The organism is Streptomyces sp. NPDC058051 (genome assembly GCF_042885475.1).
Lineage (GTDB): Bacteria > Actinomycetota > Actinomycetes > Streptomycetales > Streptomycetaceae > Streptomyces.
Genome location: NZ_JBHVRW010000005.1, coordinates 173,015 through 230,685, shown reverse-complemented (window position 1 = coordinate 230,685; position 57,671 = coordinate 173,015). Strand labels below are relative to the sequence as shown.

At 71.8% G+C, this 57,671-nt stretch carries 41 protein-coding genes, 1 tRNA gene and 1 pseudogene (2 of these 43 running past the window's edge); 22 read left to right on the top strand and 21 right to left on the bottom strand.

The window, feature by feature from the left end; translation table 11 throughout:
• A protein-coding gene (locus ACFVUT_RS11020; RefSeq protein WP_389645333.1) for a DUF1203 domain-containing protein crosses the window boundary here: on the bottom strand, positions 1-362 show its 5' portion. It extends 142 nt beyond the left edge of the window; the window shows 362 of its 504 coding nt (coding positions 1-362); its start codon is at positions 360-362; its stop codon lies off the left edge, out of view.
• 113 nt (positions 363-475) lie between these two features.
• On the opposite strand from ACFVUT_RS11020, the gene pepN reads away from it, so the two are divergent.
• Positions 476-3,052, top strand: coding sequence for an aminopeptidase N (pepN, locus tag ACFVUT_RS11015; RefSeq protein ID WP_389645330.1), 2,577 nt, complete (start codon positions 476-478; stop codon positions 3,050-3,052).
• A gap of 232 nt (positions 3,053-3,284) precedes the next feature.
• Here pepN and ACFVUT_RS11010 read toward each other — a convergent pair whose 3' ends face one another.
• The 3 genes from ACFVUT_RS11010 to ACFVUT_RS11000 are packed head-to-tail and all read right to left on the bottom strand — an operon-like array spanning position 3,285 to position 6,211.
• A complete protein-coding gene (locus ACFVUT_RS11010; protein WP_389645327.1) occupies positions 3,285-3,515 on the bottom strand; it encodes a hypothetical protein in 231 nt (76 codons plus the stop codon).
• 20 nt (positions 3,516-3,535) lie between these two features.
• Positions 3,536-5,902, bottom strand: a complete 2,367-nt coding sequence (malQ, locus tag ACFVUT_RS11005) for a 4-alpha-glucanotransferase (protein ID WP_389645324.1) — start codon at positions 5,900-5,902, stop codon at positions 3,536-3,538.
• The gene (locus tag ACFVUT_RS11000; RefSeq protein ID WP_389645321.1) at positions 5,903-6,211 is read right to left on the bottom strand and encodes a hypothetical protein; all 309 of its coding nucleotides are present in this window, start codon (positions 6,209-6,211) and stop codon (positions 5,903-5,905) included.
• A gap of 169 nt (positions 6,212-6,380) precedes the next feature.
• Here ACFVUT_RS11000 and ACFVUT_RS10995 point away from each other — a divergent pair, with 169 nt between their 5' ends.
• Positions 6,381-6,650: a hypothetical protein gene (locus ACFVUT_RS10995; protein WP_389645319.1), complete on the top strand. Its 270-nt coding sequence runs from the start codon at positions 6,381-6,383 to the stop codon at positions 6,648-6,650.
• Positions 6,651-6,809: 159 nt separating this feature from the next.
• On the opposite strand, the gene ACFVUT_RS10990 is transcribed toward ACFVUT_RS10995, so the two are convergent.
• A complete protein-coding gene (locus ACFVUT_RS10990) occupies positions 6,810-7,346 on the bottom strand; it encodes an HNH endonuclease (RefSeq protein WP_389289322.1) in 537 nt (178 codons plus the stop codon).
• A 329-nt stretch (positions 7,347-7,675) separates the two neighbouring features.
• On the opposite strand from ACFVUT_RS10990, the gene ACFVUT_RS10985 reads away from it, so the two are divergent.
• The 14 genes from ACFVUT_RS10985 (at position 7,676) to ACFVUT_RS10920 (ending at position 27,153) form a co-directional block, all read left to right on the top strand.
• Entirely contained in the window at positions 7,676-8,743 is a 1,068-nt protein-coding gene (locus ACFVUT_RS10985; RefSeq protein ID WP_389645316.1) for a mechanosensitive ion channel family protein, read from the top strand.
• A gap of 329 nt (positions 8,744-9,072) precedes the next feature.
• Complete coding sequence (locus tag ACFVUT_RS10980) at positions 9,073-10,296, top strand: ROK family protein (protein WP_389645313.1); 1,224 nt, start codon at positions 9,073-9,075, stop codon at positions 10,294-10,296.
• 158 nt (positions 10,297-10,454) lie between these two features.
• Positions 10,455-11,792, top strand: coding sequence for an ABC transporter substrate-binding protein (locus ACFVUT_RS10975; RefSeq protein ID WP_389645310.1), 1,338 nt, complete (start codon positions 10,455-10,457; stop codon positions 11,790-11,792).
• A 7-nt stretch (positions 11,793-11,799) separates the two neighbouring features.
• Positions 11,800-12,741, top strand: a complete 942-nt coding sequence (locus ACFVUT_RS10970; protein ID WP_389645307.1) for a carbohydrate ABC transporter permease — start codon at positions 11,800-11,802, stop codon at positions 12,739-12,741.
• Position 12,742: 1 nt separating this feature from the next.
• Positions 12,743-13,645 (top strand): carbohydrate ABC transporter permease, encoded by a 903-nt coding sequence (locus ACFVUT_RS10965; protein ID WP_389645304.1) that lies wholly within the window; start codon positions 12,743-12,745, stop codon positions 13,643-13,645.
• Between the two features lies 1 nt (position 13,646).
• Positions 13,647-14,912, top strand: coding sequence for a 6-phospho-beta-glucosidase (locus ACFVUT_RS10960; RefSeq protein ID WP_389645301.1), 1,266 nt, complete (start codon positions 13,647-13,649; stop codon positions 14,910-14,912).
• Positions 14,903-15,877 carry an N-acetylglucosamine kinase gene (locus tag ACFVUT_RS10955; protein WP_389645298.1) on the top strand — a complete coding sequence of 325 codons (975 nt, stop codon included), beginning with the start codon at positions 14,903-14,905 and terminating at the stop codon, positions 15,875-15,877. The genes ACFVUT_RS10960 and ACFVUT_RS10955 overlap by 10 nt, the downstream gene beginning before the upstream one ends.
• A gap of 373 nt (positions 15,878-16,250) precedes the next feature.
• Positions 16,251-17,642, top strand: a complete 1,392-nt coding sequence (locus tag ACFVUT_RS10950; protein ID WP_389645296.1) for a hypothetical protein — start codon at positions 16,251-16,253, stop codon at positions 17,640-17,642.
• Between the two features lie 11 nt (positions 17,643-17,653).
• Positions 17,654-18,712, top strand: coding sequence for a glutamate ABC transporter substrate-binding protein (locus ACFVUT_RS10945; protein ID WP_389645293.1), 1,059 nt, complete (start codon positions 17,654-17,656; stop codon positions 18,710-18,712).
• Between the two features lie 102 nt (positions 18,713-18,814).
• Positions 18,815-20,140, top strand: coding sequence for a hypothetical protein (locus ACFVUT_RS10940; RefSeq protein ID WP_389645290.1), 1,326 nt, complete (start codon positions 18,815-18,817; stop codon positions 20,138-20,140).
• A 61-nt stretch (positions 20,141-20,201) separates the two neighbouring features.
• Positions 20,202-22,973: a tetratricopeptide repeat protein gene (locus ACFVUT_RS10935; protein WP_389645287.1), complete on the top strand. Its 2,772-nt coding sequence runs from the start codon at positions 20,202-20,204 to the stop codon at positions 22,971-22,973.
• Entirely contained in the window at positions 22,970-24,322 is a 1,353-nt protein-coding gene (locus ACFVUT_RS10930; protein ID WP_389645284.1) for a protein phosphatase 2C domain-containing protein, read from the top strand. Before ACFVUT_RS10935 ends, ACFVUT_RS10930 begins: the two co-directional genes overlap by 4 nt.
• Before the next feature lie 158 nt (positions 24,323-24,480).
• Complete coding sequence (locus ACFVUT_RS10925; protein WP_389645281.1) at positions 24,481-25,839, top strand: VWA domain-containing protein; 1,359 nt, start codon at positions 24,481-24,483, stop codon at positions 25,837-25,839.
• Between the two features lie 108 nt (positions 25,840-25,947).
• Complete coding sequence (locus ACFVUT_RS10920) at positions 25,948-27,153, top strand: FHA domain-containing protein (protein ID WP_389645279.1); 1,206 nt, start codon at positions 25,948-25,950, stop codon at positions 27,151-27,153.
• Between the two features lie 136 nt (positions 27,154-27,289).
• Here ACFVUT_RS10920 and ACFVUT_RS10915 read toward each other — a convergent pair whose 3' ends face one another.
• The gene (locus ACFVUT_RS10915) at positions 27,290-28,273 is read right to left on the bottom strand and encodes a methyltransferase domain-containing protein (RefSeq protein WP_389645276.1); all 984 of its coding nucleotides are present in this window, start codon (positions 28,271-28,273) and stop codon (positions 27,290-27,292) included.
• 94 nt (positions 28,274-28,367) lie between these two features.
• Here ACFVUT_RS10915 and ACFVUT_RS10910 point away from each other — a divergent pair, with 94 nt between their 5' ends.
• From ACFVUT_RS10910 to ACFVUT_RS10895, 4 genes are all read left to right on the top strand, one after another.
• Positions 28,368-28,772, top strand: a complete 405-nt coding sequence (locus ACFVUT_RS10910; protein WP_389645273.1) for a globin — start codon at positions 28,368-28,370, stop codon at positions 28,770-28,772.
• Positions 28,773-28,978: 206 nt separating this feature from the next.
• Complete coding sequence (locus ACFVUT_RS10905; protein ID WP_389645270.1) at positions 28,979-32,311, top strand: FtsX-like permease family protein; 3,333 nt, start codon at positions 28,979-28,981, stop codon at positions 32,309-32,311.
• A gap of 1 nt (position 32,312) precedes the next feature.
• On the top strand, positions 32,313-35,216 hold the full coding sequence (locus ACFVUT_RS10900; protein WP_389645267.1) for an ABC transporter permease: 2,904 nt from the start codon (positions 32,313-32,315) through the stop codon (positions 35,214-35,216).
• Positions 35,213-36,175 carry an ATP-binding cassette domain-containing protein gene (locus tag ACFVUT_RS10895; protein ID WP_389645264.1) on the top strand — a complete coding sequence of 321 codons (963 nt, stop codon included), beginning with the start codon at positions 35,213-35,215 and terminating at the stop codon, positions 36,173-36,175. The genes ACFVUT_RS10900 and ACFVUT_RS10895 overlap by 4 nt, the downstream gene beginning before the upstream one ends.
• Positions 36,176-36,246: 71 nt before the next feature.
• Here the strand turns inward: ACFVUT_RS10895 and ACFVUT_RS10890 are convergent, their stop codons facing one another.
• The 8 genes and pseudogenes from ACFVUT_RS10890 to ACFVUT_RS10855 all read right to left on the bottom strand — a co-directional run bounded on the left by ACFVUT_RS10890 (position 36,247) and on the right by ACFVUT_RS10855 (position 47,529).
• Complete coding sequence (locus ACFVUT_RS10890; protein WP_389645261.1) at positions 36,247-36,942, bottom strand: hypothetical protein; 696 nt, start codon at positions 36,940-36,942, stop codon at positions 36,247-36,249.
• A complete protein-coding gene (locus ACFVUT_RS10885) occupies positions 36,939-37,361 on the bottom strand; it encodes an acyl-CoA thioesterase (protein ID WP_389645258.1) in 423 nt (140 codons plus the stop codon). The genes ACFVUT_RS10890 and ACFVUT_RS10885 overlap by 4 nt, the downstream gene beginning before the upstream one ends.
• 5 nt (positions 37,362-37,366) lie before the next feature.
• Positions 37,367-39,031: an energy-dependent translational throttle protein EttA gene (gene ettA, locus ACFVUT_RS10880; RefSeq protein ID WP_389645256.1), complete on the bottom strand. Its 1,665-nt coding sequence runs from the start codon at positions 39,029-39,031 to the stop codon at positions 37,367-37,369.
• Between the two features lie 420 nt (positions 39,032-39,451).
• On the bottom strand, positions 39,452-40,639 hold the full coding sequence (locus ACFVUT_RS10875) for a PQQ-binding-like beta-propeller repeat protein (protein WP_389645253.1): 1,188 nt from the start codon (positions 40,637-40,639) through the stop codon (positions 39,452-39,454).
• A gap of 382 nt (positions 40,640-41,021) precedes the next feature.
• Entirely contained in the window at positions 41,022-42,431 is a 1,410-nt protein-coding gene (locus tag ACFVUT_RS10870; RefSeq protein ID WP_389645250.1) for a Cys-Gln thioester bond-forming surface protein, read from the bottom strand.
• A gap of 747 nt (positions 42,432-43,178) precedes the next feature.
• A pseudogene (locus ACFVUT_RS10865) lies at positions 43,179-43,610 on the bottom strand (single-stranded DNA-binding protein); the annotation flags it as partial.
• A gap of 122 nt (positions 43,611-43,732) precedes the next feature.
• A complete protein-coding gene (locus tag ACFVUT_RS10860; RefSeq protein WP_389645247.1) occupies positions 43,733-45,871 on the bottom strand; it encodes a GTPase in 2,139 nt (712 codons plus the stop codon).
• Positions 45,868-47,529 carry a dynamin family protein gene (locus tag ACFVUT_RS10855; RefSeq protein ID WP_389645760.1) on the bottom strand — a complete coding sequence of 554 codons (1,662 nt, stop codon included), beginning with the start codon at positions 47,527-47,529 and terminating at the stop codon, positions 45,868-45,870. Before ACFVUT_RS10855 ends, ACFVUT_RS10860 begins: the two co-directional genes overlap by 4 nt.
• Positions 47,530-47,857: 328 nt before the next feature.
• Here ACFVUT_RS10855 and ACFVUT_RS10850 point away from each other — a divergent pair.
• Positions 47,858-47,930: transfer RNA gene (locus tag ACFVUT_RS10850), tRNA-Arg, on the top strand.
• Between the two features lie 329 nt (positions 47,931-48,259).
• Here ACFVUT_RS10850 and ACFVUT_RS10845 read toward each other — a convergent pair.
• Together ACFVUT_RS10845 and ACFVUT_RS10840 are read right to left on the bottom strand one after the other, a co-directional pair.
• Positions 48,260-48,598: a hypothetical protein gene (locus tag ACFVUT_RS10845; protein WP_389645244.1), complete on the bottom strand. Its 339-nt coding sequence runs from the start codon at positions 48,596-48,598 to the stop codon at positions 48,260-48,262.
• 256 nt (positions 48,599-48,854) lie between these two features.
• A complete protein-coding gene (locus ACFVUT_RS10840; protein ID WP_389645241.1) occupies positions 48,855-49,238 on the bottom strand; it encodes a DoxX family protein in 384 nt (127 codons plus the stop codon).
• A gap of 341 nt (positions 49,239-49,579) precedes the next feature.
• Between ACFVUT_RS10840 and ACFVUT_RS10835 the strand changes: the two genes are divergently transcribed.
• Positions 49,580-50,503, top strand: a complete 924-nt coding sequence (locus ACFVUT_RS10835) for an RNA polymerase sigma-70 factor (protein WP_389645238.1) — start codon at positions 49,580-49,582, stop codon at positions 50,501-50,503.
• Between the two features lie 24 nt (positions 50,504-50,527).
• On the opposite strand, the gene ACFVUT_RS10830 is transcribed toward ACFVUT_RS10835, so the two are convergent.
• From ACFVUT_RS10830 to ACFVUT_RS10810, 5 genes are all read right to left on the bottom strand, one after another.
• Positions 50,528-51,514 (bottom strand): class I SAM-dependent methyltransferase, encoded by a 987-nt coding sequence (locus ACFVUT_RS10830; RefSeq protein WP_389645235.1) that lies wholly within the window; start codon positions 51,512-51,514, stop codon positions 50,528-50,530.
• 371 nt (positions 51,515-51,885) lie between these two features.
• Positions 51,886-53,427: a VCBS repeat-containing protein gene (locus tag ACFVUT_RS10825; protein ID WP_389645232.1), complete on the bottom strand. Its 1,542-nt coding sequence runs from the start codon at positions 53,425-53,427 to the stop codon at positions 51,886-51,888.
• Positions 53,428-53,807: 380 nt separating this feature from the next.
• Positions 53,808-55,403, bottom strand: a complete 1,596-nt coding sequence (locus ACFVUT_RS10820; protein ID WP_389645229.1) for a von Willebrand factor type A domain-containing protein — start codon at positions 55,401-55,403, stop codon at positions 53,808-53,810.
• A gap of 133 nt (positions 55,404-55,536) precedes the next feature.
• Complete coding sequence (locus tag ACFVUT_RS10815; protein ID WP_389645226.1) at positions 55,537-56,412, bottom strand: ABC transporter permease; 876 nt, start codon at positions 56,410-56,412, stop codon at positions 55,537-55,539.
• On the bottom strand, positions 56,409-57,671 hold the 3' end of the coding sequence (locus ACFVUT_RS10810) for an alpha/beta fold hydrolase (protein ID WP_389645223.1). It continues 1,398 nt past the right edge of the window; the window shows 1,263 of its 2,661 coding nt (coding positions 1,399-2,661); the start codon falls outside the window, past its right edge; it ends in the stop codon at positions 56,409-56,411. Before ACFVUT_RS10810 ends, ACFVUT_RS10815 begins: the two co-directional genes overlap by 4 nt.

Sequence of the window (57,671 nt, the reverse complement as noted above, 5' to 3'; positions counted from 1 at the left end):
CGGCCGCCGACGATGCGGCCGGCCGCGTCGTAGCGCCGGACGGTGCGCACCGCTCCCGCCCGTGAGAAGGGGTACCCGGCCCGGTCGGCCGCGGGGCCGCCGCACTCCCGCGCGTGGATGAAGACCGGCCCCTGCTCGTCGTACGCCCCCGGCCTCGCCCCGGTCGCGGCCGCCCAGCGGCGCAGTGGCGCGTACGAGACGAGGGCGATCCGCTCCCCCGCCTCGTTGCCGCGCAGACAGCAGCGGAGCGGGTCGCCGCTGTCGGTGGCGGTGTACGGGGCGCAGGGGCGGCCCGCGTCATCGGTGTCGCGGAGCTCCTTGAGCGCGGCGGGATCGATCGGTCGTGCCTCGTATGCGGTCATATGGCGAGTGTGTCCCGCCGTGCGGACGCGGTCCGGCGGATATCGGACATCGCGCTGCGCACAGGTGGCGTGGAAGGATGACCCGAAACACCACAAACCAAGGAGATGACCGCGTGCCTGGCACCAATCTGACCCGCGAAGAGGCACAGGAGCGGGCGCGCCTGCTGACCGTGGACGCGTACGAGATCGATCTCGACCTCTCCGGAGCGCAGGAGGGCGGCACCTACCGATCCGTGACCACCGTGCGCTTCGACTCCGCCGAAGCAGGTGCGGAGACCTTCATCGACCTGATCGCCCCGGCCGTGCACGAGGTCGAGCTGAACGGCGCCGCGCTGGACGTGGCGGCCGTGTTCCGTGACTCGCGCATCAAGCTCCCCCACCTGGTCGCGGGATCCAACGAGTTGAAGGTCGTCGCCGACTGCGCGTACACCAACACCGGTGAGGGCCTGCACCGCTTCGTCGACCCGGTCGACCAGCAGGCTTACCTCTACACCCAGTTCGAGGTGCCGGACGCGCGCCGCGTCTTCGCGAGCTTCGAACAGCCCGACCTGAAGGCCACGTTCCGGTTCACCGTGAAGGCGCCGCAGGGCTGGACCGTCATCTCGAACTCGCCGACGCCCGAACCGCAGGACGGCGTCTGGTCGTTCGAGCCGACGCCGCGCATCTCGACGTACATCACGGCCCTGATCGTCGGCCCGTACCACTCGGTGCACAGCAGCTACGAGAAGGACGGCCGGTCCGTTCCGCTCGGCGTCTACTGCCGTCCGTCGCTGGCCGAGTACCTCGACGCGGACGCGATCTTCGACGTGACGCGGCAGGGCTTCGACTGGTTCCAGGAGAAGTTCGACTACGCCTACCCGTTCGCCAAGTACGACCAGCTGTTCGTCCCGGAGTTCAACGCGGGCGCGATGGAGAACGCGGGCGCGGTCACCATCCGCGACCAGTACGTGTTCCGCTCGAAGGTGACGGACGCGGCGTACGAGCGGCGTGCGGAGACCATCCTGCACGAGCTGGCGCACATGTGGTTCGGTGACCTCGTCACCATGGAGTGGTGGAACGACCTGTGGCTGAACGAGTCGTTCGCCACGTACACCTCGGTCGCCTGCCAGGCGTACGCGGAGGGCTCGAAGTGGCCGAACTCCTGGACCACGTTCGCCAACAGCGAGAAGACCTGGGCCTACCGCCAGGACCAGCTGCCGTCCACGCACCCGATCATGGCGGACATCCATGACCTGGACGACGTGCTGGTCAACTTCGACGGAATCACCTACGCCAAGGGCGCCTCGGTCCTGAAGCAACTGGTGGCGTACGTCGGCATGGACGAGTTCTTCAAGGGCGTCCAGGCGTACTTCAAGGCGCACGCGTTCGGCAACACCCGTCTGTCCGACCTGCTGGGCGCGCTGGAGGAGACCTCCGGCCGCGACCTGAAGACCTGGTCGAAGGCGTGGCTGGAGACGGCGGGCATCAACGTCCTGCGCCCGGAGATCACCACGGACGAGAACGGCCACGTCACGTCCTTCACGGTCCTCCAGGAGGCCCCGGCCCTCCCCGCCGGTGCGAAGGGTGAGCCGACGCTCCGGCCGCACCGCATCGCGATCGGGTGCTACGACCTCGACGGCTCCGGCAAGCTGGTCCGTACGAACCGGATCGAGCTGGACGTCGACGGCGCGCGCACGGCCGTCCCGTTCCCGGCCGGCACCGCCCGCCCCGCCGTGCTCCTGCTCAACGACGACGACCTCTCCTACGCGAAGGTCCGCCTCGACGAGGAGTCGCTGCGCGTCGTCACCGAGCACCTCGGCGACTTCACCGAGTCCCTCCCCCGCGCCCTGTGCTGGGCCTCCGCCTGGGACATGACCCGCGACGGCGAGCTGGCGACCCGCGACTACCTCTCCCTGGTGCTCTCCGGCGTCGGCAAGGAGTCGGACATCGGCGTCGTCCAGTCGCTGCACCGCCAGGTGAAGCTGGCACTGGACCTGTACGCGGCGCCGGAGTGGCGCGAGGCCGGGCTGACGCAGTGGACCGAGGCCACCCTCGCGCACCTGCGCGCGGCGGAGCCGGCCGGCGACCACCAGCTGGCCTGGGCCCGCGCCTTCGCGGCGACGGCGCGCACCCCGCAGCAGCTGGACCTGCTGCAGTCGCTGCTCGACGGCAAGGAGACGATCGAGGGCCTGGCCGTCGACACGGAGCTGCGCTGGGCGTTCGTCGAACGGCTCGCCGCCACCGGCGTGTTCGAGGAGGACGAGATCGCCGGCGAGTACGAGCGTGACAAAACGGCGGCGGGCGAGCGCCACGCGGCGACCGCCCGCGCGGCACGCCCCACCGAGGAGGCGAAGGCGGAGGCGTGGGCCTCGGTCGTGGAGTCCGACAAGCTGCCGAACTCCCTCCAGGAGGCGGTCATCGCCGGCTTCGTCCAGACCGACCAGCGCGAGCTGCTGGCCCCGTACACGGAGAAGTTCTTCGCGGCGGTCAAGGACGTCTGGGGATCGCGCAGCCACGAGATGGCGCAGCAGATCGCCGTCGGCCTCTACCCGGCCCTCCAGGTCTCCCAGGCCACTCTGGACGCCACGGACGCCTGGCTGTCCTCGGCGGAACCGAACGCGGCCCTGCGCCGGCTGATGTCGGAGTCCCGCTCGGGCGTGGAGCGCGCGCTGAGGGCCCAGGCGGCGGACGCGGCGGCAGCCAGGGCGTAACAGCCGCACGGCACGCAGTGAGGGGCGCCTCCCGCGATCGCGGGAGGCGCCCCTTCGTGGTGCGTGCGCACGGACCGGGGTCCGGCGGCGGGGGCCGCAGCGCGAACCGGGGCGCGGGCTGTCGTGGTGCGCGGCCGGGGGCGGGGTGAGGGGAGCGGGCGCCCCGGCGCGGACACGCGTGTGCGCCGCGCGGTACGGGGTACCGGCGGCGCACACGGGAGGAGCCGAGGTGTCAGGCCTGCTTCTTGGACTTGTCGAAGACCATGACGAGGCCCGCGATGACCACGAACAGGGCGATGGGAGCCACGACGTAGAGACCGACCGTCTCGATCACGCTCAGACCGGGGCCCGGGTCGTCACCGTCGTCACGGGTCAGCGCAAGCGCGGGGGACGACATGAGCAGCATCATCAGCGTCGTACCGGCCGCCACGGCGCCGGCGCGCATTGCGTTCTTCTTGTCCACGGTGCAAACGTAGCGAACGCCTACGACGGGCGCGCGCCCGGGGGTGCCGTACGAGGTTCCGGACGGGGTTCCGGGTGGGGTCCGTGAGCTCCTGAGCAGGGTCCGTGAGCTCCCGAGCGGGGTCCGAGGCCGCCTCCGCCCGGCCGGAAGACCTCCATCAGGCCGTGCAGGCGGGGTGCGGCGGCCAGCTCCTCCAGGGTGACCGGGTGGTTCTCCGCGTCGGCGACGGGCAGTCGCCAGTTGGGGTACTGGTCCCAGGTGCCGGGGAGGTTCTGCGGGCGGCGGTCGCCGAGCGTGTCGGGCAGCCAGATTCCGACCATGCGTGCGGGGGTGCGCAGCAGGAAGCGGTGCAGGGCGCGCACGGCGCCCTCCTCGTCGCCCTCGCCCTCGGGCAGCAGGCCGAGGCGGGTGAGCTGGGCCAGCCACTCGGAGGTGTCGGCCGCGTCCGCGGTCAGCTCCTCCGTGAGCCCGCGGGTGAGCAGACCGAGGCGGTGGCGCAGGGTCACGTGGTCGCCGGTCAGCCGGGCGGCGGTGGACGGCAGGTCGTGCGTGGTGACGGTGGCCAGGCAGCCCTCGCGCCACTCCTCCGGGGCCAGTGGGCGGCCGGTGCCCGACCAGTCCCGTTCGAACCAGAGCACGGACGTGCCGAGCACGCCGCGGCGTGCCAGCGCCTCGCGCACCCCCGGTTCCACGGTGCCGAGGTCCTCCCCCAGGACGACCGCGCCGGCCCGGTGCGCCTCCAGGACGAGGACGGCGAGCATCGCCTCGGCGTCGTGACCGACGTAGGTCCCCTCGGTGGGCGGGCGCCCCTCGGGCACCCACCAGAGCCGGAACAGGCCCATGACGTGGTCGATGCGCAGGGCCCCCGCGTGGGCGAGGAGTCCGCGCAGCAGCCCGCGGTACGGGGCGTAGCCGGACGCGGCGAGGACGTCGGGGCGCCAGGGCGGCAGACCCCAGTCCTGACCGCGGGCGTTGAAGGCGTCCGGGGGCGCGCCGACGGACATGCCGTGCGCGAAGGCGTCCTGCTGGGCCCAGGCGTCGGCACCATCGGGGTGCACACCGACGGCGAGGTCGTGAATGATGCCGACGGCCATGTGCGCGTCCAGGGCGGCGCGTTGCGCGGCGGCGAGCTGGCAGTCGGTCAGCCAGGCGAGCCGGCCGTGGAAGTCGACCCGGTCCAGCAGTTCGCGGCGGGCGTGGGCGGTCTCCTTGGAGCGGGGGTCGCGGAGCGCGGCCGGCCAGGCGCGCCAGTCGGAGCCGTGGACCTCGGCGAGGGCGCACCACAGGGCGTGGTCCTCCAGGGCCTGTCCCTGCTCGGCCAGGAAGTCGCAGTACGCGGCGCGACGGCCCGGGGTGAGGGGCACCTTCGTGACGAGTTCGAGGGCCTGGCGCTTGAGTTCCCAGACGGCGTCCCGGTCGATCAGGGCGCCTTTGTTCAGGACGGTGTCGCTGAGTGTCGCGGCGTCCTGCCGCAGGTCGTCGAGGATGCCCCGGTCCGGTACGTGCCCGTACTCGGGGATGGACTCGATGTGCAGATGGACGGGGTCGGGGAAGCGCCGCGACGAGGGGCGGTAGGGGGACGGATCGGTGGGGTCGCCGAGCACGGCGGCATGGAGCGGGTTCACCTGGACGAATCCGGCGCCGAGGGTCCGCCCGGACCAGGCGGCGAGGTCGGCGAGATCCCCGAGGTCACCCATGCCCCAGGAACGGGCGGAGAGCAGGGAGTAGAGCTGCACGAGGAAGCCGTGGCTGCGTGCGGGCGGCTGCGGCGCGCGGGGCGGGGCGACGACGAGCGTGCAGGTCGTGTTCCGGCCGTCCGGAGCACGCACGGCCAACCGGTGCACCCCGGGCGGCGGTTCGGCCCACCAGGCGGGGAGCACGGGCGCACCCGCCGGGGTGTCTCCGCCCGCGCCCCTGCCCGCGTCGGGCACGCTCCCGGCCGCGCCCGCACCCGCACCCGCACCCGCACCCGCATGCGCACCCACCCCCGTGTCCGCTCCCGTCACGGCGTCACCGTCCGGGTCGGCGGCGCCCCGTACCGAAACGGCCGGATCCGGCCGGTGAGCCGGAACGCGCATCGTCGGGGACGGGGGCGACCCGGCGTCCTCAAGGCCGATGTCCAGCGTGCTGCCGGGCGGCAGGGCGGTCAGGATCGGGGGCAACGGCTCCCCGGCCCACACCACCAGCGTCCGCGGGAGCAGCCGGGAGCGGGCCGAGGACTCGGCTGCGGCGAGCGATTCCCGTACCGCTTCGGGGGTGGCGGCATCCACGCCGAGGGCGGCGAGCACGGCGACGACCGTGTCCTCGGGAACGGACACCGTGACGTCGGCGGACGGGGAGTAGGAGGTGGCGACGCCGTGCAGTGCGGCGAGCCGGGACAAGCCCATTCAGACTCCTGGGGACTCCATGCCCCACGCGCCGCCGGACGTGGCCGGTTCGCTGGTCAGCGGGGCAATGACGGCGAGCGGGGCTTCGCTGGTCAAGGGGGTGGCGTCGGCGAGCGGCGGCTCGCTGGTGAGAGGTATCGCGTCGGCGAGCGGCGGCTCGCTGGTCAGCGGGCCGGGACCGGATGCGGCGAACGGAAAGGCACCGGACTGCGGACCGGGCGCACCGGCGGGGACAGCATCGGGCCGCGGGGCGGGACCGACCACCTGTTTGGAGAGGGCGGAGAGCAGGAGTTGCGCGGCAGCGGGCATGGCGGCCTCCTGGCCGTGGAGGAACAGGACACAGCAGGCCTACCCAGCGAACTCGACCGCAGACGTAGGCGTTACCACAACGACTTCAACGTGCCCTGAGTCACATTTCTTTCCCCAGGGGCTGGTTCTCCGCAAGTTGTCCGCCATTTTCGGCCATTCGGCGTCATCCTTGGCGTCGCCTCCCGACGGCCACCCCTCCCTCACCCCTCCAGCGACTTCGGGCATTTACGACACAACAACCACCCGCGTCCAGGTCTCCGCGGACTGCCGCCGTCGGCGGACGGCGGCGACCGTACGGGACGGGCAGGGCGGGCGCGAGTCGGTCCGGATGGACGCGCAGGACAACCACTGCCTCCGGATCCAGGACAAGGCCCGGGTCACCGCGTACGGCTGCTCGCTCCGGTCGGTGGAGGCACACACGGTCGCCTCAACGGAGTAACGCGCCACTCAGCCCCACTCCCGCTCAGCCCCGCTCAGCGCCACTCGCCCCCCCTCAGCTCCCACCCGCGCCGCTCGCGCCCGCGTGTCGTCCCGCTCGCGCCCGCGTCGCCCCCGGCTGCCCCTGCCCGGGCCCGGGGACGACAGAGGCCCGGATCTCTCAGGCTGAGATGCCGTCGATCCGGGCCATCGCGTCGTCCGCGCCGAACGGTTGCAAGTACGGCAGCCAGCGCGGGTCGCGGTGGCCGGTCCCGATGATGCGCCAGGCGAGGCCCGTCGGCGGGGCGGGCTGCTGGTGCAGCCGCCAGCCGAGCTCCGGCAGGTGCCGGTCGGCCTTGACGTGGTTGCAGCGGCGGCAGGCCGCCACCACGTTGTCCCAGGAGTGCTGTCCGCCCCGGCTGCGCGGAATGACATGGTCGACGCTGGTCGCGGCGGCGCCGCAGTACATGCAGCGGCCCCCGTCCCGGGCGAAGAGCGCCCTGCGGGTCAGGGGGACGGGCCCCCGGTACGGAACCCGTACGAACCGCTTCAGGCGGACGACGCTGGGGGCCGGGACGACCCGGGTGGCACTGTGCATGAAGGCGCCGGACTCCTCAAGGCATATGGCCTTGTTTTCGAGCACGAGGACGAGCGCGCGGCGGAGCGGTACGACGCCGAGCGGCTCGTACGACGCGTTGAGAACCAGGACGTGCGGCACGGTGGATGCCTCCTTGTACGCCGGCGGCGCGTGGCTCGCGCCGGGACGATCCGCTCTCAGTCTCTCCTCACGCCTGGTCAAAGCGCCACCACGTGCGGGTAACGGGCCGGGAGGATTTTTTTCTCCGCCCCGTGCCGATCACCCGTCGCCGCATGGCGGAGCGGGCGCTGCGGGGGCCGTTGCCGCTGCGGCCCCACCCCATGTGCGATCCGCCACATACGCCCTCCGCATCCCGCGTGAGACAGGTCTCTCCCCGGTCACAAGAAGGGAACACTCCGGATACCCCGTTAGTGTGGTTGGTCTGCTGTCGTCCGTCTGGAGGTTCCGTCGTGCTCCCGTCCGCCCTGTTGGCCGCAGCCACGTCACCCGGGCCCGGTGGCTCGCTGGACGAGGCCGCCGAGCAGGCCGGCAACGCCGCGGGCTGGGTGGAGGAGAACTGGTCCACCTGGCTGAGCACCGGTCTGCGCATCATGCTCATCGCCGCGATCGCGGTCGTGTTGCGCATCGCGATCCGCCGTGCCCTCACCAAGCTCATCGACCGGATGAACCGCAGCGCGCAGGCGGTGGAGGGCACCGCGCTGGGCGGGCTGCTGGTCAACGCGGAACGCCGCCGTCAGCGCTCCGAGGCGATCGGTTCCGTGCTCCGCTCGGTCGCCTCGTTCCTGATTCTCGGTACGGCCGCGCTGATGATCCTGGGCGCGTTCAAGATCAACCTGGCCCCGCTGCTGGCCTCCGCCGGTGTGGCCGGTGTCGCGCTCGGCTTCGGTGCGCGCAACCTGGTCACCGACTTCCTCTCCGGTGTCTTCATGATCCTGGAGGACCAGTACGGCGTGGGCGACACCATCGACGCGGGCGTGGCCTCCGGCGAGGTCATCGAGGTCGGTCTGCGGGTCACCAAGCTGCGCGGCGACAACGGTGAGATCTGGTACGTCCGCAACGGCGAGGTGAAGAGGATCGGCAACCTCAGCCAGGGCTGGTCGACGGCCGGTGTCGATGTGGCGGTGCGCCCCACGGAGGATCTGGAGACGATCCGTACGGTGATCTCCGACGCCACCGCGGAGATGGCCAAGGAGGAGCCGTGGAGCGAGCGGCTGTGGGGCCCGGTGGAGATCCTGGGCCTGGACTCCGTGCTCCTGGACTCGATGACGGTCCGGGTGACCGCGAAGACGATGCCGGGCAAGGCGCTGAGCGTGGAGCGCGAGCTGCGCTGGCGGATCAAGCGGGCCTTCGACGAGGCGGACATCCGCATGGTCGCCGGCGTCCCCGCCCAGGCGGACGAGCCCTCCGCGGCCGACCCGACGGCCGGCATGGCCGCGCCGTCCGCGTACGCGTCGACGACCTCGCCGCAGTCACTGGCCGCGACGCCGATCAACCCGCCGCCGAACATGTCGAAGTAGGACCCGCCCGTACGTGTGAGGGGCGTCCCGCAGCACCTGCGGGGCGCCCCTCACACGTACGCGGACTTCGGTCACCCCGGCCGGCCCCGCGTCCGGCTCCGCGTCCGGTTCCGGGACACCCCTCACGCGCACACGGGTCGCCGCGGCCTCAACTCGGTTCCCCGGCGGTGTGGTTCGTGAGGTGCGACCGAGGATCCCCGCGTCCCGCGAACGCCTCGGATAACGCTTTGGTTGCCACCGCGGTGGAGCCCATTGACGCCCCGGCGACAGCGCCATACCGTCCTCTCACCGAATAGGAAACTTTCCTAACAGAGGCGGGTGCAGCGCTCATGGCCGGAACCACACCCGGAACCCCCCGCGTTCTGCGAGCCATGAACGACCGGGCCGCCCTCGATCTGCTGCTGGAGCACGGACCTCTCTCCCGCACGCGGATCGGGAAGCTGACGGGCCTCTCCAAGCCCACCGCGTCGCAGCTCCTCGCGCGGCTGGAGGCCGCCGGGCTGGTCGTCGCGACCGGGACCGCGGCCGGGCGGCCGGGGCCCAATGCCCAGCTGTACGCGGTGAACGCGCGGGCAGCGCATGTCGCGGGACTGGATGTGAACGCCCACCGGATCGTCGCCGCCGTCGCCGATGTGACCGGTGAGACGGTCGGGGAGTTCGAGCTGCGCACCCCGGGGCGGCGGGCCGACTCCGTGGTGCGGCAGGTGGCGCAGGCGCTGGACGGCGCGGTCAAGGACGCCGGGCTCACCCGTGCCGAGGTGCACCGCGTGGTCATCGGCACCCCGGGCGCCTTCGACCCCGGCACCGGGCGGCTGCGGTACGCCTCGCACCTGCCCGGCTGGCACTCCCCCACCCTGCTGGAGGAGCTGGCCGCGTTCCTGCCGATGCCGGTCGAGTACGAGAACGACGTGAACCTGGTCGCGGTGGCCGAACAACGGCTCGGCGCGGCGCGCGGTCACGACGACTTCGTCCTGCTGTGGAACGAGGAGGGGCTCGGTGCCGCCCTCGTCATCAACGGACGGCTGCACCGCGGCTTCACCGGTGGTGCCGGGGAGGTCGGCTTCCTGCCGGTGCCCGGCGCCCCGCTGGTCCGCCAGGTCACCAAGGCGAACGCGGGCGGCTTCCAGGAACTGGCGGGCGCGCAGGTGCTGTCCCGGCTGGCCCGTGAGCTGGGCATCGACGACGAACCGGCCCGCGGCTCCGGCACCCACCACGAGGTCGCCGCCCGTCTGGTGGCGCGCGCCGCCGGGGCCGCGGAGTCGGGCGAGGACGGCCCGTACCTGCGGCTCCTGGATCTGTTCGCCACCGGACTCGCGACCGGTCTCGCCTCCATGGTCGCCGTGCTCGATCCCGAACTCGTCGTGCTGTCCGGTGAGTTGATCGCGGCAGGCGGAGAACCGCTCCGCAGCCGGGTGCAGTCCGAACTCGTCGAACTGGCGGCCTCCCGGCCCCGCCTGATCGCCGGTGAGGTGACCCACCGACCCGTTCTGCGCGGCGCGCTGGAGAGCGCACTCGCCACCACGCGTGACGAGGTCTTCGACACCTCGCGCTGACCGCTGTCCCGCGCCCCGCCCCTTCCTCCTTTCCTCCTTTCCTCCTTTCCTCCTTTACGCCCTCCTCTTCTTCTCGCCCTTCCCTCCCCCTGCCCTCTCCCTCCCTTCTTCGCGCACCGCCTTTCCCTTGTCCCCTTCCTTCATCGGGAGTCACCGCCATGTCCGGAAACCGCCGGAAGTCGGCCGTCGCGCTCGCCGCGACCGCCGCGATATCGCTGTTCGCCTCGGCCTGTACGGGTCAGAGCAACTCCGGTGCCAGTGATGACGCGTCCAAGAAGACGACCCTCACCTTCTGGCACGGCTGGAGCGCCCCGAACGAGGTCAAGGGCATTCAGGCCACGATCGACGCCTTCCAGAAGGCGCACCCCAACATCCATGTGAAGGTCGTCGGAAACATGACCGACGACAAGATCAACCAGGCGCTGCGGGCGGGCGGTTCGACGGCGCCGGACGTCGTCTCCTCGTTCACCACGAACAATGTCGGCAAGTTCTGCTCGTCGAAGGCGTTCGTCGACCTGAACCCCTTCCTGAAGAAGGACGGCATCGATGCGGACACGACCTTCCCGAAGGCGATGAACGAGTACACGCAGTTCAACGGTGTGCGCTGCACCGTTCCGCTGCTCGGTGACGCGTACGGGCTCTACTACAACAAGGACGCGTTCAAGGCCGCCGGAATCGCGAACCCGCCGAAGACCTGGTCGGAGTTGGCTGCGGACGCCAAGAAGCTGACGAAGACCAAGGGCAACTCGTACGAGCAGCTCGGCTTCATGCCGAACTACCACGGCTACGAGTCGACGACCGATCACTACCTCGGCAGCTGGAACCCGACGTACTTCGACGCGGACGGCACGTCGAACATCGCCGAGGACCCGGCGTTCGCCGCCATGCTCACCGCCCAGAAGAAGCTCGTCGACGACCTCGGCGGGTACGCGAAGCTGGAGAAGTACCGTACGGCGTTCGGCGACGAATGGGGCGCCAAGCACCCGTTCCACACCGGCCAGGTGGCGATGCAGCTGGACGGCGAGTGGCGGCTCGGGATGGCCGAGGAGACCGACCCCGGGTTCGAGATCGGGGTCGCGCCGATGCCCGTCGCCGACGACGAGGCCGACACGTACGGCAAGGGCTATCTGACCGGCACGATCGCCGGTATCGCCGCCACCTCGCAGAAGCAGAACGCGGCCTGGGAGCTGGTGAAGTTCATGACGACCGACACCGACGCGGTGGTCGACTTCGCCAATGCCATCCACAACGTGCCGTCCACACTGGACGCGCTGAAGTCGCCGAAGCTGACGTACGACCCGCGGTTCAAGACGTTCCTGGACATCGCCGCGAATCCGGACAGCACCACCACCCCGCCGTCGGTGAACGGCGGCGCGTACCTGGTGTCCCTGCAGAATCTCGGATTCGACATCGAGAAGGGCAAGCAGACGGACATCAAGGCCGGTCTGGAGAAGACCGCCAAGGAAATCGACGCGGCGATCGCCCAGGCGAAGTAGTACCGCGATGAGTACGTACACACTCCGTGCGAAGCGCAGAAGAACGGCACTGCGGACGGCGGCCTTCATGTCGCCGTGGCTGATCGGGTTCAGCGTCTTCTTCGCCTACCCGCTGATCTCCACGCTCTATTTCTCCTTCACCCACTACGACGGCTTCGCGGCCCCCGAGTTCAACGGGCTGAAGAACTGGTCGTACGTCTTCCACGACTACCCACTGTTCTGGCCCGCGCTGCGCAACACGCTCTGGCTGGTCGTGGTCATGGTGACCTGCCGGGTGGTGTTCGGCCTCGGTGTCGGGCTGCTGATCACCCGGATCAGGACGGGGGCCGGAGTCTTCCGCACCCTGTTCTACCTGCCGTATCTCGCCCCGCCGGTCGCGGCGACCCTCGGCTTCGTCTTCCTGCTCAACCCGGGTACGGGGCCGGCCAATTCGCTCCTCGGCGCGCTGGACCTGCCCACGCCGGGCTGGTTCACCGACGCCGCCTGGTCCAAGCCCGCGCTGACCGCGCTCGCGGTGTGGGGGGTGGGCGACCTGATGGTGATCTTCATGGCCGCGCTGCTCGACGTACCGAAGGAGCAGTACGAGGCGGCGGAACTGGACGGGGCGACCGCGTTCCAGCGATTCCGCTTCGTCACCCTGCCGAACGTCTCGCCGATCATCCTGTTCGCCGTGGTCACCGGGATCATCCAGACGATGCAGTACTACACCCAGCCGCTCGTGGCCGGAAAGGTCGCCTCGGGTGTGATGGGCGGCTCCGGGCAGCAGTTCGAACCGGGCTATCCCGACAAGTCGACACTGACACTGCCGCAGCTCGTCTACAACCTCGGCTTCCAGCGCTTCGACTACGGCTCCGCCTGCGTGGTCGCGCTCGTTCTCTTCGTCCTCGCGATGGCCTTCACCGCACTGCTGATGCGGCGCCGCAGCGGGCTGATCCAGGCAGGTGAATGACGTGCCGCAGGCGCTCGACACCCTCAAGGCGGCCGGCCCCGCAGCCGGCCCGGCCACCCCGGCCGCGCGCACGGCACGCCGCAGGGCGCTGCTGAACTGGATCGCCGTGCACACGCTCGGCGTCGCCGCCGCGCTCTTCTTCGTGCTGCCGTTCGTCTTCCTCGTACTCACCTCGCTGATGAGCGACCAGCAGGCGCTGACCCGCGACCTGTGGCCGCACCCCTTCGAGTGGAGCAACTACCGGAAGGTGTTCGACACCCCGGGCTTCCTGACCTGGTGGCGGAACACCCTGCTCTACGCGGGGCTCGGCACCGTCCTCACGGTCGTGTCGTCGCTGCCCGTCGCGTACGCGCTCGCCAAGTTCCGCTTCCGCGGGCGGCACCTCTCACTGATGCTCGTCATCTCGATGATGATGCTGCCGCCGCAGGTCGTCGTCATCCCGATGTACCTGTTCTGGGCGAAGCAGCTGGACCTGTCCGGCACGCTCTGGCCGCTGATCGTCCCGATGGCCTTCGGTGACGCGTTCTCCATCTTCCTGCTGCGGCAGTTCCTGCTGACCATCCCGAACGAGTACCTCGACGCGGCCAAGGTCGACGGCTGCGGCGAACTGCGCACCCTGCTGAAGGTCGTCGTGCCGATGGCCAGGCCGGGCATCGCCGCCGTCGCCCTCTTCCAGTTCTTCTACGCCTGGAACGACTACTTCGGCCCGCAGATCTACGCCTCGGAGAACCCGGCCGCCTGGACGCTCAGTTACGGCCTGGAATCCTTCAAGGGCGCACACCACACCGACTGGAACCTGACCATGGCCGCGACCGTCCTGGTCATGGCCCCCGTGATCCTCGTCTTCTTCTTCGCCCAGAAGGCGTTTGTCGAGGGCGTCACACTGACCGGAGTAAAGGGCTGACATGAAGCTCGCAGTAGTGGGTGGCGGGTCCACCTACACACCCGAACTGATCGACGGCTTCGCCCGGCTGCGGGACACGCTGCCCATCGAGGAGCTGGTGCTCATCGACCCGGCGGCCGACCGTCTCGCACTCGTCGGCGGCCTCGCCCGGCGGATCTTCGCCAAGCAGGGCCACCCGGGCCGGATCGTCACCACCGCGGACCTCGACGCGGGCGTCGCCGACGCCGACGCGGTCCTGCTCCAGCTGCGCGTCGGCGGCCAGGCCGCCCGCAACCAGGACGAGACCTGGCCGCTGGAGTGCGGCTGCGTCGGCCAGGAGACCACCGGGGCCGGCGGCCTCGCCAAGGCACTGCGCACCGTCCCCGTCGTCCTGGACATCGCCGAGCGGGTCCGCCGCACCAACCCGAACGCCTGGATCATCGACTTCACCAACCCGGTCGGCATCGTCACCCGGGCCCTGCTCCAGGCCGGGCACAAGGCCGTCGGCCTGTGCAACGTGGCGATCGGCTTCCAGCGGAAGTTCGCCCGGCTCCTCGACGTCACCCCCGGCGAGGTGCACCTCGACCACGTCGGGCTCAACCACCTGACCTGGGAGCTCGGGGTGCGCCTCGGCGGCCCGGACGGCGAGAACGTCCTGCCGAGGCTGCTCGCCGAGCACGGTGACACGATCGCGGACGACCTGCGCCTGCCCCGCGCGGTCGTCGACCGCCTCGGCGTCGTCCCCTCGTACTACCTGCGGTACTTCTACACGCACGACGAAGTCGTACGGGAACTCGGCACCAAGCCGTCCCGGGCGGCCGAGGTGGCCGCCATGGAGAAGGAACTCCTCGCCCTGTACGGCGACCCGGCGCTGGACGAGAAGCCCGCGCTGCTCGCCAAGCGCGGCGGCGCCTTCTACTCGGAGGCGGCCGTGGACCTGGCGTCCTCGCTGCTGGGCTCGGGCGGCTCGGCGGTGCAGGTGGTCAACACGTACAACAGGGGCACGCTGCCGTTCCTGCCGGACGACGCGGTGATCGAGGTGCAGGCCCGGGTCGACGGCACGGGGGCGACGCCGCTCCCCGTGCCGGAGCTGGACCCGCTGTACGCGGGGCTGGTCGCGCACGTGACGGCGTACGAGGACCTCGCGCTGGAGGCCGCGCTGCGCGGCGGCCGGGACCGGGTCTTCAAGGCACTGCTCGCACACCCGCTGACCGGTCAGATCGCGTACGCCGAGGCGCTCACCGACAAGCTGATCGCGCACAACCGGGAGCACCTCCCGTGGGCGTGAACGCTTCGGTCCTCGCCATCGACGCGGGAAACAGCAAGACCGACGTGGCGCTGATCGGTGCGGACGGAACAGTGCTGTCGACCGCCCGGGGCGGTGGTTTCCAGCCACCCGTCGTGGGCGTCGAGGCGGCCGTGGACATGCTCGGCGCGGCCGTCGGCCGGGCACTGGAGCTGTCCGGCGCACCGGACGGCCCCGTCACGCATGTGTCGGCCTGTCTCGCCAACGCCGACCTTCCGGTGGAGGAGGAGCAGTTGGCGGCGGCGCTGCGGGCCCGCGGCTGGGGTTCCACGGTCGCGGTGCGCAACGACACGTTCGCGATACTGCGCGCGGGGGTGGACGAGCCCCGGGGCGTGGCCGTGGTCTGCGGTGCGGGGATCAACTGTGTCGGCATGGTGCCGGACGGGCGTACCGCGCGCTTCCCCGCCATAGGCCGGATCTCCGGTGACTGGGGCGGCGGTTCCGGGCTCGCCGAGGAGGCCATGTGGTTCGCCTCGCGGTCCGAGGACGGCCGCGGTGAGCCGACCGAGCTGGCCCGCACACTGCCCGCGCACTTCGGGCTCGGCTCGATGTACGCGCTGATCGAGGAGCTGCATCTGGGCCGGATCGAGTCCGAGCGCCGGTACGAGCTGACTCCGGTGCTGTTCGCGACCGCGGCGGCCGGGGACGCGGTCGCGGGTGCGCTGGTGGACCGGCTGGCCGGGGAGGTCGTGACGATGGCGTCGGTCGCGCTGCGCAGGCTCGGTCTGCTGGACGAGGAGGCGCCGGTGGTGCTGGGCGGCGGCGTGCTGGCGGCCCGCCACCCGCGGCTCGACGACAGAATCGCCGAACTCCTCACGATACGTGCCCCGAAGGCGGTGGTCCGGGTCGTGACGGAACCTCCCGTCCTGGGGGCCGCGCTGCTGGGCCTGGACCACACCGGGGCGGCTGCCGGGGTGCACGCGAGGCTGCGTGCCCAGTACGGCTGAGGTCACCCGCGTGCCAGGGCGTGGCCGCCCGATCAGAGGTCACCCGGCAGACTCCGGGTCCGGACGGTCTCTCCCGGGGGGCGTCCCACGGTGCTCCCGCGCCGCAGGACGCCCCTCGCGCACGGGAACCGTTCAGTCGTCCCGGACGTGTTCACGGGTGGGGAGATCGGTCCGCTTCCGGGATTGGTCCGCCGATCGTCTTGATCGGCGGCTCCTGCCTTGATCGAATGCGGGTGAGGGCATCCGAGGACCGATGCGGCATCAGGCGTTCCTGGTGTGGATGCCGGTCCCTGCGGCCATACTTCTGGCCGGGCACCAGTCTCCCGATCGGCCGGGGGTCGGGCCACCGTCCGTAGACCGAGGGGGAGGTCGGGTGACATACCCGCCGAATGTACGTACGGCGCCGGAGCACGTACGGGCGCAGCCGCCCGTACCCGTGGCCGTACCCGCTCCGCCGGAGCGCGGTGCCTGGTCCGCGGCGACGCGACGGCTGCGGGCCTCGGCGACGACCGAACCGGGCAGGCTCCAGATCATCGGGGCCGTACTGGCCCTGCTCGTCGTCGCGTTCGGGGCCGTGACGGCCTTCGAGATCGCCGACCGGGAGGACGCGGCCCATGACGTGGTGAGCCGCAGTCAGCCGCTGAGCGCCGACGCGGCGAAGATCTACCGCTCGCTGGCCGATGCGGACACCTCGGCGGCGAGCGGCTTCCTGGCCGGAGCGCAGGAGCCCCGCGAGGTCCACGACCGGTACGACCGGGACATCAAGGAGGCGTCCCGGCTCCTGGTGAAGGCCGCGGCCAACACGGACACGTCGACCGCCTCCGGGCACGAGATCACCACGCTCAACGAGGAACTTCCCCGGTACACCGGCCTGATCGAGCGGGCCCGTGCCAACAACCGGCAGGGCCTGCCGCTGGGCGGCGCCTATCTCCGTTACGCGAACCAGAAGATGACCGACGTCCTGCTGCCGGCCGCGGAGCGGCTGTACGCGGCGGAGACGGGACGGCTCGGCCGGGACAGCGACGAGGCGAGGGCCTGGCCGTTCCTCTCCCTCGGACTCGGGGTCGTGGCACTTGCCGGTCTGATCTGGGCGCAGCGGCGCAACTACCGCAGGACCAACCGGGTCTTCAACCACGGCCTGCTCGTCGCGACCGCCGCGTCCACCGTGGTGCTGCTGTGGCTGGCGGTGGGGCACACGGTGGCGCGGTCCGAACTGCTGGACGCGGATGTGCACGGGCAGCAGTCCCTCGATGTCCTCAACCACGCACGGATCGATTCGCTGAAGGCCCGCGCCAATGAGAACCTCACTCTTGTCGCCCGCGGCGCGGTACTCACCCCGGACGGCAAGAACGACCAGTACGAGACCGAGTACAACACGGGCATGAAGGCCCTCGGCGAGGAGCTGGGGAAAGCCGGCAAGCTCGCCGACGACTCCCAGGGGAGCGGGCCGGTGGCGAACGCCGTCGAGGGTGTCTCCGAGTGGCGGGACCGCCACCGGACCGCCCGCACGACCGACGACAACGGCGACTACAAAGAGGCGCTGGAGCAGACCATCGGGGCGAAGGATTCGACGGGTGAGTCCTTCAACCGCGTGGACAAGGCCCTGGAGCAGGCGCTCGCGCACGAGCAGGACGAGTTCACCCTGGCCGCCAAGGCCGGGCGCGGGGCGCTGCGGGGGCTGTCGACCGGGGCCGCCGTGCTCGCCGCGCTGGGGGCCGTCGCCGCGGTCCTCGGAGTCAACCGCAGGCTCTCGGAGTACCGGTGAGAGGGGGAGCGATGACCAGGATGCGCACGGGCGTGAGGGCCGGGACGGGCTCTGGGTCCACCCGCGGCAGGCTGCGCGGCTGGGGCGGAGTGACGGGCATGGCCGTGGCCTGTGCGGTGACGGCGTCACTCACCCTGCTGCCGCTCTCCCACGGCGGCGCCGAAGCCTTCGTCGACGACGCCACGGGGCCGGGTGCGGCACGGGCGGTGCAGGCGCGGGCCGGCGACTGCACGGACCCTGAGGCGAGCCTGCCGCCGTCGAGTGCCGACGGCGCGACGATCGCGAAGATCAAGGCGCGCGGGAAGCTGATCGCGGGCGTCGACCAGAACAGCTTCAGCTGGGGGTACCTCAATCCGGCGAGCGGTGAGCTGGAAGGCTTCGACATCACTCTGGTGCGGGCCATCGCCAAGAACATCCTGGGCGACCCCGACGCGGTGATCTTCCGGGCCATCCCCACCAACCAGCGGATCGCCGCCCTGGAGAACGACAAGGTCGATGTCGTCGTCCGCACGATGACGATCAACTGCGCCCGGCTGGACCAGGTCTCCTTCTCCACGGCCTACTTCCAGGCCGGGCAGCAGGTCCTCGCGCCGAAGGACTCGTCGATCACCGGCTTCGACAAGTCCCTGGCCGGCAAGCGGGTCTGCACCGCCGAGGGCTCCACCGCGTACGAGGCGCTGGAGAAGCAGTCGTTCGGCTCGGTCTTCAAGGACGAGCACGACGGCGGCACGACGGACGAGGACCGGCTCACCGTCCCCAACCAGCTGGACTGCCTGGTGCGGTTGCAGCTGGGCGAGGTCGACGCGGTGGTCACGGACAACGCGCTGGCGGCGGGGCAGGCCGCCCAGGACCCGGCGGTCGAGCTGAAGGGCGCCCCGTTCACCACCGAGTACTACGGCGTGGCCGCGAAGCGCGGCGCCGACGACCTGGTGGCCCGGGTCAACCAGGTGCTGGTGGACTACCGCAGGGGTGGTGCGGACAGTCCCTGGATGGTGGCGTACCGGAAGTGGCTGGAGGCCGGACTGCCGGGGATAACGGCGCCGCCCGCCCCCAAGTACCGGAGCAACTAGCGCCGGACCGGCCAGGTGCGCGCGACGGCGCGTACCGGACCGGCGAGGCAGTGGCACTGATCCCGCCGGGTCCGTCCCGGCAGGAAGAGCGAGAGGTGATCGATGGGCGTCGCGGGCCCCTTCCCCGGCTATGCGGGGAGGACCCCCGGCCCGGTCATGGACCGGGACGAGGCGGACCGTGCGCTGGCCCGGCTGGGCGCGGAGCACGAGGCGATCGAGACCTCGCTCCTCGCCCTGCAGGACCACGCGGGCCGCCGGCTCCTGGAGGGCGCCGACCTGACCGGTGTCACGAAGGAACGCTGGGCCTCCACCGAGCAGTCGATCACGTTGCTGTGGGGATACTTCGACGCCTACGCGGGGGCGCTGGCCGAGGCCCGCTCGGTGCGGGCCCGCCGTCGCCACCCCAGCCGTGACGACCTGGCGGCCCTCACCGAACTGCTGCGCGGCCAGGGGGTCACCGTGGCGCACGCCGCCGGGCGTCCCGATCCGTCGATCACGGGCCCGGCCAAGCTCTCCGAGCGGTTCACGCTGGAGGAACTGGTCGCCCGGATGAACGACCTGTACGCCCGCTCGCTGGACATGGTCGTCGCCTCCGACTCCGTGTGGTCCGCGCTGCCCGCCCGGATAGATCTGCTCGCCGCCGAACTGCACCGCACCCGCTCCCTGGCGCACTCCGTCGGTGTGCGCCCCGGCGAGCACCCGGCGGGTGACGACCTGGAGGCGATCACCCAGGAACTGACCACGCTGCGGGTGCAGGTGATCTCCGATCCGCTCGCGTTCTGGCTGTCGGGCCCCGGGAGTTCGGCGCCGGGCGGCGGACGGCCCGACACGACGCGCTACGACCGGGCGGCCCGCGCCCTGGACGACGTACGCCGGGAGATCGAGGCGGTGCTCGCGGTCCGGCAGGACGCCGAGCAGCGTCTGGTCCACCTGCGGGACGTCCTCTCCCGCGCGGACCGCACCCTGACGGAGGCCCGCGCGGCACGCGGCGAGGTACTGGCGAAGATCGCCGCCTCCGAGGTGCCCGCGGTCAGCGGTCCGGCGACGGCGCTCCAGGAGCGGCTGGCCACCGCGTCGGAGTACCGCCGGCACGCCCAGTGGCACCGGCTCTCCCCGCTCCTGGAGACGCTGGAGCGGGAGGCCGAGGAGGAGTTGCTGCGGGCCCGCGAGTCGCTGACCGCGGTCACGGCTCCGCTGGCCGTGCGGGCGGAGCTGCGCGGCAGGCTCGACGCGTACAAGGCGAAGGTCGCCCGGCACGGGCTGGCCGAGGACCCCCTGCTGATCGAGCGGTACGACGCGGCGCGCAGGATGCTGTGGAGCGCGCCGTGCGATCTGCGGGTCGCCGCGCAGACGGTGTTGCGTTATCAGGAGGCGGCGGCCGAACTGCTGTCGCAGCGCCGGACCTCGGGACCGGAGGACCGGCTGTGAGTTCGGGTAGGCGCAAGGCGGAAGGGCCGCTGCGGCGGCGGGACGAGCAGGGGGACGGACCATGAGTACGCAGTGCCAGCGCCCCACGTGCGAGGGCGCCTACGAGGACGTGGGCGACGGTGAGCTGTACTGCGACACCTGCGGTCTGGCGCCGGTCGTCTCGCCGACGGGCATGGTGAGTTCACCGCCGACCGGGATCGCGGGCGGCGGCGCGCACGGCACGGGCAGTCGGGGCAGCAGCAGTAGTTCGCGGGCCTCGTCCCGGGCGTCCTCACGCGCCTCGTCACGCTCGTCGACCTCGCGCCGCTCCGTCTCGGGGCGACTGTCGCGCTCGCTGTCCAGTGGCACCACGTCCCGTCCGGTGTCGGTGCGTTCCTCCGGTTCGTCCACGGGCATGTCCGGCCGGGGCAGGCTGGGCGCGGGCCTGGTGCAGGTGCCGGACGTGCCGCGTCACGACCCGCGCTCCGCGGTGATGGAGAACCCGGAGGTGCCGGAGCGGAAGCGGTTCTGTTCGCGTTCGGACTGCGGGGCTCCCGTGGGCCGGTCCCGCGGCGGCCGGACGGGCCGCACGGAAGGGTTCTGCACGAAGTGCGGCCACCCGTACTCCTTCGTGCCCAAGCTCCGTGAGGGCGACATCGTGCACGGCCAGTACGAGGTCGCCGGCTGTCTGGCGCACGGCGGGCTCGGCTGGGTCTATCTCGCGGTCGACCGTGCGGTGTCCGACCGCTGGGTGGTCCTCAAGGGCCTGCTCGACACGGGCGACCAGGACGCCATGGCGGCGGCCATCTCGGAGCGCCGCTTCCTCGCCGAGATCGAGCACTCCAACATCGTCCGGATCTACAACTTCGTCGAGCATCTCGACCAGCGCACCGGCTCGCTCGACGGCTACATCGTGATGGAGTACGTCGGCGGCAAGTCGCTCAAGGAAATCGCGAACGACCGCCGTACCCCGGCCGGGAAACGTGATCCGCTGCCGGTCGAGCAGGCGTGCGCGTACGGCATCGAGGCGCTGGAGGCGCTCGGCCATCTGCACAGCCGCAACCTGCTGTACTGCGACTTCAAGGTCGACAACGCGATACAGACCGAGGACCAGCTGAAACTCATCGACATGGGCGCGGTGCGCCGCATGGACGACGACGAGTCGGCCATCTACGGCACGGTCGGGTACCAGGCGCCGGAGGTCGCGGAGGTCGGCCCTTCGGTCGCCTCGGATCTGTACACGGTCGCGCGGACGCTCGCGGTGCTCACCTTCGACTTCCAGGGCTACACCAACGTCTTCGTCGACTCGCTGCCGGACCCGGACAACATCGAGGTGTTCCGGACCTACGAGTCGTTCTACCGGCTGCTGGTGCGGGCCACCGATCCGGACCCGGCCCGGCGGTTCGCCTCGGCGGCGGAGATGGCGGAGCAGCTGACCGGTGTGCTGCGCGAGGTGGTGTCGCTGCAGACGGGGCGTCCGCGCCCGGCGCTGTCGACGCTGTTCGGTACGGAAGTGCGGGTCACGGACACGCAGTTGTTCGCCGAGCTGACGGACGACGTGTCGCGGCTGGGCGCGCGGGTCGCCGCCGGGGCGCCGTCGGGCCGCTCCGGTCGGCGGGGCAGCGAGGCGGCGACCGGTGCCGCTCCGGCTGCTGTGCCGCCCGGCGCGCTGCCGTCGACCGTTCCGCTCGCGCCCGGGTACACCGCGGCGGGTGCCGGTCCGCCGACCGCGCCGCTCACGCACGCACGGGCGGTCGAGGGTGCGGGCCCCGGGAGCGGCGAGGCCCCGTACGCGCGGAACCAGGTCGCGATTCCGGGCCCCCGTGTCCCGGCCGCCGGTCCCGGCGTGCCGTCGTCGGGGCCGTACGCCGCACACGGTCTCCGGCCGGCCGGTCCGGACGCGCGGGCCGCCTCGCTCGCGCTGCCCGTGCCCCGGGTCGACGTGAGCGATCCCAACGCGGGCTTCCTCGCGGGGCTGATGACCACGGCCCCCGCTGAACTGATCGCCGCACTGAACGCCGCCCCCGCGGCATCGCTGGAGACCCGGCTGCGCGAGCTGCGGGCCCGTCTGGAAACGCACGAGCTCGGCGCGGCGGGGCAGACCCTGACGGCGCTGGAGGCGGCGCATCCGGACGACTGGCGGGTCGTCTGGTACCGCGGTGTCGCCTCGCTGGTGACCGGCGACCACGAGAACGCGGCGCTCTCCTTCGACGCGGTGTACGACGCGTTCCCCGGCGAACCCGCGCCCAAGCTGGCACTGGGCATCTGTGCGGAGGTCCTGGGCCAGTTGGACAACGCCGCCGAGTACTACCGCCTGGTGTGGCGGACCGACCAGAGCTTCGTCAGCGCAGCCTTCGGCCTGGCCCGGGTGCAGATCGCGGCCGGGGACCGGACCGGTGCCGTCGCGACACTGGAGTCGGTGCCGGAGGCGTCGATCCACTACACCGCGGCGCGGGTCGCGGCGGTGCGGGCCCGGCTGCGTGAACGGTCTCCGGACGAAGCACTGATCGCCGATCTGACGGCCGCGGCCGACCAGGTCTCGCGGCTGGCCGGTTTCGGGCTGGACGCGGTGCGCCGCGAGCAGTTGTCGACCGAGGTGCTGGGTGTGGCACTCGACTGGGTGCTCTCCGGCGGCCCGACGGCACCGTCCCCGGCTGCGGGGGCGCACGCCTCCGCCGGGTCGCAGGGGCCTGCCGGGCCGAGAACACTGCTCGGCAGTGAGGTGGACGAGCGCGGCCTGCGTTTCGGGCTGGAGCGTTCGTACCGGATACTCGCCCGGCTTGCGGAGCCCGGCGACGAGAGGATCGAACTGGTGGAGCGGGCCAACCGTTTCCGCCCCCGGACGTGGGTGTGAAAATGTCGCAGAAGCCCCAGGAGTCGGCCTTGTCGAGGTGCCCCGGCTGCACGGAACCGCTGGAGCCGGGGGACCTGTTCTGCGGTGCGTGCGGGTACGACCTGTCGGCCGTACCCGAACCGCCGCAGGACCACCCGACGATCGCACTGGCCGTGCCGGCGGAGAACCACGCGGCGCCCGCCCGCACTCCGGCGGGGCGCCCGGAAGGGGCCCGGTCCGACGGGCCGGCCGGATCCGGTGACTTCGAGCTGCCCGCTCCCGGCGTCGCCTCGCCGGGGACCGCTTCCGGGAGCGGTCCCGGGGTCACGCGCCGGACCGCCGCGTCCGCGCCGTCCACACCGTCCGGCGACGCGACCGCGGCGGCGCCCGACCCCCGTACCCCCGCCGTGGAGCTGCCCTCCACACCACCGGCCGGTACCAAACTGTGCGTGGCCTGCCGCGCCGGTCGTGTCGACACCGACGGCTACTGCGAGAACTGCGGTCACGCCCAGCCGCGCGAGCGCGACCACATGGAGCAGGAGCTCGGTTCGGTGGCCGCCGTCAGCGACCGGGGCCTGCGTCACCACCGCAACGAGGACGCGTTCGCGGTGTCGACCACGGCCCTGCCCGATGGTTCACCGGCCGTCGTCGCGATCGTCTGTGACGGCGTCTCGTCGGCGAGCCGCCCCGACGAGGCGTCGGCCGCCGCCGCGAGCACCGCCAACGAAGTGCTTCTGGAGTCGCTGCCGCGCGGCACCCATCCGCAGCAGGCGCTGCACGAGGCGATCGTCGCAGCCGCGGAGTCGGTCAACTCCCTGGCGGACGAGCCCGGTCGGGCCAGGGAGCACGACCTGCACCGCCATCAGAACGCGCCCGCGTGCACCCTTGTCGGCGCGGTGCTGGCGGGCGGCCTGCTGGTCGTCGGCTGGGTCGGCGACAGTCGCGTCTACTGGGTGCCGGACGACCGCACCCAGCCGCCCGCCCGGCTGACCGAGGACGACTCCTGGGCCGCGCAGATGGTCGCGGCGGGCCTGATGAGCGAGGCCGAGGCGTACGCGGACGAGCGCGCCCACGCGATCACGGGGTGGCTGGGCGCCGACGCGTACGAACTGGAGCCGCACACCGCGTCGTTCAAACCGGACCGCTCCGGTCTCGTGGTGGTGTGCACGGACGGTCTGTGGAACTACGCGGAGTCGGCGGCCGAGATGGCCGCGGCGGTGCCGGACGATGCGCGGCTGCGCCCGTTGCACGGCGCCCAGGTGCTGGTCGGTCATGCGCTCGACGGTGGGGGCCACGACAACGTAACAGTGGCTCTGCTGCCGTTCGCCGTGGCGCCGCAGGGGGCAGGATCGGCCTGCGGCACCACATGAGTCCCGTTCCGTAACGCTTAATTCCGTTTCTATCCGTCCACTCCTCCTGGCGCCTTCGTCACGCTCGCCCACGCCTGACCGCATTCAGCCGATTTCGCCCGCACTTCTGCCTCTCAGCTGTCTTCATCCGACACCTGGAGTCCCAAGGAGCCGATCAGATGGCCAACTTCTCCAAGTCGAACGTGCCGCAGTTCTCCGTCGAGGTGTACCAGAACGAGTATCTGCCGGAGGGCGGTCGCGAGGTCAACGCCATCGTCACGGTCACCTCGACCGGGGGCGGCACCACCGGTGGCATCCCGCTGTCCGGTGCGACCGCCTCGCCCGCGCACGTACCGGGGCAGGCGCCGCGAGCCGCCGTGGTGATCATGGTCGACTGCTCCGGCTCGATGGATTACCCGCCGACGAAGATGCGCAATGCCCGCGACGCGACGGCCGCGGCCATCGACACCCTCCGCGACGGCACCTCGTTCGCCGTGGTCGCGGGCACACACGTCGCCAAGGAGGTCTACCCGGGCAACGGAAGGCTCGCCATCGCCGACGCCCGGACCAAGGACCAGGCGAAGGGGGCTCTCCGGGCGCTCGGAGCAGGTGGCGGTACGGCGATCGGCACCTGGCTGCGGCTGACCGACCGGCTGCTCGGCGCCGCCGATGTGGAGATCCGGCACGGCATCCTGCTCACCGACGGCCGCAACGAGCACGAGTCGCCGGAGGATCTGCGGGCCGCGCTGGAATCCTGCGCGGGCCGCTTCACCTGTGATGCCCGGGGTGTCGGCACGGACTGGGAGGTGAAAGAGGTCACAGCCATAGCGTCCGCGCTGCTCGGCACGGCCGACATCGTGGCCGACCCGACGGGGCTGGCCGCGGACTTCACGCGGATGATGGAGGACGCGATGGGCAAGGAGGTCGCGGACGTCGCGCTGCGGCTCTGGACGCCCGTCGGGGCAGAGATCAAGTTCGTGAAGCAGGTCGCACCGACGGTCGCCGATCTGACCGGCCGCCGCACCGAGGCGGGTCCGCGCGCCGGCGACTACCCCACGGGTTCCTGGGGCGACGAGTCCCGCGACTACCACGTCTGCGTACAGGTGCCGGAGGCCGGGATCGGGCAGGAGATGCTGGCGTCCCGGGTCTCCCTGGTCCTCCCCGACCCGGCCGGCGGGACGCCGCAGACCCTGTCGCAGGGCCTGGTGCGGGCGGTGTGGACGGAGGACATGGCGTCGTCCACCTCGATCAACCCCCAGGTCGCGCACTACACGGGCCAGGCGGAACTGGCACAAGTCATCCAACAGGGTCTCGATGCCCGCAAGTCGGGAGACTTCGACGGCGCGACCGCGAAACTGGGCCGTGCGGTGCAGCTGGCGTCGGTGTCCGGGAACGAGGACACTGCGAAACTGCTTTCGAAGGTGGTGGACGTCGTCGATGCCGCGACCGGTACTGTGCGACTGAAGGCGAAGGTCGCGGAAGCCGATTCGATGACACTCGAAACACGCTCGACCAAGACCGTTCGCGTCAAGAGATGACCACACGGCCACACACCCGAGCCACCGGTCCGAGCGATCCGCCGGGTGGCGAAGAGCAAGAAGAACGACGGCCTCCGGGGCCGGACGAGGAGAGGGGGAAGCGCCGACATGCCGACCTGCCCGAACGGACACCAGTCGGGTTCCGATGACTGGTGCGAGGTCTGCGGCCATCGCATGGCCGGGCCGGGCGCGCCTGCGGGCGCAGTCCCTCCGCCGCCCCCGCCGCCGCCCGCCCCCGGTTACGGCTACCCGCAGGGACCTGGGTCCGACGCGACCCAGCAGGCCGAGCTCTGCCCGCAGTGCCGCACACCGCGCGAGGCCATGGCGCCGTTCTGCGAGGAGTGCCGCTGGAACTTCCTCACGAACACCGCGACGTCGTACACGCCGCTGGCCCCCTCGCACAGCGTTCCCGGTCCTCCGCCCGGTCTCAATCTGCCGCCGGGCTTCCAGGCGCAGCAGCCGCCGGGCCCTCAGCAGCAGCGTGATCCGTTCGAGTACCAGGGCTCGCGGCCCTCTCAGCTGAACCGCTCGGCAGAGCCGCTCTCCCCCGATCAGGGAAACCGGCCTCCCATGCCCCCGGCTCCGGGGCCGCAGTCACCGGGCCCTCAGGGGCCGCAGTCGCCGCAGCCGTTTCAGCAGGGGCCACCGCCTCCGCCGTCCTTCCAGCAGCAGTCGGCGCCGCCGTCGCCCTTCCAGCAGCAGAGCCGGCCGCCGTTCGAGCAGCAGTCGGCGCCGCCCGCGTTCGGGCAGCCCGGCCCGCCCGCACCGCCGGCCCCGCAGCCGGCACAGCCGTCCGGCCATGACGACGACTGGATGCTGTCCCCGCCGTCCCAGCCGCAGGCCCCGCAGCCGCCGGCCCCGGCCCAGCAGCAGCCGCCGTTCCCGGGCCCGAACCAGAACCAGCCGCCCGCGAGCTGGACCGCGGTCATCGCCCCGGACCGGGACTACTTCCTGTCGATGATGCAGCGCAGCGGCCCCGAGGCGACCGGGCTGAACCTGCCCGCGTACTCCCCGGAGCAGCAGCTTCCGCTGACCGGCAACCAGATCGCCATCGGTCGCCGCAGGCACAGCACCGGCGAGTCCCCGGACATCGATCTGTCCGTGCCGCCGGAGGACCCGGGTGTCTCGCACCAGCACGCCGTGCTGGTGCAGCAGCCGGACGGCAGCTGGGCCGTGGTCGACCAGAACTCCACCAACGGCACCACGCTCAACGGCGCCGAGGACCCGATCCAGCCCTACGTCCCCGTCCCGCTCCAGGACGGCGACCGGGTGCATGTCGGGGCATGGACGACGATCACGATCCGCCGGGGCTGACCCGCCCGGCCCGCCGGTCGGGCCGGGGCACCCGGTCCTGCCTATCCGTAGCGTCGGTCGGGGACGCCCGGTCCCGCCCACCCGTAGGACCGGGGGGCGCTCGGGCCGGGGGGCGCGTCGGGCCGGGGGCCGTCCCCTAACCGCTCGGCAGCGGCCAGGCGTACGGCCCCTCGGGGTCGTCCAGCCAGGCCCACTGCCGGCCGGCCAGGACCGTGATGCCGAATCTCTCCCGCTCGGGACGGTGTTCGCGCCGCCAGAGGGAGAGGGCCTCACGGGGGTCGAGGGTGGCCCCGGTCAGCGTGAGCATGAACGCGAAGAGTTCGTTCTCGCTGACGCGCCTCGGGAGCCCGCGGGCGCGCGGACGCCGTACGGGCTGCGGCGGTGTGCCACGCAGCGGTACGAAGTACGCGGGTGTGTGCAGGAACCGGCCCTCGGCGTACCTCCCCTGGGCTCCGTCCCGTACCCGCAGCCCGATCAGGCCGGTGGCGAACGGCGCCAGTATCCGGGCGCCGGGTGTGCACTGGTCCAGCCAGGACTGCGGTACGCACGACAGAGCGCAGGTCGCGATGATCCGGTCGTACGGGCCGCGCGGGGGCCAGCCCCGCGTCCCGTCCCCGGTGATCACCGCCGGGCGGTGACCGGCCGCCGCCAGATGCCGGCGGGCGGACTCGGTGATCTCCGGGTCGAGGTCGACGGTGGTCACGGCACCGTCGCCGAGCCGGTGCGCGAGCAGCGCCGCGTTGTATCCGCTGCCCGTGCCGATCTCCAGGACCCGCTGTCCTTCCCGTACGTCCAGCGCTTCGAGCATCCGGGCCATCAGCGAGGGCCGGCTGCTCGACGAGATCAGCTCGCCGTCCCGGATCCGGGTGGCCAGCGCGCCGTCCGTGTAGGCGCCGTGCAGCCACCGGGCCCGTCTGACCGGGTCGGGATCCTCGCACCACAGGCGGTCGGATCCACGGCCGGTGAAGTAGTACGGCACGAACAGATGCCGCGGCACCTCCTCGAAGGCGGCCAGCCAGTGCGGGTCGCTCAGCGCCCCGCCCGCCACCATCCCGCGCACCATCGCCCACCGCTCCTCTGCGGCGGTCGCGGCGAACCGGTCCGGGTGCGCGTCCTGCATACCTCCACCTTCCTGCGGCCGGGGCCGCCGGGCCAGGAACCGGGCCGGTCCTAGGACCCCGGTCCTCGGCCGCCGCGTCTGCGACGATGGACGGGTGACAGAGATTCCGCGCGACACGCTTCAGGAGCAGACCTTCTACGAGCAGGTCGGCGGCGAGGAGACCTTCCGGCGCCTGGTGCACCGCTTTTACCAGGGGGTCGCCGAGGACCCGCTGCTCAGGCCGATGTATCCGGAGGAGGACCTGGGTCCGGCCGAGGAGCGGTTCACCCTGTTCCTGATGCAGTACTGGGGTGGCCCCCGTACCTACAGTGAGCAGCGCGGACATCCCCGGCTGCGGATGCGGCACGTTCCCTTCCGGGTGGACCGGGCCGCCCATGACGCCTGGCTGAGCCATATGCGGACGGCCCTCGGCGAACTCGGTCTGGCACCGGAGCACGAGCGGCAGCTGTGGGACTACCTCACTTATGCCGCCGCCTCGATGGTGAACACCGACGGCTGAGGGCACGTGCCCCGCGCCCGGCGCAGAATGCGCTGAGCGCACGGGCCCCGCCCCGCCCCAGGCGCGGAATGCGTTGCCCCGTATCCGGATAACGGTCACGATCCCATCAAGTTGTCCACCTGGGCTGTTCCCACCGGCCGCGCCTCTTGAAAGCATCCGGGTAACGCCGGGGGGCGGGTGTGCGGCGAGGGACCAGGGGGGCACGTGTGACGGGGTTCGTCTTTCTTCGGGTGAGGGCCTATCGGCTCCTGCTCGCCGCGGCTGTGCTCGCCGTCCTGCTCACCACGTCGGTGCTGGCGGCGCTCACGGCCTTCTCCGGCTCCATCGGCGACGCGGCACTGCGGCACTCCCTCACCCACCGGTCGGCGGCTGCCGCCTCCCTCGTCATGTCGGCGCAGGTCGCGCCCGCGCAGCGGGACACGGCCGACGCGACCGCCCGGCGGACCGCCCGCGACACCTTCGACGGGCTTCCGGTGACCGTCCGGACCCTGGAGACGTCGGGGACGTACGCGCTGCCGCGCAGTCTGCGGGCTCCGGATGCCCGGGGCGGCGACCCCGATCTCACGCACTTGGCCTCGCTGGACCGCAGCCGCGTCCGGCTCACGGCGGGCCGTATGCCGGCGGCCGGGAGCGGGAAGGCCACCGATCCCGTCCAGGTCGCCCTGCCCGCTGCCGCCGCCCGGGATCTGAAACTGGGCCCCGGGGCGCGGCTCACCCTCACGGACCGGCTGGACGACAAGCCACTGCGCGTCCTGGTCACCGGGGTGTACGAGGCGTCCGACCAGGCCGACCCGTACTGGCAGTTGGACGAGCTCGGCGGACGCGGCATCCGCAAGATCGCTTTCACGACGTACGGTCCACTGCTCACCGACCCCGCCGTGACCGGTTCGGGACGGGTCGGCGCCGACCGGACGTCCTGGTTGGCGACCGCTGATTTCCGCACGGTCACCACGGGCCGGATGGACGCGCTGCACAGCGCCGCCACGGCCGCGCCGAAGAAGCTGCGGGCCGACACCGGGTTCGGGACCGGCGCCACCGCGGAGACCTCGCTTCCCCGGGTGCTGGACCAGATGGACCGGGCGCTGCTGGTCTCCCGTTCGACACTGCTGATCGTGGCCGTCCAGCTGGTGATGCTCGCCGGTTACGCGCTGCTGCTGGTGGCACGGCTGCTGAGCAGTGAGCGCGACGGGGAGACCCGGCTGCTGCGGGCGCGCGGCGGATCGCGCGGCCGGATCACCGCGTTCGCCGCGATCGAGGCACTGCTGCTCGCCCTGCCCGCCGCGCTCCTCGCTCCGTTGCTGACGGGGCCGCTGACCCGGCTGCTCGCGGACCGCAGCGCACTGTCCCGGCTGGGGCTCCGGCTGGACGGGTCCGCCTCCGCCACCGTGTGGCTGGTCGCCGGCGTGGCCGCGCTGACCTGTGCGCTGGCCGTCGTCGCGCCCGCGCTGGCGGCCGGTGGCGGGGAGCGTCGGTCCCGCCGTACCGTCGCGCTGCCCGCCCCGCTGCGGGCGGGCGCCGACATCGGCCTGCTGGTGATCGCCGCGGTGGCGTACTGGCAGCTCGACCGGCAGACCACGGGTTCCGGCAGCGGCGCGCTGAGCGGCGACCGGCAGGGCGGACTCGGTGTCGATCCGCTCCTCGTCGCGGCCCCGGCCCTGCTGCTGCTCGCGGGCACCGTGCTGACGCTGCGGCTGCTGCCTCCGGCGGCCAGGCTCGCGGAGCGCCGTGCGGCGGGCGGCCGGGGGCTGGTCACGGCGCTGGCCGGCTGGCAGTTCAGCCGTCGCCCGCTGCGCAACGCGGGGCCGGTGCTGCTGCTGATCCTGTCGGTGGCCCTGGGGATGCTGGCGGTCGGGCAGCGCGCGTCCTGGGACCGTTCGCAGCGCGACCAGGCCGACTTCAGGGCCGGTGCGTCGCTGCGTGTACGGGAGAACTTCGACGGCGATCCGGCGAAGGCGGGCGCGTACGCGCGGCTGCCGGGCGTACGGGACGCGGCGCCCGCGGTCCGTACGACCTCGGAGCTCTCCGGCGACCGCACGGCCGAGGTCGTCGCCCTGGACACCGCGCACGCCGGAGAGCGGATGCTGATGCGCGACGACCTCGCCGACGGGTCGCCTGAACGGCTCTTCGACGGCCTCGCCCCGCAGGGAACCGCACGGGCCGGGCTGGTGCTGCCGAAGGACAGCTCGCAGCTCCGGTTCGACGTGCGGATCGAAGCGGCCGGGGCGTCGGGGCACCGCTCGCCGTCCGGCACCGCCCCGCTCGTCACCGTGCTGCTGGAGGACCGCTACGGCCTTCCGTACCGGGTGTCGGCCGGGGCCGTACCCGTCGACGGGAAGGCGCATCCGTTCTCGTTCGCGGTGGCGCCCACGGGCGACCTGGCCGTGACCGGGTTCGAGCTGAGCGGCAACCGGCCCGCCGGCCGGAGCGAGTCCCACCGGGTCGCCGTCAGCGCCCTCAGGACCGTGACGGCCGGCGGCGCCGAGCAGCCGGTCCCGGTGCCCGACGGGTTCGACTGGAACGCCGCGCCGAGCACGGCCGGGGGCGGCGGGACGCAGCCGGACCGGCCGTCCCACACGACTTCCTCCGCGCAGACCCCGCTGGCCTTCGACTATGCGACGGGCTCCGCCGACGACGCGGACGCGAGCGACTGGACGCCGGCCTTCCTGGTGCGGGCCGCCGCGGCCCGCGCCGCGGCCCCGGCGCTGAACGCCGTCGCCACGGACGCGTATCTGAAGGCCGCCGGGGCGAAGGCGGGGCAGAGCGTCGATGTCACTCTGGCCGGTGAGTCGGTCCGGGTGAAGATCGTGAAGTCGGTGCGCCGGCTGCCGACCACGGGTGTCGGTGCCACCGCCGACGCCGCGGGTACCGGCACCGAGGGGGGCACGGACCGCGCCCGGGACGGCGGAGCCCTGCTGCTCGACCTCAGGGCCGTCGGACAGGTCTTCGCCCACCGCCCGAACGCGGCACTCACGCCCACCGAATGGTGGCTGAGCACCACCTCCGGCCAGACCGGGAAGGTCGCCGCGGCGCTGCGGGCCCGGCCCGACACCGACCCGGCGCAGGTCCTGGTGCGCGACGAGATCGCGCAGGAGCTGGTCAACGACCCGCTGGGCGCCGGGCCGCAGGCCGTGCTGCCCGCGGTGGCGGTCGTCGCCGCGGCCCTGGCCGCTGTCGGCTTCGCGGTGAGCGCGGTCGGCGCGCAGCGCGAACGGACCGCGGAATTCGCCGTCCTGCGGGCGCTGGGGACGCCGCGCCGGCGGCTGACCCGCATGATCGCCGCCGAACAGGGCGTGCTGATCACGATCGCGCTGCTCGTCGGGGCGGTGCTCGGGGCCGTACTGAACCGGGCCGTCGTCCCGCTCATCGTGCTGACCGGGCAGGCCGCCGCACCGGTGCCCTCGGTGCTGGTACAGCTGCCCGCCGGGCAGATCGCGGCGTTGCTGGCCGGTGTCGCCGCGCTGCCGCTGGTGATCGTCGCGTCCCTCGCGCTGCGCGGCGCCGACCCCGCGACCTCGCTGCGCCACCAGGGGGACAACTGACATGAGTCCGCGTACCGACCGGGGCCTGCGCGCCCCCGCCGCCTGTGCACCCTGGGTCCGCACCAGGCTGCGTACCGCTCCCGGCGCCTCCTGGGCGCTCGCGCTGCTGGTGCTGCTGACGGCGTTTCTCGCCGCCGCCTTCCCACGGGCCGTCGACCGTTACGAGAACGAGGGACTGCGCCACGACATCGCCACCGCGGACCCCCGGCTCAGCGTTCTGGAACTGACCGGTCCGCAGCCCGCGCTCCAGTTGCCCCTGGCGGCGCGTGAGGCGGCGGTGCGCGACGCGCCGCTGGCGGCCGTCCAGCGCAGGGTGCTGTCGGGGCTGCCCGACGTGGTGCGGCCCGACACCGCCGAGTCCTCGTACGGCTTCCGCACCGCGAATCCGATCAGCGCCGGGGAGACCTGGCTGGCCAAGCCGTACGGCATCGATCCCGCGCTGACCTACTCGACGCTGTCCGGACTCCCGGACCACGCCACCCTGCGCGCGGGCGCCTGGCCCGCCGCCCACGGCAAGGTCACGACGGACGTGCCGGAGATCGAGGGCGCGGTCACCGAGGAGACCGCGAAGGCCCTGCGGATCACGGCCGGTTCGACTCTCTCCGTACCGACCCAGGTCGGCACACCGCTGACCGTGCGGATCACCGGCATCGTCGCCCCGAAGCACGCGGAAGCCGCCTACTGGTCGACGCAGCCGCTGCTCCGGACCCCGTCCCTGGTGCCCACGGGGAAGGCGGACCCGCGGTACTACTGGACCGCGGCCGTCCTGCTGCCGCCGGATGCCGCGCCCGCGCTGCTCGCCACCGCCGGCGCACCGGAGATGTTCTGGCGGATCGCACCGGACTCCTCGCACCTCGCCGCCACCGACGTGGCGGAACTGCGCTCGTCGGTCGCCTCGCTCAAGGGTGGTCCCGGGCTGGTGAAGCTGCGCACGGTGGCCGGTCAGACCGCCGCGCTCACGACCGGCCTGGACGAGATCCTCACCCGCTACGACACCCTGCGCACGGCCATCGACCCGATCGTCACGGTCGCCGCCGTGGGCATCGGAGCCGTCGCCGCCGTCGTCCTGCTGATGACCGGCGGGCTGATCGGCGGCCGACGCCGCAGCGAACTGGCGCTGCTGCGCTCGCGCGGCGGATCGATGCGCGGCATCGGTGGCCGGCTGCTCGCCGAGACGGCGGTGATCGCGGTGCCCGCGGCGGCGCTGGGGCTGCTGCTCGCCGTACTGGCCGTCGGGCAGGCCCGGTTGTGGCCCTCCGTCGTCGGGGCGGCGACCGTCGCCGTACTGGTCTGCGTCGCCCTGCCGCTCCGTACGACACTGGCGCACCGCAAGCCGCAACTGCACGGGGCCCGCGACGACCTGATGAGCGCCCGGCCGTCACGGGGACGCACGGTCGCCGAACTCACCCTGCTGGTCCTGGCCGTCGGCGCGGTCGTCGCGCTGCGCCGGCGCGGCACGGGGTCGGACGGCGGCGCCGACCTGCTGATCAGCGCCGCCCCCGTACTCGTCGGGCTGATCGCCGCCCTGGTCCTCGTGCGGCTCCATCCGCTGCCGCTGCGACTCGCCTCGCGCTCCGTCGCACGCCGGCGCGGTGCGGTCGGTTTCCTGTCGCTGGCCCGCGCCGGTCGCACCTCGGCGGGTGGCACACCGGCGCTGCTCGCGCTGCTGATCGCGTTGACCACGGCGGCGTTCGGCGGCTCGGTACTCGCGGGCATCGCGGACGCGCGGGACGACGCGGCGGTCCGCGCGACCGGCGCGGACGCCAGGATCAGCGGACCGGGCAACTCCGTGGCGCTGCCGGACCGCCTGATCCGGGACGTACGGAAGGCGGGCGGCGTGCGGGAGGTGGCGGGCGTGCAGATCGAGTACAGCATTCCGCTGCCGGGCGACGGGACCGGGGACCGGCGCGCAAGGAATGCCACCCTGGTGGGCGTCGACCCGGCGGCGTACGCCCGGCTGGCCCGCTCGACCGGTCTGGGGGCGTTCTCCGCCGACCGGTTGACGGCCTCCGGAGCCGGGACGCCGAAGGGAACGACTGCGGCGAAGGGGACGGTTGTGGGTGAGGGAGCGGCTGCCGCGAAGGGGACGACTGCGGCTGAGGGGACGGCTGCGACTGAGGGGACGGCTGCGGAGGAGGGCCGGGTGCTGCCCGTCATCGCCTCGCCGTCCGTGGCCGCGCGGCTCGGCGACGGGCCGCGCGACCTCACCGCGTCGGCCGGGAACCTCACGGTGCGGGTGACGGGTACCGTCACCCGGACTCCCGCCGTCTCCGACAGCGACTTCCTGATCGTCGACGCCGCGTCGCTCACCCGCCGCCAGACCACCACGCTGCTGGTCACCGGCGGCTCCCTGGACACGAAGGCGCTGCGCGCGGCGGCCCAGCACGCGGGCAAGGACTTCTCCGTACAGCTGCGCTCCGAGGAACGCGAGGCGTTCGTCGACACCCCCATGCAGCGGGGCGCCGAGGGCATCTACACGGCGGCGATCGCGGCCGGCGCGGGCTACGCCCTGCTCGCCGTCCTGTTGTCGCTGCTGCAGACCTCACCGGAACGCACCGCCCTGCTGGCCCGGCTGCGGACCATGGGCCTCACCTCCCGGCAGGGCAGGCGGCTCCTCGGCCTCGAAGCGATGCCGCAGGCGCTGCTGGCCGCCGTCGGCGGGCTGCTCGTCGGATGGGCGACGACGGCCCTGCTGGCACCGGGCGTCGACCTGGTGAGCCTCGCGCTCCCCACCCGGCCCGGCTCCGGCGCGGACGACACCGTGGTGCTGCGGGCCGACGCGTGGTCGCTGACGCTTCCGGCGCTCGGCGTCGTCGTCCTCACCGCCGCGGTGGCCGCCGCCCAGGCCTGGTGGGCCGGCCGCCGCGGACCGATCACCGAACTCAGGTCAGGAGACCACCGATGACGTCGCCGTCGACCGACACCACGCTGGCCGAGCTCGAACAGCGGGCCGCCGCCCGCCGCGACCGGCCCTCCTACGGGCACGACGCGCTGATCGCCTGCGACCGCGTGGTCCGCATCTTCTCCACGGACGGGGTGGAGGTACAGGCCCTCCAGGGCCTCGATCTGCTGGTCGCCGAGGGCGAGCTGATGGCCCTGGTCGGCGCGTCCGGCAGCGGCAAGTCGACCTTGATGAACATCCTGGCGGGCCTCGACGTGCCCACGGCCGGGTCGGCGAAGGTCGCCGGTTCCGATCTGCTCTCGATGGGGCCGAAGGAACGGCTCCGTTACCGCCGGGACGTCGTCGGCTTCGTCTGGCAGCAGACCGCCCGCAACCTTCTCCCGTATCTCACCGCCGTCCAGAACATCACCCTGCCGATGCAGTTGCGCGGCCGGGGCCGGGGCCGTGAACGGGCCGCACGCGCCGAGTCGTTGCTGCGGATGCTGGACCTGGAGGAATGCCGCGACCGGCGCCCGCAGCAGCTCTCCGGCGGCCAGCAGCAGCGGGTGGCGATCGCCGTCGCGCTCGCCAACAGCCCGTCCGTGCTGCTCGCCGACGAGCCGACCGGTGAACTCGACTCCGCCACCGGTGAGCAGGTCTTCGCCGCGTTCCGCCGCGCCAACGAGGAGCTCGGCACCACGATCGTGATCGTCACGCACGACCAGGCGGTGGCGAGCGAGGTCCGCCGCACGGTCGCCATCCGCGACGGCCGTACGTCCTCCGAGGTGCTGCGCCGCACCGAGGTGGACGCGGCGACGGGCCTGGAGTCGCAGGTGGCCCGCGAGTACGCGATGCTCGACCGTGCGGGCCGGCTGCAACTGCCCGCCGACTACACGGAGGCGCTCGGTATGGAGCACCGTGTGATGCTGGAGCTGGAACAGGACCACATCGGCGTCTGGCCGGACGACCAGCCCCACGCGTGACACGGGGCGATGCGGCCGCAGCTCCACCCCCGCCGAGCCTCACCCGTATCGCGCGCCTCCGGGGCCGCCGCTCAGCCCCCGCCCCCGCCGACCGTCACCGCGAGCGTGCCGAGCCCGCTGCCCGGGCCGCGCAGGGCGATCGAGCCGAAGGGGGTGCGCAGTCGCAGCCAGGACCCGGCCGCGAGCAGGGCGACCGGGAAGTCCGGCGCCGGGCGCAGGAAGCCGAGGGACTGCGCGGCGTGGACGGCCCGCAGGGGAAGGCCGGTGCCGCCGACCGTGCGGGACCAGATGTCGCGGCCGATCAGATCCCTCTGCGCCCGGGTGCGGCGGTCCTCGGGCAGCGCCTCGTCGCGGGAACGGAACTCCGCCACCGCGGCGGTGACCGCCGTGCGCAGGGAGACCGGATCGGGCAGGTCCGGAAGTTCGCGCCAGCCGCCGCGGGGCGGGAGGACGCCCGTCCACGGCGGCCCGGTGACGGGTGCGGGCAGGGCGCCCGATCCGGCTGCCGCCCCTTCGACGTCGAGGGATTCGAGGAGTTCACCGGCGGACACCGTGACGTCGAAGTCGTGCGTTCCGGCCAGCCGAGCCGCCCGGATCGCCAGGACCTCGAACGACGGCGGCCTGCCGAACACGGCCAGCGCGTGGCCGCCCGCCTGCATCCGCACCGCGGCAGCCCGGTCGTAGCGGAGCAGCCGACCGAGGAAGGCCGCGAGATCCGCGGCCTCCCTCCTGTCGGCGAACTCCAGCGACCTGACGGGCACCGTCATGCTGCGGCAGGCTCCTCGGCCAGGTACTGCTGGAGGAAGAGCTTCTCCTCGGCGGAGATCCGCCGGGGCCGCTCCTCGGCCAGGTTGTACGGCACGACGACGGTCGAGGCCCGTACGTAGATCTGCTCCGGGTCCTTGATCTCGTACGCGATCGTCAGCGACGCGGCACCGATCTTCGTGACCCACGACTCGACTGTCACCGGCTCGTGCCGGTGGACCAGCGGCCGTACGTAGTCGATCTCGTGCCGGGCCACCACGGACCCGCCCGAGAAGGACGGCGAGCCGTCCCCCGGAGCCAGCCGGAACATGAAGTCGATGCGCGCCTCCTCCAGATAGCGGAGGAAGACCACGTTGTTCACATGGCCGAAGGCATCCATGTCCGACCAGCGCAGCGGGCAGTGGTAGATGTGACGTGCCAAGTCGATCAGCCTCGCGTGAGCTTCTTGTACGTGGCACGGTGCGGACGGGCGGCGTCCGCACCGAGGCGGTCGACCTTGTTCTTCTCGTACGACTCGAAGTTGCCCTCGAACCAGTACCACTTGGAGTCGCCCTCGTACGCCAGGATGTGCGTGGCGACGCGGTCCAGGAACCAGCGGTCGTGGGAGATGACCACAGCGGCGCCCGGGAATTCCAGCAGCGCGTTCTCCAGCGAGGACAGGGTCTCGACGTCGAGGTCGTTGGTGGGCTCGTCGAGGAGCAGCAGGTTGCCGCCCTCCTTGAGCGTCAGCGCCAGGTTGAGGCGGTTGCGCTCACCACCGGAGAGGACACCGGCCGGCTTCTGCTGGTCGGGGCCCTTGAAGCCGAACGCGGAGACGTACGCCCGCGAGGGCATCTCGACCTGGCCGACGTTGATGTAGTCCAGCTCGTCCGAGACGACGGCCCAGAGGGTCTTCTTCGGGTCGATGTTGGCGCGGCTCTGGTCGACGTAGGAGATCTTGACCGTGTCACCGATCTTGATGGAGCCGGTGTCCGGAGTCTCCAGGCCCTGGATCATCTTGAACAGCGTGGTCTTGCCCGCGCCGTTCGGACCGATGACGCCGACGATGCCGTTGCGCGGCAGCGTGAACGACAGGTCGTCGATGAGGACCTTGTCGCCGAAGGCCTTCGAGAGGTTCTCGACCTCGACGACGATGGAGCCCAGCCGCGGGCCCGGCGGAATCTGGATCTCCTCGAAGTCCAGCTTCCGCATCTTGTCCGCCTCGGCCGCCATCTCCTCGTAACGGGCGAGACGTGCCTTGGACTTGGTCTGCCGGCCCTTGGCGTTGGACCGGACCCACTCCAGCTCTTCCTTGAGCCGCTTGGCGCGCTTCTCGTCCTTGCGACCCTCGACCTTGAGGCGGGTGGCCTTCTTGTCGAGGTACGTGGAGTAGTTGCCCTCGTACGGCAGGGCGCGGCCGCGGTCGAGTTCAAGGATCCACTCGGCGACGTTGTTCAGGAAGTAACGGTCGTGGGTGACCGCGACGACGGCGCCCGCGTACTTCGAGAGGTGCTGCTCCAGCCAGTTGACCGACTCGGCGTCGAGGTGGTTGGTGGGCTCGTCGAGAAGCAGCAGGTCGGGCGCCTCGATCAGCAGCTTGCAGAGCGCGACGCGGCGCTTCTCGCCACCGGAGAGGTTGACGACCGGCCAGTCACCGGGCGGGCAGCCCAGCGCGTCCATGGCCTGCTCCAGCTGGGCGTCCAGGTCCCACGCGTTGGCGTGGTCCAGGTCCTCCTGGAGCTTGCCCATCTCCTCCATCAGCGCGTCGGAGTAGTCGGTCGCCATGAGCTCGGCGACCTCGTTGAAGCGCTTGAGCTTGCCCATGATCTCCGCGGCGCCGTCCTGGACGTTCTCCAGAACCGTCTTCGCCTCGTCGAGCTGCGGCTCCTGCATGAGGATGCCGACGCTGAAACCGGGCGACAGGAACGCGTCACCGTTGGACGGCTGCTCCAGGCCGGCCATGATCTTCAGCACCGTGGACTTACCGGCGCCGTTGGGGCCCACGACACCGATCTTCGCGCCGGGAAGGAAGTTCAGGGTGACGTCATCGAGGATCACCTTGTCGCCGTGCGCTTTGCGCGTCTTGCGCATGGTGTAGATGTACTCAGCCAAGAGAAACCGTCCGGCTATCGATGTGTGGGCAGATACACCCCATCTTGCCTGACGTCCATCCCCGGACGGAAACCCGTCTCATCAGTGCCCTGTGACCTGCCCCTACACCCGTCCGCGCCCATAGCCGGACACCCGTCCGCACCCATAGCCGGCCTGTCACTGGCTGTCGCCGCCGATCGCTGTCGAGCGCCGTCGCACGGCCCAGGAACGGCCCAGGAACGATCACTCGGCGAAGCCTCCTCGGCAGTCGCCTGCCGAGGTTCCGGCTGCCCGACAGCGTGGCTGACCGGGATGCCATCGCAGCCGTGGAAGATCCAGTCCATGAGCACTGATCCAGTCGGCTGGCTCACCGACACCGGCGTGATCAACGGTGGCCGGGGCCAGAGGGTGGTGGCCGGGACCGGCCACCACCCCCGCTCCTCACTGCCCGTACGCGACCAGCAGGTTCGTGGCCGGGACCACCACGAGTCCGCCACCCGCTCCGAGACCGGTCAGCGGCTCGGACACGTTGTGCTCGTCGGGCTCGTCAATCGGCGCGCCGACGTCGGTGGACCAGACGGACTGACCAGTGGCGCCGTTGAGCGCCCACAGCCGACCGGTTCGGGAGCCGACGTAGACGTAGCCGTTGACGACGATCGGCGCCGTGCTGATCCGGCCGTCGCCCTCGAACTTCCAGCGAGTGGCCAGGGTGCGGCTGTGTCGCTCCTGAAGGACACCGTCATCGACGAAGTAGCCCTGGCGGCCATCGAAGGCCGGGGCAGGCGCCCGGCCGGCGGCCTCGTAAGTGCTGCGGACCTGCCCGTCGGCGACATTGAGGACCGAGGGTGCCATCCCGGCATCGTCGCGAACCCAGACACCGCCGTCGGCGAGAACAGGGGTGCGACCCCCGCCACCGGAGCAGTCCGTCTGGTGGCGCCATATCGGGTTGCCCGACTTGGGGTCGAAGGCGTAAGTCTGCTCGCAGGCGTATGAGACGTAGACCCCGTTGGCCGTGACGGCAGGCGAGCTGTTGTCCCCATTCGCGACAGGCTGGGTCCAGAGCACCGCACCGCTGGAAGCGTCCACCGCGTACAAGGTGCCGCCCGAGCCGGCGCCTCCCGTGTACACCACGCCGCCGGCGAAAGTGGGCGGCGAGGTGAAGGAATACTGCCCAGGCAACGTGACGGTCCAGATCTCCGTCCCGGTGGCCGGGTCGAACGCTGTCAGCACGCCGTCGTAGTTCTGGGCGTAAAGTCGCCCGCCGCCGTAAGCGAGCGCGGACCACCAGTAGGTGCCACCGAGGTCGACGGGCTCCCAGGCGTTGTCGCCCGTGGCCGCGTCAATGGCGTAGAGGATGGTGCCGTACCCGTTCGGCGAGGCAGCGGTGGCGAAGACGCGCCCGCCGGCCACGATGGGGTAGGAGACCTTCCCGCCCAGGTCGCGGGACCACTTCTGGCTGAGCGGCGGCGCGCCCACAGCGGAATCGACGAGACTGCCATCGTGCCGTGCGTTGATCTGGTAGGTGGTCGAGGCTCCGGTCTGCGTCGGCTGCGCGCCGGCCGGCGTCACAAGCGTGACAACCGACAGTGCCGCACCGAGCAGGACGGCGATGGTTCTTCGAAGGTTCACTCAGATATCCCTCATCATCCGGCATCGCCGTGGCAATGCGCGCAGGGCGGTCCAGCCTCCAGGTTCGGTGGCTCGCTTCCAAGCCCCATAGTCCTCCACGGCAGTCTCAACCGCCTTTTATTTTCGGCTAGTTGGACATCTCCACGACCACGTTCCGCGATCCGCAGCAGAGCACGCACCGCTCACGTCCTCCGGCGCGCGACGCCGCACCTTCCGGCACGCGCCACCCGCCTTCCGGCATGCGACGGCCCCGGTACGCGTCGCGTACCGGGGCCGTCGGGCCGCCATCAGGCAGTCGTGACCGATTGCCCGCTGTCCGTCACTCCGTGATCAGGAGCGTGGTCACCCGGCGACCTGTGTGGTCACCGGGCGACCGGCGTGATCACTGGGCGGCGGACTGTGCCTTGCGCTTGCGGAGGAAGAAGACCGCGCCGCCGCCGACGACGACGAGGGCGATCGCGACGCCCGCGATGACCGGGGTGGCGCTGGAGCCACCGGTCGCGGCGAGGTCACCGGTGGATCCGGTCGAGCCACCGGTCGTGGCCGGGGCCGGGGCCGGCGTGGCCTGGGTCTGGGTGTCGAGGCCGCCGGTGCTGCTGCCGCTGGTCTTGCAGTCGAGGACGCCCTTGAACGTCTTCGAGAAGCCGCCGGGGCCGGTGATCGTGAAGTCGTACGCCTGGTCCTCGGCGACCGGGACGGTCACCGTCTCGGACTTGCCGGCCTCGATCGTGTGCTTCACCCCGGCGAGCTCGAAGGTGAACGCCTCGTCGCCCTCGTTGCTCGCGGTGACGTCGACGCCGCCCTTGGCGCAGTTCTTCTGCGCCGAGACCGCCGGGATCGCTCCCTGCTTGGCCCAGGTCGCGGCGGCGGTCGCGGAGACCGTCGACTCGCTGGAACCGGCCAGGATCATGGTCTGGGACTTGGTCACCCCGGCGAAGGCCCGGCCGACCGGCACCGACGTGGTGGCCTGGACGGTGAGCGACGCGGAACCGTCCGCGGTGCCCGCCGGTACGTCGAAGTAGAGCTCGGCACCGTTGGACGCGGTGGCCACGGGCGCGCCGCTCTTGTCGGTGACCTTGACGCCGCTGGCGGCGTCGGCGGGCTGGGCCACGGAGACCTGGCCGGCGTTGGTACGGACGGTGACCGGGCCGAGCCGCTCACCGGACTTGCCGGAGACCGCGGCCGGGTCCAGGGCGAGGGACGCCTTGGGCTCGGCCTGGTCGACCGCGCTCTGCTCCAGCCAGTCGGCGAGCTTCTCGGCCTCGCTGTCGGTCGCGTCGATGTCGACGTCGTCCGAGTAGCGCCAGATGGCGACCTGGGTGCCCGCCGCCGCGGTCTTCTCGGTGAGCGGTCCGGTGCCGGCCTCCTTGGCGAGCGCCGCGAGGTCGTCGACCTGCGGGTAGGAGTGCTCCAGGATCCAGCGGATCTTGCCGGCGTTCTTGTTGCTGCCGAGCGAGGTCTGGTCCCAGGGGGTCTCCAGGTACTTCGCCTGGTCCTGGGTGGGGTTGTGAATGTCGATGCAGTAGGTCTTGAGCTTGCCGCCACCGTCGACGGTCATCTCGAAGAGCCCGGCCGGCAACTGCTGGTTCCGGCCGTCCGCGTGGAGCACGGCGCGGTCATAGGTCTTCAACCCGTCCAGGACCGCGGCCGCGCCACCCTGATGCTGCGGCGCCTCGTCGGCGACCGCGCTGCCCGCGCCGACGAGGACGCCCGCCATGACCAGGCCGGACGCCGCCACCGAAGCGGCCAGCCGGACTATGCCCCGCCGCCGTGGAGAACCGGTCGTCTCCATGGACGACGGAACGGCTGCTGAAGAAGCAGAAAACACAGAATTCCCCTCCGGGCGGGATCCTCCGCGCCTCATGCGCGTGTGGGGAATGTCCCGCCAGTCGACTCAAGTGCCCCGTGAGTACTGGGAATCCTAAGGACGAAGTGATGAACAATCCCCCGTCATACCGTCGTACAACCATTCCGACTCGGAATCGTTATCGCCGCTATGGCGAAGGCACGGCTCCGTCCGCGGTCCGTCCCCCGCCCACCCCCGACCGGAACCGTCCACACCGATCCATTCCGGTCCGCGCCATTCCGGTCCGCGCCAGTCCAGTTCAGTCCGGTCCAGTTCAGTCCGGTCCAGTTCAGTTCAGTCCGGTACACGCCGGTCCGGTCCGGTGCACGCAAGTCCGGTCCGGTGCACGCCAGTCCGGTCCGGTCACGACATCGACGCAAGCTCCCTGTCTTCTTTCTGACGTCCCGTCGGACGCTTGGCCCGCTGGCGACCGGCCCGTTCGCGAGGCTCGGGCCGTTCGCGAGGCTCGGCCTGTTCACCAGGCTCGGGTCGTGCATCTCGTTCGGTCCGTGCATCCGGCTCGGGCCGTTCACCGGGTTCGGGCCGTTCTGTTCCTTCGTCCCCGTCGACCGGCACGCCCCGCCCGGCTCGTGCCCCGTCGTGCGAGGCACTCGGTCCGACCTGCCCTTTCCCTTCATGCGGATGCCCCGGGCCACGCGATCCACCCACCCCTCCCGACCAGTCCGGCTCGTCCGGACGCTCCGCCACACCGCCCGGCTCCCCCGCCCCGCCGACGCTCCTCACCCGCGCCACCAGCCCCGGCTCACCCCTGATCACCCGCCGGAAAGCGGCCGTTCCCCGGGTCAGATCGTGGCCCACCGCGACGGCCTCGATGTCCACGAACGTCCTGCGCAGGCCCTCCCGCTCCTCTTCGCGCACCTTCAACCTTCCGTGCACGACGAGTGGTTCTCCGACGGAGACGGAGCCGGACAGATTCGACGCCAGAGTCCGCCAGGCCCACACGGTGTAGAAACTGGTGTGCCCGTCCGTCCAGAACTGTTTCTCGCGGTCCCAGCGGCGCGGTGTCACCGCGAATCGGAATCGTGCCATTCCGCCGGTCGCGGTCTCCCGGAACTCCACACCCGTCGCCGCGTTGCCCACCAGTGTCACCAAGGTGTCATTCATGACTCCGCCTCCCCTTCGGCCTTCGGATCCGGCGACCGCACCCACGCGGTCACTGATCCCAGGTTGAAGGAAAGGCGGAATTCCCGTCGGCCCCTGTGGACTACCGAGCAGTTACCGGACAGTTACTGGTCAGTTGTGGAAAACTCCGTCACCGCCACGTACCGCTCCCGTACCTCGCGGTACCGCACGAGTTCCGCCGCCACCGGATCGAGCACCCGGGCCCGCCCGCAGGCAGCCGCCGCTTCGCGCAACTGCCGCTCGGCCTCCTGCCCGTACCGCCGCGCGGGCCCTCGCGCCGCGGCCGCGCACGACCACTCCACCACCGGACCGCCGACGACCCCGGCCAGCATCACCAGCGCCGGCGTGAGGAATCCGGGCGCGAGCACGCCGACGATCTGGCCGACCAGCCACAGGCCGCCGAAGACCTGAAGCAACGTCATCGACGCCTGTGCCAGCACGGCGGCGGGCCACCACCTGGGCCGCGGCGGCCTTCCGCCCACGCGGCCGCTGTGCGCCACGCCGGAAGCCCCGGCCACCCCCGTCGCCACGACCGCGGCGCCGCCCGAACCGGCCGCGCCCGGCGCACCGCCCCCCGCCTCGCCCGGGGAAGCCGTGGTCCGGCCGGCCCCGTCCGTGGTGCCGACGCGTTCCGCCAGTCCGTCGAGCGCCTCCGGCAGCCCCTCCGCACCGTTCACCGCGGCCTCACGGACCGCCTGCGCCCACGGGCCGGGCAGCCCGCCGGCGGCCTCGTCCGCCAGCGTCCGTACCGCCTGCTCGACGCGTTGCCGGGCGGTGAGCTGCTCCTCGGGGGGTGCGGGCTGCACCGGGTACTCCAGGCTTCCCGGCCGCCGGGTGGACTCGTACCAGCGCCACAGCCGCAGCCACGGCGTGCCGCACGCCCGTCCGGCGTTCCTGCGCCACTCGCGCTCCGCCGCCTGTCCCGCCGCGGCGGCTCCGACGGCTTCCGCGAGCCGGTCGGTGAATTCCTCGCGGGCCTCTTCGCCGAGACCGGGCCGCCCCTCGGCGACGTACACCGGACGGAGCCTGGCCGCGGCGGCGTCCACATCCGCGGACAGCCGGCGTGCCGCCGCGGTGCGCTCCTGGACGAACCGGCCCAGCGTCTCCCGCAGTTCACCCACGCCCTCGCCGGTGAGTGCGGACAGGGCCATGACGGCGGCGCCCGGCTCGCCGTGTTCGCCGAGCGCCATGCCGTCCTCGTCGAGCAGCCGTCGCAGATCGTCGAGGACCTGGTCGGCGGCCTCGCCGGGCAGCCGGTCGATCTGGTTGAGCACGACGAAGGTGATCTCCGCGTGCCCGGCGAGCGGTCGCAGATAGCGCTCGTGCAGGGCGGCGTCCGCGTACTTCTCCGGGTCGACGACCCAGATCACCGCGTCGACCAGCCCCAGCACACGGTCCACCTGCTCGCGGTGCCCGGTCGCGGCGGAGTCGTGGTCGGGCAGGTCGACGAGGACGAGCCCCTGCAGCGCCTCGTCGGCCTCCGTGCCGCCCTGCTGCGGCCTGCGCCTGAGCCGTCCGGGAATGGCGAGCCGGTCCAGCAGCCCGGCCGCCCCGTCGGTCCAGGAGCAGGCGATGGGAGCGGAGGTGGTCGGCCTGCGCAGCCCGGTGTCGGAGATCTGGACGCCCGCGAGGGAGTTGAAGAGAGTCGATTTGCCACTGCCGGTCGCTCCGGCGATGGCGACGACGGTGTGCCGTGAGGAGAGCCGCTGACGGGCCGCCGCTTCGTCGAGCACCCGTCCCACCTCGGCGAGAGTGGCCAGGTCGATCCTGGCCCTGGACAGCCCGACGAGCTCACGCAGCGCGTCGAGTCGCGGCCGGAGCGGACCGCCGGACGGTACGTACGCCTCGACCTGGGGCGGTTTCACGTCTTCGTCCGGGGCGATACCGGGCTCGGGGTCTGCATGCTTGGTGCCCACGCGCCGGGCGATGAGCCCGTCGTTCCAGTCCCCGCCCGCCTCCTGCGGAGCCGAGCGCCCGTCGTCGGGTGTCCGGCGCCGACTCCCGTGCCCCTGACTCTGGTCGTCCTGGCTCCGGTGGTCCTGGCTCCGGTGGGCCTGACACTGATCGCCCTGGCTCCGGTCGCTCCGGCTCCGGTGCTCCTGGCTCCGATGCGTCTGGCTCTGATCGTCCTGGCTCCGGTGGTCCTGACTCCGTTCGCTCTGGCTCCAGTGGTCCTGGCTCCGGTTCTCCTGAGAGGCAGGGCTCTCGCTCCGCCCGGGCCCCTCGTCGATCACGGCAGTCATCGCTGCCACCTCGCCTTCTGCAGTACGGACAGTGCTGCAATCAGTTCGGCCTGCGGTTCCGGGGCCACGTCGAGCGCGTCGAGCGGTGCGAGCCGCCGGTCACGTTCGCCGTCCAGCACCCGGTCGAGGCAGTCGGTGAGCAGTGCGCCTCCCTTGTCGCGCAGCCGCAGCGCGCCCTGGGCGCCGATGCGTTCGGCGAGCTGTTCCCCGGCGCCACGGGTGCGACGGCCGCCGAGCAGCGCGGCGGCCAGCAGCGCCGCCACCGTCTCGGCGTCGGGTGCGGCGCCGCGTTCGAGCCGGCGCACCTCTTCCTCGGCCAGTTCCTCCAGCACCCGCCACCACCGGCGCACGGCCATGGTGATCCGGCCCCGGATGTCCTCGGCGGGCCCCCATCCCCCGGCCTCCCGTCCGACTCCCTCGAAGCCGAACACCGCGGCTGCGGGCTCGCGCCGCCAGGTCGTGCGGATCTGTTCGTCGGCCGCGGCCACGGCGCACTGCAGAAGTGCGCCCAGGCTCTCCACCAGTGCTTCGAGGAGTTCCTCGGAGGTGCTGTACGTCGGGTATCCGCGCCACCGGGTCCGGGCGTCCCCGGCGAGCACACCGCCGTTGTTCAGCCTGCGCCGGACCCGGGCACCTTCGGTGCGGTACGCGTCCTCGACCACACCGGTCAGCCGCACGGCGGCCGCGTACTGCGCCGCGACGGCTCCGGCCAGCGCGGGCATCCGTACGTCCAGCGATGCGATGGCGCCCGCCGCGGTGCGCCCGACCGCCTGCTGACGGGCCGCCAGGTCCTGGGCGCGGTGGCTGAGCCAGGCCCGCAACGGGGCGACGGCGGTGGTGGGCAGCAGACCGCTGCCGCCACCGGCCGATTCGGGCAGCTCGGGAATGGTGAAGCGCGGCACCTCCCCGAGGCCCGCCTTGGTGAGCAGGGCACCGTACTGCCGGGACACCTCGGCGATCACCTGGTGCGGCACCCGGTCGAGGACGGTGACGAGCGAGGCGTCGTACTCCTTGGCGGTGCGCAGCAGATGCCACGGCACGGCGTCCGCGTACCGGGAGGCCGTGGTCACCATCACCCATACGTCCGCGGCGCAGATCAGCTCGGCGGCCAGCCTCCGGTTCCGTACCAGGAGCGAGTCGATGTCGGGCGCGTCGAGCAGCGCGAGCCCGCGCGGCAGCCCGGTGGAGGTCTCGATGCGCAGGGCGGTCCCGTCCTCCTCCACGCTTCCGTCGAGGTGGTCGAGGTCGTCGAGGTGGTCGCACCGGCCGGGATCCCCGTTCTCCGTCGGCGGCAGCCAGACCCTGGTGAGCTGCGGCAGTACACGTACCCCCGCGAACCAGCGATGATCATCCGGATGGCAGACGAGCACCGGTGTCCGCGTGGTCGGCCGCAGCACCCCGGCCTCGCTGACCAGCCGCCCGACCAGCGAATTGACGAGCGTCGACTTCCCCGCCCCGGTCGACCCGCCGATGACCGCGAGCAGAGGCGCTTCGGGATCCCTGAGCCGGGGAAGCACGTAGTCGTCGAGCTGGGCGAGCAGTTCGCTCCGGGTCTGACGGGCGCGCTCGGCCCCCGGCAGCGGAAGTGGAAGACGCACGGCAGCGACACGGTCGCGCAGGGCGGAAAGTGCGTCGATGAGCTGAGGCCGTACGTCCAAGGTCACCACATGCGAAGAATGCCCAATTTTGGCGCCTTTTTGAAGCGTATACCCACCTCTGCGCGCCGGTTCTCCCTCCGGAGTGGAGTCGGGACAGAGGGGACGAGTGGGGCGCAGGCATAACGAGTGCACAACACCCGGGGCGCGAGGCGTCAAAAGCGCTGCGCGAATCCCACCTACCTGCGATTATCGTTTCGCTTCACCGAACCTCCACATCGTGCCACGCAGGTGAAGCAACCGGGTCGAGGCGATCGGAGCCCTATCCTTGTCCCGGCGGGCCATCGTCCGGCCCGGCCCGAGGGCTCCAGGCCACCGAGGCCACCATTCGGCCCCCGTAGCTCAGTGGATAGAGCAGGCGCCTTCTAAGCGCTTGGCCGCAGGTTCGAGTCCTGCCGGGGGCGCACAGCCCGTACACCATCAGGCCCTCCCTCGGGAGGGCCTTTCTACAGGTCACCGCACCGTAGCGAGGGCCGCGTAGCGAACGCATAAGCGCCGGACCCTCCCCAGGTCACGGTGGGGACGGTCCGGCACTGCGCTGTCCGGCTGTCATCGAGTTTCTACGGGGGCCGCGGAAAACGCACCGTGCGTAGGTCGCCAGAGGGCCGGGCACGACGCGCATGTCCTCCTCGGCACACCCTCTGCGGCCGCGCTCCTCGTGGATCGCTCCGTACATCGCCACGGCCCCTTCCCGTCGCGGACCGGTGCAGCAGAGCGTGCTGGAGTACGAGAACTACGTCCACGCGACGGCCACGACGGCTGCGGCCGCCGTGAACGACGCCACGGCAAAGAAGGCCCACGCTTGCTTGTTGCGCATGCCCACCAGCGCTGTCACCGCCACCAGGACGTCCAAGGCCAGTTTCACCCCCATCTTTGGGTGAGACACCGGCAGGTCCAGGGATATTCGGGCCCAGATGAGTCCCACACCCGTGACGAGCTGAACGACCGCGCTGCTCAGCATGTAACTGCCCGTCACCGGGTCCTTCCCTCGCAGCTGGAAGAAGATGCCACCCAGGAGCGCGGCGAACCCGAAGAGGTGGAAGACGAGGAACACATACCGAAGAATCTCCATGCCAGTCATCTTTCTGTAGAGCCGGAGCGAGTTGACGATCTTTCACACAGGAGCTCGACCGCACCGCATCCCCCTGCCGACCGCCACCGCCACCGCCACGGCCGACGATCCGGGCGAACGACTCCCCGGACACATCCGGTCGTCGCCCGTGGAGCAGGAGAGAGTTTGACGGCAGACCCTGGCGCGTGGGCGCCGGTCCCTGCGCGGTGAGCCGGCACTTCGGCACCGCGCCCCTCGGTGGCGGTCGACCCGGCGCTCAGCCGGTGAAGGGCGTGGGGCCGAAGCGGCCCCAGGCGACGAAGGCAGCCAGAACGAGGTAGATCAGGTCGCCGGCGATCGTAGCCCTCTCGCCACGGCGCAGACGCATGGTGAGCGCGCATGCGAACAGCAGAACAAGTCCGGTCGCAGCCAACGGCACCTGTATCGGCGCGATGTCGAGCACAGCGGGCAGGGTCAGGCCAACGGCGGCCAGCAGTTCGACTGCGCCGATGGCCTTGAGAGCACCGGGGCTGAACTCCAGGACCCACTGTGCGGAGGAACCCACCGCGGCCAGCTTCGCCTGCGGCACGAACATCTTGGAGCTGCCCACGAGGCAGACAGCGGCGAGCACTCCGGCGGTGATCCACAGCGCGACGTTCATCATCAACTCCCTGATCGAGTACTTCCGAACACGAGACGAGGCAGCGACTTGGTCTGTGACATCCCGACGACGAGGAGCGGCTCACGGCCCTCGTCAGGCCAGTTCCTTCATGGACATGGCGAACCGGCCGAGCGTCGTCACCCAGCAGCCGACCCGCGACTACCAGGCCGGTCAGTTCCACTGAACCGCCGCTGCCCCGAGCGAGGGGTGCCATGATCGAGACGGGCCGGACGATGCGCGCGAGCGAGTGTCGGCTGCTCCGGACACACATCGAAGGATCGTCTCAAGATGCCTCGTCGGCGCGGGTCCGGCCGGGCGCCCGGACCGCAGGGGGGGTCGGCGTGGGCAAGATCGAGGAATTCGAGGAGCTGCGGCCGCTGCTGTTCTCGATCGCGTACCGGATCCTGGGCAGCGTGGGCGAGGCGGAGGACGCGGTGCAGGAGAGCTGGCTCCGCTACGACGCCTCGTCCACCCGGCCGGTGTCGGTCAAGGCGTTCTTGTCGACCACGGTGACCCGGATCGCGATCGACGTCCTGCGCTCGGCCCGAGTGCGACGCGAGGAGTACGTCGGACCATGGCTGCCCGAGCCGCTGCTCGATGATCCGTACGAGGACCCGGCCCGCGCGGCGGAGCTGGCCGATTCGGTGTCCATGGCGGCGCTGCTGCTCCTGGAGCGGCTCAGCCCGCTGGAGCGGTCGGTGTTCGTGCTGCGGGAGGTCTTCGCCTTCGGCTTCGACGAGATCGCCACGGCGGTGGACCGCTCGGAGGCGGCGTGCCGACAACTGCTCGTACGGGCACGCCGCCACATGCACGAGGGGCGGCCTCGGTTCGAGGCGGACCGCCAGGAGCGGCAGGAGCTGGCGAGGCGGTTCTTCGATGCGCTGTCACAGGGAGATGTGGAGGGACTGCAGAGTCTGCTGTCCGCCGACGTCCAGCTCGTCGGGGACGGCGGCGGCAGGGCCCCGCAGCTGGCCAGGGCCGTCGCCGGCGCCGGGAACGTGGCCCGGCTGCTCGCCACCGTCCACCCGTTGATGGCACGTACCGGCATCACGTGCGAACCGCGCGAGGTCAACGGCCAGCCGGGTGCGCTCTTCCGCGACCGCGACGGCAAGGTCCTGCACATCCTCGCCCTCGACATGCTGGACGGGCGGATCCAGACCATCCGCTCGGTCATCAACCCGGACAAGCTCGGCCACCTCGGCCCGGTTGCCGATGCTTGGGCCGTTGACCGGGAAGTGAAGCAGACCCGCAGGCGGACGGAGTGACGTCGCCCTGGCACCGGCCGGCGGCTACGCCCTGCGCGTCACCTTCCGGACCAGCCGGGCGAGGCCGGAGGAACGGCCGCTGGGCTCGGCGCCGTTGAACGCCTTCTCCAGCTGGGCGAAGTGGTCCTTGCGGGTCCGGCTCAGGTAGGCGTCCGAGGTCAGCGGCTCGGCTGTCTTCCAGGCGCGGCGGTGGTCACCGTCGTAGTGGGCGACGTAGGCCTTGGCGAGTTCGATCACGGCCTTGAACGGGATCCCGTCGGTGTAGTCCCGGTCGACGGCGTCCTGGACGGCCGACATCAGCTTCAGCTTCTCGTCGGTGTCGAAGGCGTCCTCGGCGATGGCCCGCAGCACGTCCTGCGGAATCGGCCTGACCACCTCGAAGGCCAGGGTGGAACGGATGGGCGGCCCGGCGATCTCGATGTACGGCAGCAGCAGGCCGGTGCTGTAGTGCAGCCACGGCAGCCGGGGGCTGGCGAAGTCCTGGTGCAGCAGCACGGAGCCCGGCTCCAGTCGGGGCAGGAAGCGCTCGGCCACGCAGCGGAAGACCCGCGCCGTCTTGGCGATGTCGACGTGCAGGAACTCGATGGGGCTGCGGTCGTCGGGGTCCGAGGTCTGCCAGATGTCGCCGGGGTGCAGCTCGATGAAGTCGGTGAACGGCTTCAACTTGTCCTTGAAGTCGTCGAGGAAGGAGTTGGAGTCCTCGGGGGCGACTCCGGCCGAGAAGAATTTCTCGGAGGCGAAGGTGCCCTTCCCGACCCGGAAGAAGTCGTACGCGTGCAGCTTTTTTGCCGTCTGGTCGAAGTCCGGGTTCTCCTTCAGACCGAGTGCGAGCGCGTACGTCGATCCGCCGCCACCCGACCCCAGCTCGATCACCTTGCCCGCTCCGGTCAGCCGGTGGCGTCCCAGGAGGTAGAGAAAGCGCAGTTCCCATGCGCTCACCTGGGAGTACGGAATCGCGTCCGGAAGTTCGACGTCGTCGAGCTGGAGGTAGAGCTTGCTGAGGGGCGCCACGGGTGCCTCGCGGTCTCGGTGAGAGGGACGGGCCGCGATATTAACGTCGTGCGCCGGAGCTCCAGCAGGGAAAACCGGCGATATGTTCGAGGATTCCCCCGGCCTTCACGTTCCGGATGAACGGCATTGGGCCCGTGTTCCTCTGCCGGAACGGAGCAGCGGTGTCCGCCCGGCCCCGGGTACGCGCGCCCGGGGCCGGGCAGAGGGTCCGCAGAGGGGTTCCGGCAGGTCGCCGGTGCGGCGGGACCGTCGTCGACTCGGCTCGCGGCGTGGGTCGTTGACGGATCAGGACCCTCGCCGTCCGGCGCCCCCTCCCGCATCGACCGCGTGACGCGGAACGGGTCCGTCCCGCCTCCGGAACACGCACCGGGTCAGCGGTTGAACGACGACCCCAGCCTCGCTTCCGTCGCCACCGTGCCCAGCGTTCCGTGGCCGAACGTGAACGAACCCTTGGCCGTCACACCGGAGGCCGTGGTCGGGAAGATCCACAGGGAGCCCGCGTCCGCGTTCTCGCCGGGGGCTCCGACGGCCAGTTCGGCGCGGCCGTCGCGGTCGGCGTCGACCAGCCTGGCGGCGCCGCCGAACTCGTCGTCCGCCTCGGCCACGCCGGGTACGTCGGCCGTGTCCTGGTGGAAGCCGACGGTGCCGGTGCCGGTGGGGCCGGACGCGGTGCCGGGGAGGACCAGGACCGAGCCCGCGTTCTTCGTCGTGCCGAGGTCCTCGTGGGGGACGCCGACGGCCACGTCGCCGTAGCCGTCGCCGTTCATGTCGCCGATCGACACGGACGCGCCGAACCAGTCGGACGCTTCGGCGACGCCCGGTACACCGGCGCTGTCCTGGTTGAGGACCCTGGCCCGGTCGCCGCGCGGGCCGGTGGCGCTGCCCGGTACGTAGGTGATCATGCCGCCCTTGGCGAGCGGTGTGTCCAGGTCGCTGTCGTAGCCGTCGACCGGGCGGCCCACGACGAGGTCGGCGTACGCATCACCGTTGATCTGGCCGGCCGTGATGGTCTCGCCGCCCTGGAGGCGGAGACCGTTCGCCCCGTTGACGACGGTGTAGTCGTCGCTGAGGCCGGTGGCGCCGCCGTCACGGACGAGGATGCGCCGGGCGTCGTACTCGTCGCCGTCGTGGACGACACCGGCCAGGTCGTCGCGGCCGTCGCCGTTGAGGTCGCCGGCGGTGACGTCCAGGTAGCGCAGGTCGTCCGTGTCACGGATCTCCCTGACGGGTGCCGCCGCGCCGCCGTCGCGCGTGAACGGGCCCGACAGGACGTGGATGTCGCTCGTCCCGAGGGTGGCGAGGTCCGGCGCCCCGTCACCGTCGAAGTCGCCCACGGCGGTCTTGCCGCCGACTCCGTCGTACGGCTCCTCGCCGTTCAGGAGGGTCGCGCCACCGGACAGTCCCTGCGGGCCGCCCCAGATGACGGTGAGCGAACCGGCGGACGCGGCCGAGCCGATCTTCTCGTTCCCCGCGCCGACCACGAGGTCGCTGTATCCGTCCTGGTCGAGATCGGCGGAGACCGTCGAGCCGCCGAACGCGTCGTCGGCCTCGGCCGTGTCCGGGATGCCGGGCGAGTCCTGGGTGAAGACCTGCTTGGTGGAGGTCCGCAGGCCGTCCTCGGAGCCGTACACCACAGCCACGTAGCCGGCTCCGGCCTTACCGCCGACAGTCGCGCCCGGCGCGGTGAAGGCCAGGTCCGGGTAGCCGTCCCCGTTGAAGTCGTCGCGTCGCGGGGCCGGGGCGGGCGCGGTCCCCTCGGACGGCGCCGAGGCCGTGGCGGCGGCAGAGGTGGGCGCGGAGGCGGTTGTGGGCGCGGAGGTGGTCGTCGATGCCTGGGCGGTGGGGAACGTGATCACGGTGGCCGCCACGGCGATGGCGAGGACGACGGTGGTTCCGAGGGCGCGATATGCCACGTGGACTCCTTCGTGCGGACGAGAAGTGGGGGGTGAGGAGTGGTGCTCCTTGACGTGTGCGGGCCGCCGGTCCCGCACGGGACCTGTCTCGGCCCCGCACGGGACCTGTCGCACACTCAGACCGGCTGTCGCACGGGCGGGTTGCACCCTCTGCCCGGATCGTCACAGCTCCTCCACGTGGCGCGGCGCCCAAGGCCGCCGCCGGGCGCCGAGCGCACCCACGGGTCGCGCCGCTGCACGGCGACCACAGCCGGCGGCGCGAACGCGGCGAGGGAGAGAGCCGTCCGGATCCGGTGCGGGTGGTTCCGCCGGGGCTCGAACGCCTCGCGGGCCGCACAGCCGGCTCTCGCCGGTCCGTGCGGCCTCGCCGCCCGTCCCGGTCAGTCCATCTCGCCCTCCGGCGCACCCCCGGACCCGTGGTCGCCCTCTCCGCTCCTGAGCCGGTCGGCCTGCCCGATCGCGGTCGCCAGTTTGCGTACCGATGCGTCCTCGGTCTGGGACGCCAACCTGTCCGCGCGTGAGGCGAGTTCGCCGAGTCCGGGCGTGCCGGGAAGCTCGCCGCCGCGCAGTGTGTCGGCGAAGTACGCGGCGACCGCGGTCACTTGGAGCCGCTTGCTGCCGCCGCCCCACAGCGGCCCGTCGACGGCGTCCGTCCCCACCGAGCCCCTCTGCTCGTGCGGAGTCCGGGACGTGGGGTCCAGCCAGCGCACAGTGGCGGTCGCCACATGCCCCGAGGCGCCCTTCCTGAGGTGTACGGCGTAGAGCGCCGTCACCGTGTGGCCGGGGCCGACCTCGCCGCCGTCGACCCGGTCGTCGCGGAAGTCCTCGTCGGCGACCTTCCGGTCCTCGTAGCCGATCAGTTTGAAGCGTTCGACGGTCTTCGGGTCGAAGGCGACCTGGGCCTTGGCGTCGCGCGCCGTCAGTTCGAGGTGGGCGGGCAGCTGGTCGACGAACACCTTGCGGGCCTGGTCCTCGTCGGCGATGTAGGTGGTGTGGCCGTCGCCCTTGTTGGTGAGCTGTTCCATCAGCGCGTCGCCGTAGTCGCTGCCGACGCCGACGCCGAAGAGGGTGATGCCGTACTCGCGGCGGGCGGAGCCGATGCGTTCGAGGATGGTTTCGGCGTCGGTCCCACCGGTGTTGGCCAGGGCGTCGGAGAGCAGGACGACCCGGTTGTTGGCGCCCTTGACGCGGCCGTCGACGGCTTCGTCGTACCCGCGGCGGATGCCTGCTTCCAGATTGGTGGAGTCGGTGGGTTCCATGGAGTCGACCCGGTCGCGGATCCTGCCGCGGTGGTCCCGCAGCCGGGTCATCGGCAGCAGCGTCGTGGCCTTGTCGCTGAAGGTGACCAGGGAGACCGCGTCGTCGTCGCGCAGTTCGTCGGTGAGGATGCCGAGGGACTTCTTCACCAGGTCGAGCCGGCCGGGTTCGGCCATCGAGCCGGAGATGTCGACGACGAAGGTGAGTGCGGCGGGCGGGCGCTCGTCACGGGCGGGGGCGGCTCGGGTGGCCAGACCGACCCGTACGAGCGACCAGCCGTCGGCCCCGGAACCGGCGCGCGCCCCGTCGATGTTCACGGTGAAGCCGTCGCCGGCCGGGCGCCGGTAGCCCTGCCGGAAGCTGTTGACGAACTCTTCGGGCCGCACGGTGGACGGCTCCGGCAGATTGCCGTCGGCCAGGGTGCGGCGCGCGTATCCGTACGAGGCGGTGTCGACGTCCAGGGCGAAGGTGGACAGGTAGTCGGGCGGTGCGGTTTCCCGCAGCCCGTCCTGCCTCTTCGCACCGTCCGTGCCCTTCGCGCTGTCGGCCGCCCCGCCCGACGCGGCGGGTGCGGGGGCCGGGGCGCCCCGGCGGTCGGCGGAGCTGTACTCCTTTCCGCCCGATGCCCCCGAGCATCCGGTGAGCAGCACCCCGCCCGCCAGCAGCACCCCGAGCGCCCCTCGCCATGTCCGTACATGCTTCCCTGTCCGGCGTTCCATGCCCGGCCCCCCAACGTCGTCGTGTCCGCACGTGTGAATGTGACGTGCGAGAGGGTGCCGAGGAGCAGACGAAGACGTTGCGGATGAATCTCGATGCGGCAACGAAGGCCGGGAAACCGGCGGGAGGCCACGTTCAGGACACGATGTCCTTACGACTGAACCCCCGGAAGGCGCAGGCGAACAGGATCAGGGCGTACGTCACCGAGATCGCCGCGCCCTTCGTCATGCCGCCCCACTCCAGCTCGGGCTGGAGCGCGTCCGCCCAGGCGAACTGCCAGTGCGCGGGCAGGAATTCTCGCCAGGAGCCGAGCGCGGTGACGGCGTCGAGCACATTGCCGACGATGGTCAGCCCGACGGCGCCGCCGACCGCGCCCAGCGGGGCGTCCGTCTTCGTCGACAGCCAGAACGCCAGCCCGGCGGTGACCAGTTGGGAGACGAAGACGAACGCGACGACGAGCGCGAGGCGGGGCACGGTGTCCGAGGTCGCGAGCGCGCCGCCGGTGGGGAGTTCGAGCGGCCCCCAGCCGTACGCGGCGGCTCCGGCGGCCAGCGCGACGAGCGGCAGCAGCACCATCGCGGCCAGGCTGAAGCCGAGCGCCACGACGAGTTTGCTCCACAGCAGCCTGGCCCGTGGCACGGGCGCCGCCAGCAGATAGCGCAGCGACGACCAACTGGCCTCGGAGGCGACGGTGTCCCCGCAGAACAGTGCCACCGGGACGACGAGCAGGAATCCGGCGGAGACGAACAGGCAGGTCGCGGCGAAGTTCGCGGCGGACGCGGTCGCGGTGTCCATCAGGGTGAGCCGGTCGCCGCCGCCCCGCGAGGACGGCGTGCCGCCGATCGCGAACGCGGCGATCAGGATGAACGGCAGCGCCGCCAGCACCCCGCCCATGAGCAGCGTGCGGCGGCGGCGCAGTTGGCGCACCGCCTCGACGCGCAGCGGCAGGGTGCGCCGGGCGCGGTATCCGGGGGCCGCGGCGGCCTCGGTGACATCGACTGCTGCACTCATGCGGAGCCTCCGGAGATCAGGGTGAGGAACGCGTCCTCCAGGCGGCGGTGCGGTCCGACACCGGTCACCGGCACGTCCAGCCGTACGAGTTCGGCGATCAGTTCGGACGAGGTGGCGCCGTCGAGCCGTACGAGCAGCCCGCGGCCGTCGTCCGTACGGGCGGCCGAACCGATCCCCGGCAGTGCGGCGACCTTCCCGACGAGTGGTTCGGCCATGTCCTGCGCGGTGGTGACGAGCAGCATGTCGCCGGAGCCGGTGATCTCGGCGACCGGGCCCGCCTGGACGAGCCGGCCGCGGTCCATGACCACGAGGTGGGTGCAGGACTGCTCGACCTCGGAGAGGAGGTGGCTGGAGACGATGACGGTCCGGCCTCCGGCCGCGTACCGGATCATCACGTCGCGCATCTCGCGGATCTGGGGCGGGTCGAGTCCGTTGGTCGGTTCGTCGAGGATGAGCAGGTCCGGCATGCCGAGCATGGCCTGGGCGAGGGCGAGCCGTTGCCGCATGCCCTGCGAGTACGTGCGGACGGCGCGGGCCAGTGCGTCGCCGAGCCCGGCGATCTCCAGTGCCTCCTCGATGTGCGCGTCCTCGGCGGGGCGCCCGGTGGCCTGCCAGTACAGGTCCAGGTTGGCGCGGCCGGACAGGTGCGGCAGGAAGCCCGCTCCTTCGACGAACGAGCCGACGCGGGACAGGACGGGCGCGCCCGGCCGGATGGCCTGCCCGAAGACGCGGATCTCGCCGTCGTCGGGCGTGATGAGTCCCATCAGCATGCGCAGGGTCGTGGTCTTGCCCGCGCCGTTGGGTCCGAGGAGGCCGAGCACCTGGCCCTTCTCGACCCGGAAGGACAGGTCCTTCACGGCGTACCTGTCGGCGGACCTGGCGTACTTCTTCGACAGGCCGGTGATCTGGAGGGGCACCTCGGCGAGCGCCGGATCGGGGGCGGGGGTCGCGGTGCGGCGGCGGGCTGTGAGCAGCAGCAGGGCGGCGATCACGGCGGCGGCGGCCGGGAGCCCCCAGGTCCACCGGGGCAGGGCGGTCGGGGCGGTCTTCAGCGCGGGGGCGGTGGGGACGGTCAGTGGTCCGGCGGCGGTCACAGTGTAGGCCGTCGGCTCGGCCGGTGAGGCGTACCCGAGGTCGGTGGCGGAGAGGACCAGGCGGAGCCGGTGTCCCGCGTCGAATTGGTGGTCGATGGCGGGGAGGGTCAGCCGGACCGCCCTGCCCTGCCGGTCCGGGGTGATCCTGAAGGGGGTGACCAGTTG

What these genes read in the sequence shown, in the direction of transcription:
- ACFVUT_RS10940 (WP_389645290.1), top strand. Translation starts at nt 18,815, where the DNA reads ATGGGCGTCGCGGGCCCCTTCCCCGGCTATGCGGGGAGGACCCCCGGC.
- ACFVUT_RS10815 (WP_389645226.1), bottom strand. Translation starts at nt 56,412, where the DNA reads ATGAGTGCAGCAGTCGATGTCACCGAGGCCGCCGCGGCCCCCGGATAC.
- ACFVUT_RS11000 (WP_389645321.1), bottom strand. Translation starts at nt 6,211, where the DNA reads ATGCCCGCTGCCGCGCAACTCCTGCTCTCCGCCCTCTCCAAACAGGTG.
- ACFVUT_RS10820 (WP_389645229.1), bottom strand. Translation starts at nt 55,403, where the DNA reads ATGGAACGCCGGACAGGGAAGCATGTACGGACATGGCGAGGGGCGCTC.
- ACFVUT_RS10980 (WP_389645313.1), top strand. Translation starts at nt 9,073, where the DNA reads ATGGCCGGAACCACACCCGGAACCCCCCGCGTTCTGCGAGCCATGAAC.
- ACFVUT_RS10935 (WP_389645287.1), top strand. Translation starts at nt 20,202, where the DNA reads ATGAGTACGCAGTGCCAGCGCCCCACGTGCGAGGGCGCCTACGAGGAC.
- malQ (WP_389645324.1), bottom strand. Translation starts at nt 5,902, where the DNA reads ATGGGCTTGTCCCGGCTCGCCGCACTGCACGGCGTCGCCACCTCCTAC.
- ACFVUT_RS10840 (WP_389645241.1), bottom strand. Translation starts at nt 49,238, where the DNA reads ATGAACGTCGCGCTGTGGATCACCGCCGGAGTGCTCGCCGCTGTCTGC.
- ACFVUT_RS10960 (WP_389645301.1), top strand. Translation starts at nt 13,647, where the DNA reads ATGAAGCTCGCAGTAGTGGGTGGCGGGTCCACCTACACACCCGAACTG.
- ACFVUT_RS10925 (WP_389645281.1), top strand. Translation starts at nt 24,481, where the DNA reads ATGGCCAACTTCTCCAAGTCGAACGTGCCGCAGTTCTCCGTCGAGGTG.
- ACFVUT_RS10890 (WP_389645261.1), bottom strand. Translation starts at nt 36,942, where the DNA reads ATGACGGTGCCCGTCAGGTCGCTGGAGTTCGCCGACAGGAGGGAGGCC.
- ACFVUT_RS10920 (WP_389645279.1), top strand. Translation starts at nt 25,948, where the DNA reads ATGCCGACCTGCCCGAACGGACACCAGTCGGGTTCCGATGACTGGTGC.
- ACFVUT_RS10860 (WP_389645247.1), bottom strand. Translation starts at nt 45,871, where the DNA reads ATGACTGCCGTGATCGACGAGGGGCCCGGGCGGAGCGAGAGCCCTGCC.
- ACFVUT_RS10895 (WP_389645264.1), top strand. Translation starts at nt 35,213, where the DNA reads ATGACGTCGCCGTCGACCGACACCACGCTGGCCGAGCTCGAACAGCGG.
- ACFVUT_RS10975 (WP_389645310.1), top strand. Translation starts at nt 10,455, where the DNA reads ATGTCCGGAAACCGCCGGAAGTCGGCCGTCGCGCTCGCCGCGACCGCC.
- ACFVUT_RS10945 (WP_389645293.1), top strand. Translation starts at nt 17,654, where the DNA reads ATGACCAGGATGCGCACGGGCGTGAGGGCCGGGACGGGCTCTGGGTCC.
- ACFVUT_RS10900 (WP_389645267.1), top strand. Translation starts at nt 32,313, where the DNA reads ATGAGTCCGCGTACCGACCGGGGCCTGCGCGCCCCCGCCGCCTGTGCA.
- ACFVUT_RS10970 (WP_389645307.1), top strand. Translation starts at nt 11,800, where the DNA reads ATGAGTACGTACACACTCCGTGCGAAGCGCAGAAGAACGGCACTGCGG.
- ACFVUT_RS10870 (WP_389645250.1), bottom strand. Translation starts at nt 42,431, where the DNA reads ATGGAGACGACCGGTTCTCCACGGCGGCGGGGCATAGTCCGGCTGGCC.
- ACFVUT_RS10845 (WP_389645244.1), bottom strand. Translation starts at nt 48,598, where the DNA reads ATGGAGATTCTTCGGTATGTGTTCCTCGTCTTCCACCTCTTCGGGTTC.
- ACFVUT_RS10915 (WP_389645276.1), bottom strand. Translation starts at nt 28,273, where the DNA reads ATGCAGGACGCGCACCCGGACCGGTTCGCCGCGACCGCCGCAGAGGAG.